Here is a 57,167-nt window from a genome sequence, read left to right on the forward strand (position 1 = left end):
TCGCAAACCCAGAATGACCCGGCAGTGCAAGCCGGCGTGACCCTGGCTCACAGCAGCGGCCTGTACCTCGGCGCATGGAGTTCCAACGTCGATTTCGGCGGCGGCCTGAAAACCCGTCAGGAAGTCGACTACTACGCCGGCTGGCTGTGGCAAGCGACCGACGATGTCAGCCTGGACATCGGTTATCTGAAATACGCCTACCCAAAAGAAAGCCAGTTCAATCAGGGCGAGACCTACGCAATCCTCAGCGTCTACGGGGTGAAACTCGCGGCCTATTACTCCGACGATGCGCCGGGCATCGATAGCAAGCAGAACTCGCTGTACAGCTACGTGGGTTACGAAACGGAGTTGCCTTACGACACAGGCCTGAAACTGCGATACGGCAACATGGATTTCAAGGATCCGTACCTTTACTCGACCTCGGGCCATGCGCAAGACTCGTACCGCGAATGGGAAGTCAAACTGACCCACGAACTGGCCGGTGTGATGCTGGGCTTGAGTTACATCGACACCGACCTGTCGAAAAGCCAGTGCGCCAGCAATTGGGGGTTTGATGATGTGTGCAGTGCCACGGTGGTGGCGAGCATCAGCAAATCCTTCTGAAAGTCACTGAACCCCTGTGGGAGCGGGCTTGCTCGCGAAAGCGGTGTGTCAGTCAACATAAATAGCGACTGTCATTCCCCCTTCGCGAGCAAGCCCGCTCCCACATTAGATCTCAGTCACTTCAGGGGTAAGTTGTGCCAGGTAGGGCCACGGGTAGATCCCGCGTTCATGGCCGTCGCTGAAGTTCAGTTGCAGGCCGTAGCCTTGGGAATTCAACTCGAACGCGCGAATCACTGAGCCCCCTGTGGGAGCGGGCTTGCTCGCGAAAGCGGTGTGTCCGTCAACATAAATAGCGACTGTCATTCCCCCTTCGCGAGCAAGCCCGCTCCCACATTAGATCTCAGTCACTTCAGGGGTAAGTTGTGCCAGATATATCCACGGGTAAATTCCGCGTTCATGGCCGTCGCTGAACACCAGTTGCAGGCCGTAGCCTTGGGGATTCAACTCGATCACTCGAACGCGCGAATCAACCATCGGCGTCAGCCCTTGCAAACGAAAGGCCCGGCATTGCGAGCACGGGCACTGGCGGCGCAACTCGGCATGATCCAGCAACTGCTCGCGGCCGTCCGGCCAATTCAGCCGCAGCTGCTGTTTGCTTCGGGAATTGCCGATCGCCAGCGGGTTCATTGCAACTGACTCAGCGCGATGCGCACGGCTTTGCGCACTTCCGGGTCGCCGTCGTCTTGCGCGGCCTGCAACGGGGCGATGGCACCTTTGTCGTTCAATTCGCCGAGCGCCAGCGCGGCTTCCTTGCGCAGGTTGCTGATGCGGTGACCGAGGGTTTCGATCAGCGCTTCCAGCGCCGGAGCGTACCGCAAGCGGCCGAGGCTGCGAGTCGCACGCAGGCGCACTTGCCAGTAATCGTCGCCCAACGCTTCGATCAGTGCCGGGCCGGCGTCGATGTGACCGACCTTGCCCAGGGTAGTGGCGGCTTCTTCGCGCACTTGCCAGGCCTGGTCCTGCAAGGCTTGGTGCAGGGCCGGCAGGACGTGCGCGTCAGACGCCAAACCTAACGCCCCGGTGGCGGCGCGGCGGACTTCGGTGTCTGGATCGTCACTGGCCAGTCGCGCCAACGCGGGTAGCGCCTCAAGGTGTTTGAGCCAGCCGAGCACACCAACGGCTTCGCGGCGAACGCTGGCGTCTTCATCGTTCAAGGCACCAGAAGCAGCCGCTGCGGCACCGGGAAAACGCAACTCGCGCAAGGCCCTGAACACGGCGATGCGCACGCTGATGTCGGCATGCCCGGTCCACGGCAGAATCACCCGTCCGGCCGCCTCACTCTTGAGCAGGCTCAAGCTCTGCGCGGCGGCGGATTGCACGGCCAGCGCGGGATCGGTCAGGGCCTGGCACAGCGCCTCGACGACCGGCTCATCCTCCCAGGCTTCCAGCAAACGCGCAGCTTCAGCGCGGACTTCTTCGGTCGGGTCTTCGGCCAGTCGATTGACCAGCCACAGCAAGCCATCCGGCTCTTCAAGATCCGCCAGTTCGATCAGGGCAATGCGGCGCACGCCGGGGTCCTCATCCGTCAGGCGCGGTTGCAGGGCGAGAATGTCGTCGTTATCGGTTACATCGAATAGAGAGGTCATAGGGCAAATCGCGGCAGTTTGTTTTCAGGAGGCAGTCCGAGAGGGTTCAGGCGCGGTAGCTGCCGACCGTCTTCGTGACGCAGTAATTCGAGGCAATGGCGCTTCAAGCGGGAGAACTCATGGCTGGTCACCAGTTCGGTGGTGCGTGGCCGGGGGAAGTCGAGGTGCAGGTCTTCAATGATCCGGCCGGGGCGCGAACTCATCACCAGCAGCCGGTCGGCGAGAAACAGTGCTTCGTCGATGTCATGGGTGACGAACACTACGGTGGTGCGGATGCGCGTCCAGATGTCCAGCAGCAGTTCCTGCATGTTCAACCGGGTCAGGGCGTCGAGGGCGCCGAAGGGTTCGTCCATCAGCAACAGACGCGGACGGTTGATCAGCACCCGGGCGATTTCCACCCGTTGCTGCATGCCGCCGGAGAGCTGATCCGGCCAGCGCTCGGCAAAGCCGTCGAGGCCGACCAGCGCAAGGATTTCGTCGGCCGCCTTGTGCCGTTCCGCTTTGCCGATGCCACGCATTTTCAGGCCGAACGCCACGTTGTCGCGCACCGTGCGCCAGGGGAACAGCGTGTGCTGCTGGAACACCATGCCGCGCTGCGGCGAGGGCCCCGACACGTCTACGCCGTCGACCTTGAGGCGGCCGGCGCGGGGTTGCAAGTGGCCGGCCAGCGCGCCAAGCAAGGTGGATTTACCGCAACCGGACGGCCCGAGAATGCACACGAACTGGCCCGGTTCGATCTGGCAATCGAGACCTTGTACGGCTTCAAACGCGGCGCTGCCCTCCCCCAGGCTGATCGACAATCCACGAATCTCGATTCGCCCTTTGGGGTGTTGAAAAACGCTCATCAGGCTTTTCCTCGTGGTCGGTGCCACGGCGTGAACAACCCGCCCAGCCGTTTGATCAGCAGACTGCTGCCCATCCCAAGCACACCGATCAGCAACATGCCGACCACGATGTCGGCGTAGTTCTGAATGGTGTAGGACTCCCAGGTGTAATAGCCGATGCCGTACTGGCCGGAGATCATTTCCGCGGTCACCAGGCAAAACCACGAAGTGCCCATGCCGATGGCCAGGCCAGTGATGATGCTCGGCGCAGCGCCCGGCAGAATCACTTCCAGCAGGATCGCCCGACGCCCTGCGCCGAGGCTTTTCGCCGAAGCGATCAGGCGTGGATCGACGCCTTCGACGCCGTGCACGGTGTTGAGCAGGATCGGGAACAGCGCGCCGGTAAAAGTGATGAAGACCATCGACAGTTCCGACGACGGGAACATCAGGATGGCCAAAGGAATCCAGGCCACCGCCGGGATCGGGCGCAACACCTCGAGCGGTGGCAACAACAGATCTTCGGCCCATTTCGAACGGCCGATCGCCAGGCCCAATGCGATGCCGATGATCAGCGCCGCGAGGTAACCGGCGAACACCCGACTGAGGCTGCTGCTCAGGTGCCGGGCGAGTTTGCCGGAGTCACCGAGGCCCAACGCCGCTTCAATGACCGCGAGCGGTGTTGGCACGTTGGCGAACGTGACCAGGCCGAGGTTCCAGTGGTGGCTGGCGGCGAGTTGCCAGAACAGGAGACAGAGCAGTATCGAAGCTGCTCTTGGAATCCAGCGCGCATATGATCGGTACACAATTCTTCCTCTCAACCGAGCCCCTGTAGGAGCGAAGCTTGCTCGCGAAGGTGTGTCAGTCGACATCGTTTTGGCTGATACACCTTCGCGAGCAAGCTTCGCTCCTACAAGGGGTCTGCGGTGTTCTGGGGCTTAGCGGACGGCAACGGCCGGGGTGGTGGCGTCGGTGAAGTCGAGGACTTTGCCGCCCTGGGCCGTGGCGAATTGTTGGGCCTGGCCCTTGAGCAGAAATGCACTGAGTCGTCCTTTGGCATCACTGGCAAACCACGCCTGATCCGCCAGCAACTTGATCCCGCTGTCACTCGCCTGGGCATACACCGCACGGATGTTTTTGCCTTCCTGCTTCAGGCTCGCCAATGCGCTGAACGCCGACTCCGCCGAGGTGTACTGACGGACTTTCGGTTCACCGCGCACCCAGATCTCGGCCACATGGCTGAAGTCGGTGATGGCTTTGCCACTCGATGCATCCACCGCTTTGAGCGGCGTTTGTGCGTAGTTGGCCAGTTGCGCGGTGTAGTCCAGGTTCGACGCCTTGAATGCGGCGCGGATGTACTGGTCGTCGATGAATGTATCGAGGTCGAGTCCGCGATCAGCCTTCTTCAGCAGCTTGAGGGTGTCGATGGCGGTGCCGACCGCCTGCCGGTATTCCGGCTTCCAGCTCAGGTCGCGGGTCTGTACGCCGAGCGGGCCGTGAAACAGATAATTGACCTCGGCATCGACGCCGGTGACCTGGGCGATCAGCTCGCTGTACTTCTCGGGTTCCGCCGCCAGTAACTGGTTGGCTTCGATGCTGGCGCGCAGGTAGGCGACAACAATTTCCGGGTATTTTTTCGCGTAGGCCTGATCCACCAGCGCGCCATGGAAGGTCGGCGTGTTGGCCTGGGAACCGTCATAAATCTTGCGGGCAAAGCCACGGCTCGGGAACAGTTCGGCGAACGGCACGAAATCAGCGTGGGCGTCGATTTTCCCGGCCTGCAATGCAGAGCCGGCGACTTCCGGCGGCTGGGCGATGATGTTTACGTCTTTCAAAGGATCCCAGCCCTGAGCGGCCACGGCACGCAGCAACATGCCATGGGCGGTCGAGGCGAACGGCACGGAAATGGTCTTGCCTTTCAACTCGGCCAGCGACTGCACACCGGAGGCACTCGGCACCACGATACCGTTGCCGCTGCCCTTGATGCTGCCCGACAGCACACTGATGAACAGGCTGTGCTTGCCGGTGGTTTCGAACGCGACGCCGTTGAACGAACCGGGGAAATCGGCCATCGCACCGAAGTCGAGTTTGCCGGCGACCATCTCGTTGGTCAGAGGCGCGCCGCTGGTGAAGTTCTTCCACTCCACTTCATATTTAGCGTCTGTGTATTGGCCGTCGTGGGGCAGGTATTTGTCCAGCAGACCCAACTCGCGAATCAACAGACCGCCGGCGGCGCAGTTGATCGTGGTGTCCTGGGTGCCGATGGCGATGCGGATGGTTTCGGCGGAAGCCGACAACGTAAATGAAGCCAGTACCAGACCGGCAAATGCTGCACGCAATAACATGAGTGTTTCCCCTCGAATCATTTATAGGATGTTCGTCTCCGCCACGATCAGGGCGTGGTGGGAAACGAGGGGTGTTTTGAAGCAAGCGTCCGGGGGTGGCCGGATAGCGTTTTGGGTTGTCTGGACTGGCCTCTTCGTCGGAACGCCGCCCGGAGCAAGCCCGCTCCCACATTGAAATGCGATCAACTGTGGGAGCGGGCTTGCTCCGGGCGGCGTTCCGACGAAGGTGTCCTGTCATTCAACGTAACAAATAAGGGATTTCCACTTTCACCGCCCCGGTCGGGCAGTCCTTTTCGCACGGCATGCAGTACCAGCATTCGTCGAAGGCCATGTAAGCCTTTTGCGTAGCTGGATTGATCGCCAGCAAATCCATCGGACAGACGTCGACGCACACGGTGCAGCCTTTGTGGGCGATGCAAAGATCTTCATCGACCGTGACCGGCGCGTTGGAGCGGAAGAATATTTCCTGGGGTTGATAGGCCATTTCGCGGTCTCTCTGTTTGTGAAGCTCAGGCCGCAAAGGCACCGACACGCAGCCGGTCGTAAGCCTGCATTTCTTCGGCATCCAGCGGGATGATGTAAGGCTCGACGGCTTTCTTGAAACTGCTCATCTGGCCGTTTTCATCCTTCTTCAAATGGCAATGGCAGAACCAGTCGATGTCGTTGCGCTGCGGGTGATCGACCCGATAGTGGTAAAGCCCCCAGCGACTTTCGGCGCGGAACAACGAAGCCCGGGCGGCCATTTCGGCGCAGTCGCGGATCATGCTGACTTCCATGGCGCGCATCAGTTCGTGGGCGTTGTGGGCCTTGATTTGATCGAGGTCGCGCTGGATATCACTGAAGCGTTGCAGGCCGATTTGCATCTTCTTCGTCACTTTCGGCGGTTGCAGGTAATCGTTCACAAAGCGCCGCAGCTTGTATTCGACTTGTGCGGGCGGCAAACCGTGTTCACGGTCCAGTGGCGCGTAGACCCTTTGTTTTTCCGCTTCGATCTGCCTGGCGTCGACCGCTGAAAATTCGCGTTCGGCGACAAAATCCGCCGCGTTGGTGCCGGCAAACCAGCCATAGGTGAACGCACCGAGCATGTAGTTGTGCGGCACCGCGGCCATGTCACCGGCCGAATACAAACCCTTGACCGAGGTTTCCGCTTTCTCGTTGACCCATACGCCGGACGCAGAATGCCCGCTGCAAAAACCGATTTCAGAGATATGCATCTCGACCATCTGCGTGCGGTAATCGGTGCCGCGATTGGCGTGAAACTGGCCGCGACTCGGACGCTCGTTGCTGTGCAGGATCTCTTCGATGTTCTGGATGGTTTCCTCGGCCAGGTGATCGAGCTTGAGGAACACCGGGCCGTTGCCGCTTTCGAGTTCCTGGTGGAACTCCCACATCATCTGGCCGCTCCAGTAATCGCACTCGATGAAGCGTTCGCCCTTGTTGTTCGCGGTGTAGCCACCCAATGGACCGGTGACGTAGGCGCAGGCCGGGCCGTTGTAATCCTTGATCAGCGGGTTGATCTGAAAGCATTCGAGGTTCGCCAGTTCTGCGCCGGCGTGGTAGGCCATGGCATAGCCGTCGCCGGCATTGGTCGGGTTTTCGTAGGTGCCCATCAGGTAACCCGAGGACGGCAGACCCAATCGTCCAGCAGCACCGCAGGCGAGGATCACCGCCTTGGCCTTGATCACGTGAAAGTCGGCGGTTCGGCAGTCGAAACCCATCAGGCCGTTGACGGCACCCTCTTCGTCCGTCAGCAAGCGCGTGCAAACGACGCGATTGGTGATGCTGACCCGCGCCCGTTTCAACTGGCGGTACAGGACTTTCTTGATGTCGTGCCCTTCCGGCATCGGCAACACGTAGGCGCCCATGTGATGGACCTTTTTCACCGCGTAGTCGCCGGTTTCGTCTTTCTCGAACTTCACGCCCCAGCGGTCCAGTTGCTCGATGGTTTCGAAGCTGTGAGTCGCGTAGGCGTAGACCGCCGCCTGATTGACGATGCCGTCGTTGGCGATGGTGATTTCCTTGGTGTACTGCTCCGGCGTCGAATGCCCGGGAATGATCGCGTTGTTCAGCCCGTCCATGCCCATGCTGATCGCGCCGCTGCGTTTGACGTTGGCCTTGTCGATCAGTAGCACGCGCAGATCGCGGTTGCGCTCCTTGGCCTTGATCGCCGCCATCGGCCCGGCAGTGCCGCCGCCGATCACGACGATGTCGTATTCCTGTTCAAGGGTACTTCTAGTCATAGAGCCGTGTGTCATGCCTGCGCCCCTTTTTGCCGGTCGATCCGCAAGCGGTACTGGAACGCATCGCCGCGGTAGTAAAGGTGTTCGAAGTCCACGGGTTGGCCGTTGGCATCGTGGGTCAGACGCTCGATGCGCATGATCGGCGAGCCGGCTTCGACATTCAGCGCCTGGGTCAGGTCGCTGTCGGCGAGCACTGCATCGATGGCCAGATCGGCATGACCGAGGGCCAGACCGCAGTCGTTTTCGAGGATCAGGAAAATGTCGCGAGTGACCAGGTCAGCCTTCTCCAGCCGCTCGCCAATGGCTTTGGGCAGGTAGGTGATTTCCAGTGAAATCGGCTCGCGATTGATCAGCCGCACCCGTTTGATCTGCGCCACGGTCTCGCCTTCGGCCACCTGCAAACGTTCGGCGACGAGCTTGTCGGCGGGGATGAATTTGAAGCTGCGCAGGCGGTTGATCACCTCGTAGCCGCGACCGCTCATGGACTCGGCGAGGCCTTGCAGGGTGCTGACGTTCTGGAAGGTTTTCGGCTTGGCGACGAAGGTGCCCTTGCCGTGGATCTTGAAAATCAGCCCTTCTTTTTGCAGATCGCCCAGCGCCTGGCGCACGGTGATGCGGCTGACTTTGAACAGCGCGCCCAGTTCGCTTTCCGAAGGCATCTGGCTGTCTTGCGGGTATTCGCCGTCGAGAATACGGGCACGGAGCACGTCCCGTAGCTGGGTGTGCAGCGGGATACTGCTCAGGGATAGAACGTTATCGGTCATGGCAGATCACTTGTTATAACGAGTTATGACGTGATCTTAGAGTTCTAATGGCAGGCTTGAGAAATATTGTTTGAGCATAAGGTTAGATGCGCAGCGCTAACCCCTGTGGGAGCGAGCCTTTGTGGTGAGGGGATTTATCCCCGTTCGGCTGCGCAGCAGTCGTAAAACCGTTGCTTGCGGTGTACCTGATCCAACATGGACTGCTGGTTTTGGGGCCGCTTCGCAGCCCAACGGGGATAAATCCCCTCACCACAAAGGCTCGCTCCCACAGGTTCAAGTGCGTTTGAGGGTTTGGTCCATCAGCCGATACGCAGCGCGCGCAAATCCAGATGGCCATCCTTGAGCGGCGGGCACCAGTAGTAGCCGCCGGTGATCGGCCGGCTGATGCGGTACAAACCGTCGGTGATGCCGTCCTCCAGACCGCTCATGCGCCGCAGTTGCGCTTCGAAGGCATCGAGGGAAAAACCAAACGCGAGGAACATCAGACCGGCGCGATCCCCTTCGATCCACGGCATCGAACGGCGGACCACGAACGCTTCCGGGGCGAAGCTTTCCTGGGCGGTGCGTTTGACGTGGGCGGAGATCGGCGCGTCATCGATTTCTTCGTTGTCGCTCAAGCGGCGGCCCATGATGTTGTCCTTCTCCTGGGACGGCATCCCGTGGAAGCCCTTCAAGTCATGCTGCCACTGCTGAATCGCGGCGAAGCTGCCGCCCACCAGGCCTTCAACGCCTTCGCCCACCAGCGCAGCGGCTACGGCGGCTTCGTCGTGCGGGTTTTCAGTGCCGTCTTCGTAACCGGTCAGGTCGTGGCCGGTCAGGTGGCGGAAGGTTTCGTTCATCTGCACCAGACGCAGGGCCGGCGCCAGCGCGGCTTCGATGGCGTTGCTGCGATTGAGCAACTCGCCACGGTCGACGCCATGCAACCAGCACCACAGCGCGTGTTGGGTCGACGGGTTGTCGACGCCAACGCCGGTCAATGCGGGAAACGGTCGCAGCCCGTCGATTTGTACGTGCAGCGCCTTGACCAGGGATTCACCGAAACCGACCACTGCCGACTTCCCGTCCACCAGCTGCGCCAACTTGTCGAGCGCGGCCGGCAGTGCATCGACGGATTCCAGCGCGAAGAACATATGACGGGCTTGAGGCGGTACTGGGGTGGCGAGAATGCCCGGCTGGTAGTAACTCATATGAACTCCTTAAGAAAGAGCGCGAAGTTTACCCGCAGCGTTGGGCGTTGTGTGTTCTCAGGTCAAAAGATCTCAGGCTCATGAAATCGGCACTTAAAAAGTCGGGTCAATAAGGCGTATAACCTTTGAAGTGAATCTGAACGGTAAGCCGCCAGCGCGTGGCTGACATCACATGGAGTAGCGACATGACCACAGCACATATCCTTGGCAACCTGTTTCCCGACTCCAGCGACATCCCGGAAAAATACCGCCTCGACGGTCAGATCGAACAGCGTGAATACCTGGTCGACGGCGAGCTGAAAACCTGGCCCGGCCCCCTCGCCCAGGTTCGCAGCCCGGTGTACTTGACCGGGGAAAACGGCGATGAACAAGTCATCCTCGGCAGCACGCCACTGCTCGATGCCGACACCGCACTGACCGCCCTCGACGCCGCCGTTCGCGCCTATGACCGGGGCCAGGGCCTGTGGCCGACCATGCGCGTGGCCGAACGCATCCAGCACGTGGAAACCTTCCTCGGGCGCATGCGCGAACAGCGCGAAGCGGTGGTGAAGTTGCTGATGTGGGAGATCGGCAAGAACCTCAAGGACTCGGAAAAAGAGTTCGACCGCACCTGCGACTACATCGTCGACACCATCAACGCCCTCAAGGAACTCGACCGCCGTTCCAGCCGTTTCGAGCTGGAGCAGGACACACTGGGCCAGATCCGCCGCGTCCCGTTGGGCGTGGCGTTGTGCATGGGACCTTACAACTACCCGTTGAACGAAACCTTCACCACGCTGATTCCGGCGCTGATCATGGGCAACACCGTGGTGTTCAAGCCGGCCAAACTCGGCGTGCTACTGATTCGCCCGCTGCTGGAAGCGTTCCGCGACAGCTTCCCGGCCGGGGTGATCAACGTGATCTACGGCAGCGGCCGTGAGACGGTCAGCGCGCTGATGGCCAGCGGCAAGATCGATATCTTTGCGTTTATCGGCACCAACAAGGCGGCCAGCGACCTGAAAAAACTCCATCCAAAACCTCACCGTTTGCGCGCTGCATTGGGCCTCGACGCGAAAAATCCCGGCATCGTTTTGCCTGAGGTGGATCTGGACAATGCCGTGAATGAAGCGGTCACCGGTTCGTTGTCGTTCAATGGCCAGCGCTGCACCGCGCTGAAAATCCTCTTCGTCCACGAAGACGTGGTCGAGGCGTTCATCGACAAGTTCAACGCCAAACTCTCCAGCCTCAAACCCGGCATGCCATGGGAAAGCGGCGTGGCCCTGACGCCGCTGCCGGAATCGGGCAAGGTTGACTATCTGCACGCGCTGGTCGCGGATGCCGTGAGCAAAGGTGCCCGTGTGGTCAACCCGAATGGCGGTGAAGCCCGCGCGTCCTTCTTCTATCCGGCGGTGTTGTTCCCGGTGACGCCGCAGATGCGCGTTTATCAGGAAGAACAGTTCGGCCCGGTGGTGCCGATCGTGCCTTACCGGCATCTGGACACCGTGATCGATTACGTCCTGGAATCGGACTTCGGCCAGCAACTGAGTATCTTCGGCACCAACCCGGTGGCGGTCGGCCGGCTGGTGGACACCTTCGCCAACCAGGTCGGGCGGATCAACCTCAACGCCCAGTGCCAGCGTGGTCCGGATACCTACCCGTTCAACGGCCGCAAGAATTCCGCCGAAGGTACGTTGTCGGTGCACGATGCACTGCGGGTGTTTTCGATTCGCACGCTGGTCGCGACCAAGTTCCAGGAGACCAACAAAGACCTGATCAGCGAGATCATCAGCGGCCGCAGTTCGAGTTTCCTGACCACCGATTACATCTTCTGAGGACAACGAGCCTGAGCACATTCAGAGCCCATCGACTGCCACCACTGTTGCGCCGGGTACTGCGTCCGTTACTGGACCCGTACCGGCGCTATCGCCATGCCAAACTGATTCACGCGGTGCGCGTATCGCTGGGGTTGCTGGCGACGATCCTGCTGACCACCGGCATCCACCTGCCCCACGGTGAGTGGGCGTCGGTGACGATGCTGGTGGTGATCGGCGGTTTGCAGCACCACGGCAACATCGGCAAAAAAGCCGCCGAGCGCGCCATCGGCACCTTGATCGGTGCTGCTGTTGGCCTGGTGCTCGTGGCGCAACAGGCCTGGCTCGGCATGCCGTGGCTGACCTATTTTGCGATGTCGGTGGTTTGCGGATTCTTTTCTTACCATGCCATCGGCAAGGGCGGTTACACGGCGCTGCTGTCGGCGATTACTGTATTTATCGTCGCCGGGCATGGCGATAACCCGGTGAGCGACGGGTTGTGGCGCGGGGTGGACATCCTGATCGGCATTGCCCTGGCGCTGGCGTTTTCCTTTGCACTACCGCTGTACGCGGTTTACTCCTGGCGCTACAACCTGGCCGACGCCCTGCGTGATTGCGCGACGATTTACGGGCGGATCATCAATGGCCAGCCCGTCACCGATGACGAGCACGTGAAGTTGATGAACCGCCTCAACGCCGTGATGGTGCAATTGCGTTCGCTGATGCCGTCGGTGTCCAAGGAAGTGAAGATCTCCATGACTGAGCTCGATGCGATTCAGCGTCATTTGCGGATGTGCGTCAGCACCTTGGAAATCCTCAGTAACACCCGACCGGATACCAATGACCCGGACGCGATGGCTTATCTGCAATCGGCGTTGAAAGCGGAGCATCGGCTGATTAGGGTGCAACTGGTGGGGATGGCGCGGGCACTGAAAACCGGTACATCCCAGCGGCTCGGTCGGCCCGCTGAACTGCCGCCGGATTCAAGCCTGGATACTCCGGTCTATAACCCGCTGGACGGCTACCGGTTGTTGACCCGGCAGCTGGCCAGCAACATTGGCGAGATGCGTCAGCGCCTGGCCAAGACCGCACCGCGCTGGAGTATTTGAAGTTTTTATCGCGCGTCGTGATTACCTGACGAAATGCAGGCTGTTGCGGGGAAAGGTTCGACTATGCCATTAACTACACCTCGCCTCATGCAATAAGCTTTTTTTGATAGTCAGAACAATTCCCCCTATTAGAATAACGAGTGCTTATGGAAAGGCTTTAATTAATATGCCGAAAAGGAATTTATCGTGCCAGGCAATAACATATCCAGCTTCCACGCCCCCTCCCCCTTATTTAATTTGTTAAAAGTACAAATCGACCAAGAAAACAAGCACCCCGCACATGCCAATAGAAACGAAATAGCCAGTCAATTACTCCAAGCCTCCAATGCAACCGGATCGGTATTAATCCTTCATCCAACTATTAAATCCGAGCTAAAAAACCTAAATACAACCCTCATCAACAAAATAATTAACTGCCAGCCTGCAAATCTTTTAAAAGAACCTGATCTCGCCACCACTATTTTGGGGCAGTTTAGTACGACCAGCCCAATCCCGAATCGCTTTCGCCCCATCGAGGGTTTGAGTCACACGGAAAAAACAAACTACAAGCAGCTGTCAGATGCGGAAAAAACAGACACCCTCCGTTGCAATCTAAAATCGTTAATAGATGAAGACTTAAAAGCGGAATTTAAATCAATATTGAACGAATGGGAGATGTTCGGAGTATCGGCAAGCGAGGTTGATTTTCTAGCTTATGAGGACTTCAAGGAATTCTACGATGACATAATGGAAAATCATTCCATCAGAAAAGAAGATTACTCAAAAGTTGACTTCTCAGCCCAGAATATTAAATCAAAAATTACAAACATCCGTTGCCTCAACGCAAAATTGACACCATTACAAATTTTCAAAGCGGCATTCCAACTGGGTGACGTCCCTGCCGTTACAAACTTTCGTTTGATGGACAATCCCGCCAGCAAAGACGATGGAAAATATAGGGAATGGATGTTTCACTTCGACAACAGCAACTATGCTGCCGAGTTCAAGCTGATAACCACTCGTAAAACAGGAACGTTAGAGGCAAACCAAGAGCAATGCCTGGCAGCCTTCCCTTACGATACCAGCCGATTTATTCGTTTTACTGGCACTGAAGCAGCTACAAAATTTCCTACATTGGAAATTTTGGAAAATGAAATCAGCAACGTCTCGGAAGCACGTTATGTAGTCATCAAGAACCCACATAACAACACTCCAATCGAGACCGGAATCCGGACCGAAATGATCGCGCACCATCGCTCCGCCAGTAATAAAGAGGGTCTGGATCAAGGTGAGCACAGAAGTGCCGAATTAATGACATTTCATGGAACAGGTCGATGCCAACCGTTTCTTTCCTCACAAGAATTAGACCACGCCACTACCCTTACACCCTTGCAAAATTTCGTACTGGGCGGATTTAAGAACAGCGACCCTGAAAAATTCATCAAATACATGGCGCTTGAAAAGCAAACAATTAACAATCAACTACGGGAACTGATAAAAGAAAATCGAATAAAGCCTCTTGAAAGTATAACGGTTGCAAAATTCAGTAGTACTGGCACGGTCGTGGCAGACGAAGCTCTATTCAAAAAGCAAATGAACACTTACGACAACCTCCCGGAAGTCATTGAACAAATTCCTCGCTTGATACAGGGCAACGACGGGCTGAAAAAAACAGTCCTCGAAATGGTTCCGATGTTGATGAACTTCGACCAAAACGCCCAGCTAAAACCCGACTGCTCGGAAAACAGAGCTTTTCCAGCCCGCACCCAGATTCGAGAGAGAACCAGCGAAGATTTCTGCACGCCTTTGAATCGTGATCTGGAGCACGTTCAATTTAATATCCACCCAAGCCACCTGCTTCGAATGGATGAGATCATCGACATTGCGAAAAATATCCATGAGCTCTACAGGGACCACTCAGCCATATTGAAAGAACGCCAGCACGACAAACAGCTCTTGCAACTATTTGAAAGCCGGGCAGAACTAGCGAAAGAATACATGAGCCAACTACCATCAAGAGCGACACTCCCTGAAACGCACCAGACACTTTCCCTATTTATTTACTACATGATTGACGACCTCAACAAAGCGTCTCAGTCTTTGCGCGCAAACAATATCAAAATAAATATTGAACAACTGAACACTATAAAAGGTGCGCAAGGAAAAATACTGCAGCACTTTATCACTCACCGCCTTTTCAATGACAGCATTCCACGCTAAAACCAGTCCACCACCTCGATTAGCATAAGCATAAAAGCAACCATCTATATTGGCAGACAGCAGCTGTTGGATAGCTTGGGGATTGATGACACTCAAAAGACAGAGCGTCAGTCCAAACTGCACTCAGACCAGATCACAATTTCCCGTTTTTACACCCACACGGTAGAATCAACCATTTCGCTAAATGGAGCGCCATTTATTGAACAGGAACCGACCAATCCATATTTCATGAATCAAAAAATAATCACACCTGATTTCAGGATTCATCGTAACAACGAAGACACACAAAAAGTCAGCTTATTGCAGTGCAAATCAAGGGATGACAGCGAATTATTTTTCAACAAAGCTCCCATTCTGCAACTACAACAATACAACGCTTTCACTTATTTGCATGAGTCACATTTGCGTGATGATGGCAAATTAAAAAATAACGCACACTACTTCACTGAGATGGTTGATTATTTAGCTCAGAGGGGCAGTCCTGGTGACTTCATAGTGCAGAACTCGCTGGAGAGCAGCACTGATAGAACAACAGCACATTTCCAATACATTCCTGGCGACGTCCCCCTTCCCATATTTGCGTATGCACCGCGGAGCGGTGACATTCCAGAGGCGAAGATCCTGGACTGGTATCTAACATCCGTTTGGAGCACATTTGATCTTAATCAGCCGGACTGGATAGAGTCCACCACAAATTTACAACACATGTGCCAAGAACTTTTGGACAGTCAACATATAAGCACCACACCGCTTTTCAGAAAGCTGGAGGGCGAAAGAGTTGATGTTTTTTTGATTTTCAAAAAAGATTGCTCAACACAATGGAACATGACTCCAGAGAGCATTGTGAATACGCCTGGATGGTTGGAAGCCAGTGGCATATTTATTGCGAATAGTGCCAAGTCCAACGTTTTTGAAAGTCTGGGGGGCAGCGCTTATTATGAAAGTTACTGCGTAACGGCTGAGAGCATGGAGGCCATCAACCGTATTTTCGCGGATTTTCTCACTCGACACTGATTACTGTGCGACGGCGCGTCGTAACTTCAGGTTCCAACCCTGTTGCATGCCAGCGGCGGCCAGCAGAATCGCGGCGACACCGATCCATTGCAGCGTTTCCAGGCGATGGCCGAAGGCAAACCAGTCGACGAAAATCGCCGCAATCGGGTAGATGAACGACAACGCGCCGGTCAGTGCCGTCGGCAATTTCTGGATCGCGCCGTACAGCAATACGTACATCACGCCGGTGTGAACAATGCCGAGGGTCACCAGGCTGGCCCAGGCGCTCGGTGCTTGCGGCAACGCCGAGAAATGTGCGAACGGCGCGAGCAACAACACGCCGGTGCTGACCTGAATCAGCGCAATCAGATGCGGTGGCGTGCCGGTCAGGCGTTTGATGATCAACGCCGCAATCGCGTAAAGGAACGCAGCCCCGAGCGCCAGAGCGATGCCTATCAGGTAATCATTGCCGCCCTCACCCTGTTCACCGTGCGCACTGACAATTGCCAGCATCCCCAGAAATGAAACGCCCAGCCAGAACAGTTTCTGCAGGGTGATTTTTTCGTTGAGGAACAGCGCGGCCAACCCGACCAGCATGAACGGCTGAACGTTGTAAACCGCCGTGCCAATGGCAATCGAGGCGCGGGAGTAAGAGGCAAACAACAGCACCCAGTTACCGACAATCGCCACGCCGCTGAGCACGGCCAGCAGGAAGGTGGTGCGGGTCAGAATGCCGGGGCGCAGGAAGCCGAAGGCCGCGCAGATCAGCAATAAGGTGCCGGCGCCGAACACACAACGCCAGAACACCACGTCCAGCACCGGCTGCCCGGACACCAGCACGAACCAGCCGATGGTCCCGGAGATCAGCATGGCGGCGGTCATTTCGAATGACCCGTGACGAATTGTTTTGTCCATCATCAGACTCCTGTGTTTGAGCCCAAAGTATGCCAATCCGCCGGGGGGCTTCTCCAGCGCAAAAAGCAGGCTAAACTCGGCATCTGCCTTTTTTATCAAGGTGGTTTCGATTAATTGCCTTATAGGGGTTGCGCCATGACCGATGATATCGACCAAGTGCTGATCACGGCGTTGATGGAAGACTCCCGGCGTTCGCTCAAGGCCCTGGCGCACCTCAGCGGCCTGTCCTCACCGAGCGTCGCCGAGCGTTTGCGCCGCCTCGAAGAACGCGGCGTGCTCAAGGGCTACACCGTCGAGATTGATCCCAGATGCTTCGGCTATCAACTCCAGGCCATCGTCCGCATCCGCCCGCTGCCGGGCCAGTTGCAGGAAGTGGAGCGGCAGATTCAAGCCATCCCGGAATTCACCGAATGCGACAAGGTCACCGGTGACGACTGCTTCATCGCCCGCCTGCATGTGCGCTCGATGGAACAGCTGGACACCCTCCTCGACCGCCTCAACACCCACGCTGAAACCAACACTGCGATCGTCAAGAAAACCCCGGTCAAACGCCGATTGCCGCCGATGGCGTGAGTTTCCTACCCAAATCGCGGGATCGAGTAGGAGGCAGATTGAACTGGTCAAGTAATTTTGGACACCAGTTAAGGTTTTCACGCCGCCAGTTTCTCCATAGCTACCGGCGACCGGTAGTCGTTGTAGCTATGGAGTCTGACGTTGTTGTAACGCATCACATAACGCTGCACATCCACGCGGGCTTCATGCTCTGAGCGGTAGCCGTCTTCTGGCACCCACTCTGATTTCAGGCTCCCAAAGAAACGCTCCATCGGGGCGTTGTCCCAGCACTCACCTTTGCGACTCATGCTTTGCAGGAGTCCATGCTTGCGCATCTCATTCCTGAATTTATGGCTGGTGTATTGGCAGCCTTGATCAGAGTGAAACAGCACTTCTTTGGGACGGCCTCGCAACTCGACTGCCATTCGCAATGCTTCGCAGGTCAGCGTGGCATCGGAAATCATTGAAAACGACCAACCCACGATCCGGCGAGCGAACAGATCCAGCACCGCCGCAAAATACATCCAGCGCTTGCCGACCTTGATGTACGTCACATCGCCACACCACACCTGGTTGATCGCCGTGACATCAAACTTGCGCTTGAGCACATGTGGCGCCACCAGTGCTTCCACGCCGGAAGATTTGTACTTATGCCGCCTGCGCTGATGACTGGCGACACCGGCTTCGCGCATCAAGCTGCGAGCCATATGGCGCCCGACACGATGCCCCTTGGCTTGCAGCTCCCTGGAAAGGGTGCGAGACCCTGCGGACGCTCTGGATTCCTTGTGATGCTCGACCAGCACGGCTTTAAGTTTCTCCCGCTCAGGCTTCACCTTGCCTTGGCGCTGACGCCAGGCGTAAAAGCTGCTGCGGTTGACTCCAAACGCCCGACAGCAATTGTTAACGCCGTACTGCTCGTCCAGCTCATTGATCAACGAGAATGATCTTTGGAGTCCAAAAGCAGGAGAGCACTGGCCTTTTTTAGGATTTCAATGTCCAGGTCTTTTTGCCTGAGCAACGCTTTGAGCTGCTGAATCTCTCGCTGATCGGCGGTAATCGCCTTGGCGCCCTCAGGGGTCGAACCCAAGCGCTCCTTGCGAACCTGATCGACCCAACGGCGCAAGGCGGTAGGGCCAATATCCAGACTGGTACAGACTTCTGGAACTGACCGGCCCTCGTCCAGCACCATGCCGGCAGCCTTGAGCTTGAACTCACTGGAATAAGATTTACGCATATCCAAACACCTCAGATTTGGGCGCCATCATAGCGCCCGATTGAAGTGTCCAAAATCATTAGGCCAGTTCAGATTTGCATCTGCCGTCCTCTCACACCACCGTACATACGGTTCCGTATACGGCGGTTCAGGCTATGCGACTAAGCCGGTTTATTGTATCCAGTATTGAAATCAGCCCGAGTCGATCCCACAGTTTCTTCGGTAGTGCCTGATTCATATGTGGCGCACCCGAGTTCCACCATGGGCCTCGGCCGTTAAACGCTGAGTGACAAGCACGAGCTTCGTTGAGCCCTAGACGCATCAAGTTGCGGGCCCTCGTCGAGGGCTGCTTCCATTGGCGCCAGATGATGCAGCGAAGTTTGTGCCGCACCCAGCCATCAAGTCTCTCCAGCGCTCGCTTGCCCTGAGTGAGCTTGAAGTAGCCCGCCCAGCCGCGCAGCACGGGGTTTATCCGTTCGATGACATCCGCCATCTTGTGGCCCCGCGCTCCGCGCAGAAGCTCCCCGAGCCGGTCGCGCAAGCGGCGCAGGCTCGTCGTTGCCACTCGCAACCTTGGCTGTTGATGCCAGCTCATCCCATAGCCCAAGTAATCACACATCCACGACCCGACAACTCGGCTCTTTTCCCGGTTCAGTGTCAGTTTCAGGCGCTGTCTCAGGAAATGCTCAACGCTGGCCATCACGCGCTCGCCTGCGTGACGACTGCGCACATAGATGTTCGCGTCGTCGGCATAACGCACGAAGCGATGGCCTCGCCGTTCCAGTTCGCGGTCGAGTTCATTGAGCAGGATGTTCGACAGCAACGGCGAGAGCGGGCCGCCTTGCGGCGTCCCTTCCTGCCGGCGGCTGACGAGTCCGCCCGACATCGTTCCCGCTTCGAGGTAACGACGGATCAGCGTGAGCACACGCCTGTCTTCGATTTGACGCGCCACGTAGGCCATCAGGACATCGTGGTTGACCCGATCAAAGAACTTCTCGAGATCAAGTTCCACGCACCAACGGTGACCCGCTGCCACATGACTGCGAGCGGTTTCGATGGCTTGGTGAGCGTTTCTGCCCGGACGGAAGCCATAGCTGTAGTCCGAAAACAAAGGGTCGAAGATCGGCGTGAGCTGTTGAAGCAGGGCTTGTTGGATCAGGCGATCCACGACGCCGGGAATGCCCAGCTGCCTTGTGCCACCTTTGGGTTTGGGGATGTCGACGGCGCGTACACCTTGCGGGTGGTACTCGCCGACCAGCAACCGACCCTTGAGGATCGGCCAATACTGTTTCACGTAGCCCGCCAACTGGTCGACCGTCATGCCATCGGCACCCGGTGCGCCCTTGTTACTGACTACGCGTTGATACGCACGCCTAAGGTTGGCCGGTGCAAGCACCCGTTCCATCAGCGTGTCCGGCTCCGCTTTCGTCCACGTCACAGACGCCGCTGATACCTGTGCGCTGTCAGCCGTCATCCTCGGATTCTGTCCGGGACTCGGAGCAACAGTCTTCTCTGGGAGAAATTTCTGCATTTCGGTATTCAACGAGACTCTGACGCCTACTGGCGGCATAACCTGTTCGGCCCTTGGTGACGGGGTTATTCGTCACTTACTACGGCCTCGGCTGACTTCTGCACGTTCATCCCGTCGCCTCTCGACGCTCGGTAGCACAGTGGCAAACGTGCAGATCTCCCAGGGTAATTCGCGCGACCTTCCTGCTTATGCCTGTCGGATCTACGTCGCAGCGTTCCGTGCAAGTATCGGGCTTTGAAGATCTTGGCCTTCTCACCCCGCTACGCCGCCTCTATCCGCTTCCTGTTCGTCAGGCCAGCATTTTGCCTCGGGCTTCCTTCAGATTCGCAGTCACCCGCGACACCCTTGCCTCTGGCTAACACTTCCCCTTGCCGGGTGTGTAGAGGACTTTCACCTCCAAGTCACCAGCGAGGCCACCACAGCCAAGCTGGTTGCGCTAACGCGCAACGCGCCATGCCTGGCGCACCAAGAAAAAACCCGCCGAAGCGGGTTTTTTACTCATGGTCGACGATCAATCATCGCGGCTCATGATGCCGAAGATCTGCAACAAGCTGATGAACAGGTTGTAGATCGATACATACAGGCTGATGGTCGCCATGATGTAGTTACGCTCGCCGCCGTGAATGATGGCGCTGGTCTGGAACAGAATGCAGACCGACGAGAACAGCACGAAACCTGCGCTGATCGCCAGTTGCAGACCGCTGATCTGGAAGAACAGGCTCGCCAGCGTCGCACCCAGCAACACGAAGAAACCTGCGGTGATGAAGCCGCCGAGGAAACTCATGTCCTTGCGAGTGATCAGCACGTAAGCCGACAGACCGCCGAACACCAGCGCCGTCATCGCGAAAGCCGAACTCACCACTTCCGCGCCGCCCTGCATGCCCAGGTAACGGTTGAGGATCGGGCCGAGCAGGAAACCCATGAAACCGGTCAAGGCAAACGCCGACACCAGGCCCCACGCGGAATCACGAAGTTTGTTGGTAAGGAAGAAAAGACCGTAGAAGCCGATCAGCACCACGAAAATGTTCGGGTAGCCAACACGCATCTGCTGGGCGACAAACGCCATCACGCCGCTGAATGCGAGGGTGAGAGCGAGCAAGCCGTATGTGTTGCGCAGGACGCGGCTAACCTCTAGCTGCTCAGCCTGCACGCTGTTATTAACTGCGTAATCCTGTTCGCGCATGGCGACACTCCTGTTGGTTTGAAACGTTCAGTCGCAAAGATCATAGCAGACGCTCTGTAACAAGCCATGCAGAGAGTTTGACAGTGTGTTTCATTCAGGTATTATGGCGCCCGCAACGCAAACGGAGGTGTGGCCGAGTGGTTTAAGGCAACGGTCTTGAAAACCGTCGACTGTAACAGGTCCATGAGTTCGAATCCCATCGCCTCCGCCATCTTTATACGACAAGGCCCTGATTATTCAGGGCTTTGTCGTTTCTGGCGGTTGGAAATACCGCGCGCCCTTTTAAAAATCGTTTCCGCATCTTTTGGTTGCAATGCTGGGGTCACGACACGCACGAACGCGTTTCTGCCGTTGCTCCAGCCGTCGCTAAATCCAGCACCCTGGCGACAACATCAGTAGCCAGGCTTTGGTTTGTATTGATATCAGCTTTCGCTCGTTGCCAGCGCAGGGGCTAGCTGCACGCTAAATCATCAAAGCGGCATCAATCGGTGGCGTTTTTTTGCCGCTTCACAACTGTACCAGCACCTCTTTGAGCGTCATCGCCCCTCATTCAAGTGTCGGAGAGGCAGGTCGACTTGCACTCATACAAAGTCAGCCTGACAGATACAGCAGATTCTCCCTCGCAAACCTGAAGAACAGCACATTTTATCTGGCACGCTTTGTTAGCTTATTGAGAAGGCACGGCATAGCGATGTCCTGGTTGCCAGGGCGATGTTCTGGTGATTTCCACGTTCGGCTTGATCTTTGTTTCAGCGGCCTTGCAAGGTCGCGAGCCAGACTGACCTCTGCTGTTTTGCAGTATCTATTACCGCTCCAGGAAGCCAGTTGGATGACAATACAATCTTCGAATAGCTACAGCGTTGATCCGCAAACGTCTCACAAATTTTATATCAATGGCCATTGGTCTTTCCCGGCAAGCCCGGCAAGCTTGCCGGTGATCAATCCGGCAACTGAGGAGGTCGTTGCGCAGGTCGCGCAAGGTTCTACCGAGGATGTTGATCGGGCAGTCGCTGCGGCGCGTGCAGCGTTTCCTGGTTGGTCTGCTACCTCCGCAGAATCGCGCGCGCTTGTCCTTGGAAAGATCCATGACCTCATCCTTGAGCGAAAAGAGATTCTTGCGCAGGCGCTCTCTCTCGAAATGGGCGCTGCCATCGGTTTCGCACGGGCAATGCAAGTGCCCCTCGCTGCCGAACACGTTCGGGTCGCACGTGATCTCCTGTCCACCTATCGTTTCCAAACGGTTGAAGGCGGTACCGCGATTGAACGTGAACCCATAGGCGTCTGCGGTCTCATCACACCGTGGAACTGGCCGCTTTATCAAATCACCGCGAAAGTCGCCCCTGCTATAGCTGCCGGATGCACTGTGGTCCTCAAACCAAGCGAACTGTCGCCTCTGAGCGCCCTTCTTTTTGCACAGCTGGTCCACGATGCAGGCCTTCCACCGGGCGTCTTCAACCTCGTGAACGGAAGTGGTCATGAGGTTGGCGCAGCAATCGCTGCGCACCCGGATATCGATATGATTTCGATTACCGGCTCAAACCGCGCGGGGGCACTGGTCGCACAGGCGGCCGCCCATACGGTGAAGCGCGTCACACAAGAACTGGGCGGGAAATCCCCGAACATTCTGCTTCCCGACGCCGACTTCGCCAAAGCCGTCCCACTGGGCGTGATGTCGGCGTTCCGCAACGTCGGACAATCGTGCAGCGCCCCGACACGAATGATCGTACCAAAGGACAGGCTGGCGGAGGTCGAATCGCTGGCTGCCGCAACCGCCAATGCGATCATCGTGGGTGATCCGCAATCGGAAGATACGGTGCTCGGCCCCATTGCCAACGAGGCCCAGTTCAATCGCGTGCAAGCAATGATCGAGGCTGGCTTGAATGAGGGTGCAAAACTCGTTTGCGGCGGACCAGGACGTGTACAGGGCTTTGAAAAGGGCTTTTACACCCGACCGACTGTTTTTTCCGAAGTAGAGTCCGCAATGCGGATCGCCCAAGAGGAAATTTTTGGTCCAGTGTTGTGCATCATTCCCTATGAGACGGTCGATGAGGCGATCGCTATCGCAAACGACACGGTGTATGGGCTGGGCGCCCATGTTCAGGCTCAAGACCTTGATCTTGCACGTGCCGTTGCCTCTCAAATTCGCGCGGGACAAGTGCATCTGAACTACCCCGCCTGGAATCCAATGGCTCCGTTCGGCGGTTATAAGCGATCTGGTAATGGTCGTGAATACGGAGTCTACGGCTTGGAGGAGTACCTCGAAACCAAAGCAATCATTGGATTTGGCGGATAGCCAGATTCTCCTCCGCGCACATATAGCGCGCTCGCAAACCAGCGCCTCACGCTGCTGCCGCAGGTCCTTGATCTGCGTCAGGCGCTGATCTAGCAGCAGCTCCAGGTCGGCCAGGCGCGCCTCCGCTGCCTGGCGTCCGATCACCGCCTCCGCCGCCTGCCGGGGAAACAGACTCATTTCTCTCGGCATCACGCCGAGGTAATTCCTGACCGCTTGATGCAATGCATCCAGTGACCATGGCTAACTCAGGACTGCCGGGGTATCACCGATTTTTTCCATTCAACTCAAGAGGGCGCGTGGAACGGAACTGCGAGCGAAGGGGTCATCTGTACTAGACACCTCGGTGTCGAAATCCCGTTCAGATAGAGAGGTGGTTTTCATGAACAATATTATCTACATCGTCGGCGCCGTTGTGATCGTCCTCGTTATTCTGTCGTTTGTCGGCCTTGTATAGCCTGGGCGCATCACACGCTCATTTGACTTTCAAAGGTGCCTTGGCGAGTTCTTGAGCTGAAACCACAGGAGACCGCGTCGATACGGTCCTGGTGGCCAGCAATACCGAACCAGGCCTTTAGCCCGTCACTAAATCCGCTGATATGATGACGGCCGGGTTCGGCATGTGCCGTGTGCAGTTCAGTCGTAGAAGGAAACGTAGATGCTCGGACGCAAGCAGCCAGCGCCGAAGGAAGACCGCTCAACTGAACCCTTCTCTACTAAAGCCGTGCAAGCTGGCGCTACATTCCGACTCACAGTGAGTTTCATGCTGGTGGCAATCGTCGCTTTCGTGGCGGTTGAGGGCTGGCGGACGTGGCGTGACTATCGTGCTGCCTTTTCATCGGCCCGCGACTCCGTGACAAATCTGGCGCGTGCAACAGCTCAGCATGCGGAAGATGCCATTCGACAAGTGGATGTACTGACTGCTGCGCTCAGTGAACGCGTCGAAGGTGATGGCTTGCAGAACCTCAACATCCCTCGCATTCACAACCTCCTGGTTGAGCAATCCAGAATAATGCCGCAACTGCACGGGCTGTTCATTTACGGCCCTGACGGGCAGTGGATCGTGACGGACAAGGAAGTGACGCCAGAGCCGGCGAACAATGCCGACCGCGATTACTTTCAGTACCACCGCACTCATGATGATGGGGACGTACATATTGGCGAGGTCGTCAGAAGCAGATCCACCAACGATCTGATCATTCCTATTTCACGCCGCTTGAACAATCCTGACGGGTCTTTCGCAGGCGTGCTGCTTGGAACGATCAAGGTCAGCTACTTCGTGGACTACTACGGCGACTTTAAAATCGATGACAAGGGCGCCCTGGTGCTGGCCATGCGCGACGGAACAATCCTTGTGCGGCGCCCCTTCATCGCATCCGTCGTCGGCAAGAGCCTGGCGAACAGCGAGATTTTCAAGAGCTACCTGCCGAACTCCAACGAAGGCGTCGCAGAAGTAACAGCGGTGGTAGATGACACTGAGCGTCTCTACGGTTATAGAGCATTGACCACTTATCCCCTGGTCGTAGAAGCAGGGCTCTCCCGGGAATCCATCACGGCACCCTGGCGTCGTGATCTACTAAAAACAGGATTCGTGTTGGTTTTCCTGATAACCGTTCTCGCGGTTTTCGGGCTCATCGTCTTGAGTCAGCTCCGTCAGAGAATGGGGGTGGAAAGAGAGTTACGTCACGCACACAAAGCCATGCGAGACATGGCGCTGACTGACAGCCTGACTGGACTGGGTAATCGTCGACGTCTGGATACGGCGCTGCTGGATGAGATTCGTTTGGCCCAGCGCAACGGATCTACTCTTGCGTTGGTCTTGCTCGATGTCGATTACTTCAAACGCTACAACGACAGGTATGGGCACGCCGCCGGCGATGACTGCCTGAGCGCAGTCGGACGCGCGATCCACCAAGCGATCAAAAGACCCGGGGATCTGGCCGCCAGGTACGGTGGAGAAGAATTTGCAGTGCTGCTTCCCAATACCGACCGCGCGGGTGCGATACAGGTCGCCCAAGATATTCTGGAAGCCATTCGAGCTCTGGACATCGAACACTCCGAACATCCGCTGGGGAAAGTGACTGCCAGCGCAGGCATAACGGTCAGTCAACCGAGCATTGAGGACGTAACGCCAGTCACCTTGATAAAGACCGCTGACGCCTTTCTGTATTCAGCGAAGCAAAGCGGACGAAATCGTTGGTGCTGTGCTGAAGATCCGCAACGCGATCGGGCTGACCATAAGCCAGTCAGTTAAGGAAATTGTAGGAGCGAGCTTGCTCCGGGCGGCGTTCCGACGATGGACTCAAGAGCGCCGCGTTTAGCCAGTAAACACGCGTTTTCGTTAAAGACCATCGCGAGCAGGCTCGCTCCTACAGTGGATCACGTTCGCCCGTCACGCTCAGTGGGGTCCGCGAGGAATCGTCTTGAGCAGGTCTTCGGGGCTGATGTGACCGACGATCGGTTCCTTGATGCTGCCCGGTTGCGGCAGATCAAGAATGTGTCCCTTGATCTTGCCGATGACGTGCATCTCGCAAGGCTTGCAGTCGAACTTCAGCGTCAGCACCTCGTCACCGTGCACCAGTTGCATCGGCGCGACCTTGGTGCGCACACCGGTGACGCCTTTGGCTTGCTTCGGGCATAGATTGAAGGAGAAGCGCAGGCAGTGCTTGGTGATCATCACCGGCACCTCGCCGGTTTCCTCGTGGGCCTCGAAGGCCGCGTCGATCAGCTTCACGCCATGACGGTGATAGAAGTCGCGGGCCTTTTGGTTGTAGACGTTGGCCAGGAACGACAGGTGCGATTCCGGGTACACCGGCGGCGGATTGGTTTCGGCCTTGCGACCTCCCCGTGGATGGGCCAGCAGGCGGGCCACGGTCAACGCTTCGATCACTTCGCGGCGCAAGGCCTTGAGCTGCGAGTTGGGGATAAAGAACGCCTGGGTTGCCTCCAGTTCAATGGCGGTGGCGTGGTAGTCGGTGGTGCCCAATTGACCGAGCAGGTCACGCAGTTGCTCGAGGGCCTGCTCCGGCTTGTTGGCCAGACCGAACGGGCCGTCCAGGGACACGCTGGCGCTGACGCCCTCCTCGCTGGTGGCGGTGAGTTGCAGGCGCTGCTCGTCCAGTTGTGCGACCCAGGTCAGGCCGATGCGACGTTCGGCGGAAGTCTTCTGCAAGGCTTGCTGCCAGTTATGGTCCAGGTTGCGGCTCAGTGGATGGTTGGGCCGCAGCTTGTACATTCCATCCGGCATCTCGTTGGGCTCGACGCGGTAGCGATAGCGTTTCTGGCCATCTTCGTCGAATTCACCCTTCGGCTCGGCGATATTGGCGCGAAATCCCACCACCTCGCGTTTGATCTGCACATTGAGGCCGTCGCCGTTGGACAACGGTTCAAAGGTCACCACCTGCAAGTCGCGCTTGCCAACCTTCTCCACCACGCCCACCGGCAAGCCGGTGAAAGTCGGTGAGTCGAAGGCGCCGATATCGATCTTGCGTTCGCTGACGAAGTAGTCGGTGCTGCCACGGTGGAAGGTCTTGTCCGGGTCGGGCACGAAGAAGTGCGCGGTGCGGCCGCTGGACGCGCGGGCCAGTTCCGGGCGGTCTTCAAGGACATCATCCAGGCGCTGGCGGTAGTAGGCCGTGATGTTCTTCACGTAGCCCATGTCCTTGTAGCGCCCTTCGATCTTGAACGAGCGAACGCCGGCTTCCACCAACGCGCGAATGTTGGCGCTCTGGTTGTTGTCCTTCATCGACAGCAGGTGTTTTTCGTAGGCAACTACGCGGCCCTGATCGTCCTTGAGGGTGTACGGCAAACGACAGGCCTGGGAGCAGTCGCCACGGTTGGCGCTACGGCCGTTCTGTGCGTGGGAAATATTGCACTGGCCGGAGAACGCCACACACAGCGCGCCGTGAATGAAGAACTCGATCGCCGCATCGGTCTCGTCGGCGATGGCGCGAATCTCTTGCAGGTTCAGCTCGCGGGCGAGTACCAGTTGGGAGAAGCCCGCCTGGTCAAGGAACTTTGCCCGCGCCAGGGTGCGAATGTCGGTCTGGGTACTGGCGTGCAACTCGATCGGCGGGATATCCAGTTCCATCACGCCCAGGTCCTGGACGATCAACGCATCGACACCGGCATCGTACAGTTCGTGGATCAGCTTGCGGGCCGGCTCCAGCTCGTTGTCATGCAGGATCGTGTTGATGGTGGTGAACACCCGGGCGTGGTAGCGACGGGCGAATTCCACCAGTCCGGCGATTTCACTCACCTCGTTGCAGGCGTTGTGGCGGGCGCCAAAGCTTGGGCCACCGATATACACGGCATCGGCACCATGCAGGATGGCTTCGCGAGCGATGCTCACGTCACGGGCGGGGCTGAGCAATTCCAGGTGATGTTTAGGCAGAGACATATTTTTTTATCTGGTTTGTCACGGTCGAGGCACGCATTGTAGCGGCGAAACGCTTGACCGGCACCCGTGGGCTACCGAGTGGTAGCTACCCGCTATACCGCCAACTCCATTCGCCCCGCGCTGACCACTCGGCCATTCGCCGCCGTGAATCAATGGCAACAAAAATTTGTTTGCTACCATTAGAGAGCAGCATTGAGGCTGAGGCCTGGTTTGCGAAATCGGCTTTAACCTTCCTGACATTGATCCATTCCGTTCAAGCCTGCCTGAGCACATGGGGGGCCAATGCGCATTCCATTATTTTTCGCAGTGTCTGCGGCACTGTTTTTAAACGGATACTCCTGCCTGGCGCAGCCATTGGATGCGACCGCGAACGGTTCAGATACAGCCCCTGTCACGGCGGCCGTCAAAGATGCCGTGTTTAATCAGGAGCAACTGGATCAAATGCTGGCGCCCATTGCACTCTACCCGGATCCACTGCTGGCACAGGTACTGATGGCCACCACGTACCCCGGCGAAGTCACCGAGGCGGTGACCTGGTCTAAATCACACCCGGACGCCAAGGGTGACGATGCGGTCAAACAAGTGGCGAACCAGACTTGGGACCCGAGTGTGCAGGCGCTGGTCGCCTTCCCACAGGTGCTGGCAACGCTGGGGCAGGACCCCGTTTGGGTACAACGTCTCGGGGATGCCTTCCTGGCGCAGCCCGACGATGTCATGGGGGCCGTGCAACGCCTGCGTCATCAGGCGCAAGCGGCAGGCAATCTGCAGAGCAATCAATATCAGAACGTGACGGTTCAGAACTTTGCGGCACCGGCCCCGGCTCCCGACACTCCGGCTCCGGCTCCGGCGCCTGCCAGCAGCACTTCCACCATCATCATCCAGCCCTCTGATCCACAGGTGGTGTACGTTCCCAGTTACAACCCAACCACCACATACGGGACCTGGTCCTATCCCGCGTCACCTCCTGTTTACTACCCGCCACCGCCAGCCTATTACCCCGGTTCGGCATTGATGGCCGGGCTGGCGTTTGGTACCGGTGTGGCTATCGTCGGCGCGCTGTGGGGTGAATGTGACTGGGGTAACAACGACATCGACATCGACGTCAATCGCTACAACAACATCAATGCCAACAACCGCATCACCAATAATCAGAACAAGTGGCAGCACAACACCCTTCATCGCGATGGTGTTCCCTACCGAGACGGAAGGAGCCGCGAACAGTACGGCCGACAACTGGACGGTGCCAATCAGCGTGAGGCCTATCGAGGGGATAATGCCGAGCGTGCCCAGGCTCGTGAACGAGCCCGAGGTGCCATGGACAAGCAGGGCATCGAACGACCTGCCACCAGCAACCGCGAAGCCCGAGATCGAGCGCGCGAAGCTCAGTCCGCAACCTCGACCAACAATCGATTGCAAGGCACAGACAGAGCGAAGTCGTCTGACAGGAGCCAGGGGAGTGCCAGAAACACTCGGGAGGGCCAGCAACCCAGGAACAAGACCGCTCAGGTGAACCCGCGCGGACAGGGAACGGCGCAAAACAGGCCGTCCGCCAGTGCGGGCAGTGCCCGCAACAATGCATTCGCCGGCGCGCGATCACCGTCCCAGTCCAACGCCCAAGCCAATCGTGGCCGGGCCAGCGAGGTATCCGCCCAGCGCGCCAGTGCCTCGCGATCAGCGGGCCACCAGATCAGTCGACCGTCTAATCCACCCGCGCGTCAACGAGGGGGCCGTCGTTGAAAAACAATCCTCGGATAAAGTCACTCATGGGTTTGCTCCCCCAGGTATTGGCGATGACTGCCGGCGTGGCGTGGTCGTGCGTCGTTACCGCACAGCAGACATTTCCAACACCCGAAAAGGCCGCTCAAGCGTTCGTCGAAGCACTGGGGACGGAACACGCCGATCAGACGCGCCTGACAGAGTTGCTGGGTAATGAGTGGCACAGTTTCATACCCCGCGAAGGTGTTCAGCGCAGTGATGTGGATGCGTTTTTGAAGCAATACCGCGAGCAACATTCCATCGAAAAAACCAGCGACCGCAAGGCGCGCCTGTCGGTCGGCAGCGACCACTGGACACTGCCGATACCCATGGTAAAAGTCGGGAACGGTTGGCGCTTCGACATCAAGGCCGGTCAAGCCGAAGTCCGTGCACGTCGAATTGGCCGCAACGAACTCGCCGCGTTGCAATCCGTACGGACTTATCACGACGCCCAGATGGACTATTCGTCAGTGGACCGTGACGGTGACGGCGCACTCGAGTATGCGCAGAAAATCTTCAGCACCGCCGGAAAGCACGACGGTCTCTATTGGGCCGACGACGATAGCGATCAGATCAGCCCGTTGGGGCCCTCGTTCGGCAAAGCCATTGCCGGCGAAGACTGGCACGGTTATCACTTCCGCATTCTTGAAGGTCAAGGTCCTTCGGCACCTGGCGGCGCCTACAGCTACCTCATAGGTGACAAGATGAACCGTGGCTTTGCACTGATCGCCTGGCCGGCAAAATACGCTGACACCGGGGTCATGAGTTTCATGATCAGCCATGAAGGTCAGGTGTTCGAGAAGGACCTGGGACCCGAGGGTGAAAAAGTGGCACGGTCGATGAAGCGTTTTGACCCGGATGACAGCTGGAAGGTGGAGACTGCTGGTCAAGAGTAAACACTTCGAACGGCGCCTGGGGCACGGCACCAGGCACTTTGGTCTGCCACCCTGAAATGGAGACGCCAGCATGAGCACCTTGAAACTTCACCCTGCACTGGACAATGGTTTCCAACCCGCCGCCGCGAATTTCACCGGGGGCACCCTGCAATGCCTGTGTGCGACCGACAAGGTCGAGGTCAGGATCGACGCGCAAACCCTGCATAACCACGCGTGCGGCTGCAGCAAATGCTGGAAGCCGCAAAACGCGACATTCGCCGTCATTGCCGTAGTACCTCGGGACAAGGTCAGCGTCACTGCCCACGGTGAAAAACTGGCCATTGTCGACGAAACCGCCACCATCCAGCGCCACGCCTGCAGGCAGTGCCACGCCCATCTCTTCGGGCGGATCGAGAACAAGGACCATGCCTTTTATGGCCTGGACTTCGTCCACACCGAGCTCTCTCCCCAGAGCGGATGGGCTGCGCCGGGCTTCGCGGCGTTCGTGTCCTCCATCATCGAAACCGGCACACCGCCAGCGCAAATGAAGGCCATCCGTGAGCGCCTGCGCTCGATCGGCCTGGAGCCCTATGACTGCCTGTCCCCGGACTTGATGGACGCAATGGCGACACATGTCGCCAAACAGAAAGGCCTGCTCCCCGCCGCCTGATTGATCGACCGCCGCGGCTCCGGGCCAGGAGCTGCCGGTGGTCGTTGCATTTCGCCTGTCACCGGCGTTTGACTAAGCTGAATAGATCGGTACGAACTGAAATCCAGGTGATAGCGGCCACCCGCGAATCTGGATGGGTATCAAGACGGTAACTCGCAAAAGGAGACAACCATGTACGCGGTCATAAGAACCTACTCGGGTCCTGGCGCAAAACAGCTTTTCGATTTTTTGGAAGAGCAAAAGGCCGACGTCGAAACTGCCCTCCGGAAAGTGCCTGGCCTCGCAAGCTACACACTGCTACCTCTCGGTGATGGCGGTATATCGATAACCGTTTGCACGGACAAGGCCGGCACTGATGAGAGCATGAAAGTCGCTCGCGACTGGATTCAGAAAAACGCCTCGCACATCCACGCGTTCCCACCGGTCGTCACGGAAGGTCCGGTCATTGTGCAGATCAATTAGCGCGTCCTGACGATCCTTCACGCCATTATCGGTGTCGTGGAAGTGTTGCCGTAATCCGCGCATTGAATGCCCTTCCCTGCACAGGCAGAGTTTCAACCTCCCGCTACGCTCAACACAACGCATCTTCCTCTACATGAAAAGAGGTAGACCTTCCTATGCTTTTATATCCGGGTTTACCCGCCGGGGTCCTTGGCGGACTCCTTCTTGTCGCATCGGCTGCAAGCAGCGCTCCAGCCGACGTCAAAACCTGTGAATGCGAGTTCAGCAGCCGGGACTATCAAGCCTACGGCACGAGTGGTGCCTGTGGTGTATTCATGTACGCAAAAGCCAGCATCTGCGAGATCTCCTTCGCCGGTATCGGCGCCAATCCCGATGTGCTGATTAACCCGAGGCTGGGCACCCACACTCTACAGGCCCAACTGGACGTCGCTCCTGAGATTTTCAGTCGTTATCTCGAGTTCGTAAAAACGGGCAACATCACGCAACTCAGCGATCACGAATTCATAGAGCGAAGTTTGCCTGTCATGGCCCGCGCCACCCTGTTTCGCGCAGCCGCGCAAATAGCAGAAGCTCCGATCAAGCAGCTGGATGCCGTGATTCAGGATGTGGCACAGAAATACAGTGGCGAACTGGAAGCGATTTTCCTCGGCAAAAAAGAGCCGCAGATCCTTAGGTGGGATGCCGAGAGCGACGTTGAACTGGGTCGCGGTTATGTTCAGATCAATTACAGAAAAGATATTCAACTGCGCATTCTTTACTTCTCGCCAGCACAGAGGTGAAGGCTCATGAACTTCACATGCCTTGGGGAACTGTCGGACCTTGACCGGACAGGTTTGATAGTGGCGATGATCGGTGCCGCGATCTTGCTGCTTGTGGGCCTTGGCTTGTCCTTTCGCCTGAAGCTCTGGCAAACGCTCACGGAAGTCATCTATGACAAACTCCATTTGAAGTTGCCGCCTCCCCTGCTTTGCCTGCTGACATGCTTCGCTGTATTGGGAGGCATCTATTGGGGGCTGAATAAACAATACCCGGCCGACAGCATCGTGTTCAGTGCAAAGCCCTGGACTCTGGGAGAGATCAAGCAGCGACTGGAGACAGTGTCAGGGGTGGATGTTCAACTGAAAGGGGACGTGGCGAATTTTGCCATTGATAGAAGGATTAGCGGGGCCTGTGCCAGTGATGTGCTGCAATCGTTGTGTCACTACTATCGGGACAAACTTGATTGCCATAGTGAACCGGGGCGAACCATTATCGAACGCAGGCCCTGAAAGTTGCTGCGCAAAAAAAAAAATGTGGGAGCGGGCTTGCTCGCGAAAGCGGCGTGTCAGTCAACTTAAATGTTGAATGACACACCGCTTTCGCGAGCAAGCCCGCTCCCACAGGGGGATTGCGTCAACCTGACGTCAGGTTAACAGCACTTCGGCCCGGCCTTGCCACCGTAACGAGCTTCCTGACGCTCCCGGAAGAACATCTCATAACTCATCACCGGTTTGTCCGGGTGTTTGCTTTGCATGTGCTCGACGTAGTTGTCGTAGTCGGGCATGCCGACCATCAGACGCGCGGCCTGACCGAGGTATTTACCGAGGCGACTCAGGTCATTGAACATGCTGCACTCCTCGATCAGGCATCCGGCAACGCTTGAAATGGCGCTTCTTTATCCGTGCGTTCCTTGGTTCCCCAGGCGGCGATACCGACCTTGAGGGCAAAGAACAGGATGCTGAAGACCACCAGCAAAAACAGCGCGGTCAGCGTTGCGTTGGTGTAGGCGTTGTAGATCACGTGCTGCATTTGCTCGATGCTCTTGGCCGGGGCGAGTACCTGACCGTTGGCCAGTGCGTCGCTGTATTTCTTCGCCAGAGCGAGGAAACCGATGGCCGGGTTGGCGTCGAACAACTTGATAAAACCGGCGGTGGTGGTGCAGATCAGCAGCCAAACCGCTGGCAGCATGGTCACCCAGACGTAGCGCTGGCGTTTCATTTTGATCAGCACAACGGTCGCCAACATCAGCGCGATACCGGCCAGCATCTGGTTGGAGATGCCGAACAGCGGCCACAAGGTGTTGATGCCACCCAGCGGGTCGATCACGCCTTGATAGAGCAAGTAACCCCACATCGCCACGCAACCGGCGGTGGCGATCAGGTTGGCGGTCCAGGATTCGGTGCGTTTCAGCGCCGGTACGAAGGAGCCGAGCAAGTCCTGGAGCATGAAGCGTCCGGCACGGGTGCCGGCGTCCACCGCCGTCAGGATGAACAGCGCTTCGAACAGGATCGCGAAGTGGTACCAGAACGCCATGGTGTTTTCACCTGGCAGGACGTGGTGCAGGATCTGCGCAATACCGACCGCCAGGGTCGGCGCACCGCCGGCGCGAGCCAGGATGGTGGTTTCACCGATGTCCCTGGCCACCGCTTGCAGCGCTTCCGGGGTAATCAGGAAACCCCAGCTGCTGACCGTCTGCGCAACCGAAACCGCGTCAGCGCCGACAATGGCCGCTGGACTGTTCATGGCGAAATACACGCCTGGCTCGATTACCGAGGCGGCAACCATTGCCATGATGGCCACGAAGGATTCCATCAGCATGCCGCCGTAACCGATGTAGCGAGCATGCCCCTCACTCGCCAGCAACTTCGGCGTGGTGCCGGAAGCGATCAGCGCGTGGAAACCGGAGACCGCGCCACAGGCGATGGTGATGAACAGGAACGGGAACAGGCCGCCCTTCCACACCGGCCCGGTGCCGTCGATGAATTGGGTCAATGCCGGCATTTTCAGATCAGGCATGGTGATCAGGATGCCAATCGCCAAAGCGATGATGGTGCCGATTTTCAGGAACGTCGACAGGTAGTCACGCGGTGCCAGAATCAGCCACACCGGCAGTACCGCGGCGACGAAACCGTAGCCGATCAGCATCCAGGTAATCTGAATGCCCGTAAAGGTGAAGGCCTTGGCCCAGACCGGATCCGCGGCAATCTGCCCACCGAGCCCGATCGAACCGAGCAGCAGCAACACGCCGATCACCGAGATTTCGCCAATGCGACCCGGGCGGATGTAGCGCATGTAGATGCCCATGAACATCGCGATCGGGATGGTCGCCATCACCGTGAAAATGCCCCACGGGCTTTCAGCCAGGGCTTTGACCACGATCAGTGCCAGCACCGCGAGGATGATGATCATGATCAGGAAGCAGCCGAACAGCGCGATGGTGCCGGGAATGCGGCCCATTTCCTCACGGACCATGTCGCCCAAAGAGCGGCCATTGCGGCGGGTAGACATGAACAGGACCATGAAGTCCTGAACCGCACCGGCCAGCACCACGCCGGCAATCAGCCACAGCGTACCGGGCAGATAGCCCATCTGCGCCGCCAAGACCGGACCGACCAGCGGCCCCGCGCCAGCGATGGCCGCGAAGTGGTGACCGAAAAGTACGTGTTTGTTGGTCGGTACGTAGTCCAGACCATCGTTATTGAGTACAGCGGGCGTGGCTCGATTGGGGTCGAGTTGCATCACCTTGTTGGCGATGAACAGGCTGTAGTAGCGATAGGCAACGAGGTAGATGGCGACGGCTGCGACTACGATCCAGAGGGCGTTGATCGCTTCGCCGCGGCGCAGGGCCACGACACTCAGCGCAAACGCTCCCAGAACAGCCACGGCAAACCAGGCGAGGTGTTTAGCCAGACGGGGCATAGCGTGTCTCCTGCCGACAGCCAGTGACTGCGGCGGTAATTTTTATAATTGTGTCCGCTGTGCGGAGCTGGCCCAATATCCGCGCATGCTGTCCACAAATAAATCCGCGTTACTACGTACGTGATGTCTACGTAGTTCTACGTAGATGACACTTATCCATCAGCTGAAATGCAAAACCCCTGTGGGAGCGGGCTTGCTCGTGAAAGCGGTGTGTCAGTCGACATCAATGTTGCCTGACCCAACGCTTTCGCGAGCAAGCCCGCTCCCACAGGGAGTTTGCGTTTCAGCATGACCACAAGTCATTCCGTCCAGCAGCGCTACTGGACGCGCGTATCTTTGGCATATGATGCCGGCCTTCGCCTAACGCCATCCCTGTAGGAGCGAGCTTGCTCGCGATGGATTCAAGAACAACGCGTCTATTCAGCAACCCCGCGTTTTCGTTGACGACCATCGCGAGCAAGCTCGCTCCTACAAAGAACTCAGGAGCCCAGATGCAGCTCAAACACAAAATCGTCGCGCTCGGGATTCTGCCGCTGGTGTTGGCGATTGCGGTCATCTGTGCGCTGGTGATTTCCCTGAACCGCCAACTGGGTGATCAACAGGCGCAGTTGATCGAAGACAGCATTCTGGCCAGCAAGCGCGCTGAACTGAAAAACTACGTGGAAATGGCGCAAAGCCTGATCGCGCCGCTGTACGACGACGGCCACGGTGACGCTCACGCCCAGCAACGCGTGCTGGAAGAACTGCGCAAACTCAGCTTTGGCATCAATGGCTACTTCTTCGTGTACGACCGCGAGGGCCGCAGCCTGATGCACGCGCGGCAATCGGAGCTCGTGGGTCAGTATTTGTGGGACATGAAGGACGCGCACGGCCTGCCGGTGATCCAGGCATTGCTCAAGAGCGCGCAATCGGGCGAAGGTTTTCAGCGCTACGCCTGGAACAAACCCTCCTCTGGCCAGGTGACCGACAAACTCGCCTACGTGGTAATGCTGGATCGCTGGGGCTGGATGCTCGGCACCGGCATTTACCTTGAAGACGTTGAACGCGCCACTCAGCAGGCGCGTGACGAAGTGGCGATGGGCATCCGCAAAACCATGCTGGCGATTGCCGCCGTGGCCCTCGTGGCCGTGCTGTTCGTGTTTGCCAGCGGCATGACGCTGAATGTCAGCGAACACCGTCTGGCCGACAAAAAACTGCAACGCCTGACCCAGCGCATCGTCAGTCTGCAGGAGGAAGAACGATCGCGGGTTTCCCGGGAGCTGCACGACGGTATCAGCCAGGTGCTGGTCTCGATCAAGTTCCAGTTCGAACTGGCCAGCCATGTCCTGGAGCACGGACAAGACAAAGGCTTGAGCATTTTAAGAGAGGCCACGGAGCGGCTGGGAGAAGCGATTGGCGAGGTTCGCAGCCTCTCCCACGACCTGCGCTCATCCTTGCTCGACACCCTTGGCCTGTCCGCGGCCATCGGCCAACTTGCCGAAGAATTCGAGCAACGCAGCGGACTTACCGTGACCTACAACGACAACGAGTTCGACTGCCATCTGGTCGATGGTGCAGCGGTTTCGCTGTTCCGCATCGTGCAGGAAGGCCTGACCAATATTGAACGCCATGCACAGGCGAAAAACGTTTCCATTACCCTGCACGGGTCTGAAGAATCCATACGGCTGACGGTGATCGATGACGGCGTCGGTTTCAACGTCGCCCAGGTCGAACGTCTGCACGCCGGCATTGGCCTGCGCAATATCCGTGAGCGTGTCGAGCATTTTGGGGGTCGGTTCGACCTGATCTCGATGCCGGGACGAAGTGAGCTGGACGTGCTGCTGCCAATGAAAATGCCCGGCGCAAAACGCTGACCTGACAATAAGAGTGAATGCCCGTGATGAACCTGCCCTCCCCGATCCGCGTCGCCCTGGTCGACGATCACTCTTTGGTCCGCGACGGGATCAAGGCGCTGCTGTCTGTCATGGCCCCGCTGGAAGTGGTGGGTGAAGCCGAGAATGGTGCGGACGCCATCGAGATGGTCGGGCGCTGTCAGCCGGATCTGTTGCTGGTCGATATCAGCCTCAAGGACATGAACGGCCTGGAGTTGACCCGCTTGCTGCGCAGCCAGTACCCGTCGCTCAAAGTGCTGGTGCTCAGCATGTATGACAATTACGAATACGTGAGTGAGTCCGTTCGCTCAGGTGCCAGCGGGTACGTGCTGAAGAATGCACCGTCACGGGAAATCATTGCGGCCATCGAAGCCATTGCCAGCGGCGGGACGTTCTACAGTGCTGAAATCGCCCAGCGGCTCATCGCCGATAAAAGCACCGACAATGAGCTGACACCGCGTGAAAGCCAGGTGCTGTACAAAATGGCGCAAGGGATGAACAACAAGGAAATGGCCCGCGATCTGGACATCAGCGTACGTACCGTAGAAACCCATCGCCTGAGCATCCGCCGCAAACTCAACATCGACAAACCGGCGGCGCTGGTCAAGTACGCGATCGATCACGGGATCATTTCCCCATAGGGCTCTTCCTTGTCGCCCCCCTTAATCCCCGCGAATGTAATGCTCCATTTGCCGAATCAGATCGGCCTGCTCGGCGATGGCTTCTTTCACCAGATCACCAATCGATAACAGGCCAATCAGTTCGCCTCCCTCCACCACCGGCAGATGGCGCAGATGACTGTCGGTCATGACGGCCATGCAGCGCTCGACGCTCTGCCGACTGTCGGCGGTCACCACCGGTGCGCTCATGATTTCGCGTACCGGCGTGCCCACCGAAGAACGTCCCTGCAGAACAACCTTGCGTGCATAGTCGCGTTCACTGATCACGCCGACCACTTGCCCGGCGTCGATGACCGGCAGCGCGCCGACGTTTTTTTCGGCCATCAGCTTCAGGGCTTCGAGCACCATCTGGTCGGGCGCGATGCTATGGACGTGCTGGTTTTGCACGACCTTGAGTTTCAGCAGTTGTGCGGCTGTTTTCATCCATGCCTCCGGTTCCGTTGTGCAATGCGGTTAATTACTCTCAAGCCACCCCGACTTCCACGACGTCGCCGTTCAACCGCACCGGCCACACACGCAGACGTTGTTGCGGATACTCCAGGCAACGGCCGTCCTCCAGCCGAAAATGCTGTTTATAGATCGGCGAAGCCACCACTAGATCGCCCTTGATGCTGCCGACCAACCCGCGCCCGATGACGTTCGCCCCGGATTGCGGGTCGTGGTTGTCGATGGCGTAGAGGGTTCGGCCCTCAGCGCGCGGCAAATAAAACAGCGCCACCTGTGCGCCGTCGAGCCAGACGACGACACCGGAATCACTGACCAGATCCTGTTGCGCGCACACGCTTTGCCAGACATTGGTGTCGGCCAGGGCATTGATGCGTTGGGTAGTAGACTGGCTCATCAGGCAATCTCCTCGATGACGGGAATCAGGTTGAGTTCGGCGGCCATGATCGGGCGCCGCTGGCCACGCTCCTGGACAAAATGGATGTCCGGGTCCGGGCGCTTGTCGTTGACGAAGGTACGAAAGCGTTTGAGTTTTTCCGGATCTTTAAGGGCATTCGCCCATTCGCATTCGTAGCGGTCGACCACCCACTGCATTTGCGATTCAAGTTCCGCGCCAAGTCCGAGACTGTCGTGAATGATCACGTCTTTGAGGTAATCGAGGCCGCCGTCCAGCGTTTCACGCCACACCGAGGTGCGCTGCAGTTTGTCGGCGGTGCGAATGTAGAACATCAGGAAGCGGTCGATGTAGCGGATCAGGGTTTCGTCGTCGAGGTCGGTGGCGAACAGTTCGGCATGGCGCGGACGCATGCCGCCGTTACCGGCGATGTAGAGGTTCCAGCCTTTCTCGGTGGCGATCACGCCCACGTCTTTGCTCTGGGCCTCGGCGCATTCGCGGGTACAACCGGACACCGCAAACTTGAGCTTGTGCGGCGAACGCAGACCTTTGTAACGATCCTCGATCGTCAGGGCCATTTGCACGCTGTCCTGCACGCCGTAACGGCACCAGGTGCTGCCGACGCATGACTTCACCGTCCGGGTCGATTTGCCGTAAGCGTGCCCGGTTTCGAAACCGGCTTCGATCAACTCCGCCCAGATGTCGGGCAGTTCATGCAACTGCGCACCGAACAGGTCGATACGCTGGCCGCCGGTGATTTTGGTGTAGAGGTCGTATTTCTTCGCCACCACACCGATCGCGATCAGCTTGTCGGCGGTGATCTCGCCACCGGGAATGCGCGGCACCACCGAATAGGTGCCGTTTTTCTGCATGTTGGCCATGAAGGTGTCGTTGGTGTCCTGCAACGGCACCAGCGACGGGTCCATGATCGGCTGGTTCCAGCACGAGGCGAGGATCGAGCCAACCGCCGGTTTGCAGACGTCGCACCCGGTGTGGCCACGGCCATGCTTGGCCAACAACTCTTCGAAGGTGATCACCCCTTCTACCCGCACCAGTGCATACAACTCCTGACGGGTGTAGGCGAAGTGTTCGCAGAGGCTTTTGTCGACACTGACGCCACGGGCAATCAACTCGTGTTCGAAGACTTGCTTGAGCAAACCCGCGCAACCGCCGCAGCCCGTGCAGGCCTTGGTCTGCGCCTTGAGCAGGCCGAGGTCGGTGCAGCCACCGTCGATGGCCGAGCAGATAGAACCCTTGGTGACGTTGTGGCACGAGCAGACCGTGGCCGACTCGGGCAACGCGCCCGGGCCCAGCGTCGGGGCGCCTTCGGAGGACGGCAGAATCAGGCTGGCAGGTTCCGTCGGCAAGGCTATGGCGTTCTGCATGTATTGCAGCAGCGTGTCGTAATAGCTGTTATCGCCGACCAGCACCGCACCGATAACGTGCTTGCCGGTGGCATCCACCACCAATCGCCGATAGCTGGCCGTGGTTTCGTCGATGAACTGATAACTGCGCGCGCCCGGCGTGTGGCCGTGGGCATCGCCGATGGAGCCGACATCGACGCCCAGCAGCTTGAGTTTGGTCGACATGTCGGCGCCGATGAAGGGCTCGGCAATCTCATTACACAGGCGTGCCGCAACACTGCGCGCCATCTGGTAGCCCGGAGCGACCAGGCCGAAGAGACTGCCGTTCCACGAGGCGCACTCGCCGATGGCGTAGATGTCCGGATCGCTGCTCCGGCATTCGTCGTCAATCACGACGCCGCCGCGCGGACCGATGTCCAGCGAGCATTGCCGGGCCAGCGCATCTTGTGCGCGAATGCCGGCCGAGAACACGATCAGGTCGGCCTCAAGAAACTCGTCGTTGGCGAAATTCATACGGTAGCGATACGCCTCGCCCGCACTGATCGATTGAGTGGCGCGCGACAGGTGCACGCCGACGCCCAGCCTTTCGATCTGCGACTTGAGCGCAAGGCCACCCATCTCGTCCAGTTGCACCGGCATCAGGCGCGGGGCGAATTCCACCACATGCGCTTCAAGGCCCAGACTCTTCAGCGCGTTGGCAGCCTCAAGGCCCAGGAGGCCACCGCCGACCACGACACCACGTCGGGCGTTCGCAGCGGCGGCGCGGATGGCGTCGAGGTCTTCAAGGGTTCGATACACCAGGCGTGAATCGCCCTCCGCGCCTTCGATCGGCGGCACAAACGGATACGACCCGGTGGCCAGGACCAATTTGTCGTAAGGAACACAACCTTGCGCGGTGATCACTTCGCGACGGTCGCGGTCGATTTCCAGTACCGGCACGCCCAAATGCAGAGTTACGCCCGGTGTCTGGTACAGCGAGGCTTCGCCGAGGGCCAGGGATTCAGCATCACGGCCAGAGAAATACTCGGAAAGATGCACGCGATCGTAGGCGCGCATCGGCTCTTCGCTGAACACATGCAAGCAATACTGGGCAAGCGCCCCCCGCTCGATCAATTGCTCGACACAATGATGTCCGACCATGCCATTGCCGATCACGATCAGCGTTTGCAATTTGTTCAACGCGGCAACATTGGAATTCATAAGAAGCACCCGGCTAAAGCGGTTCAAAAAGCAAAAAAAAACGCCTGAAACCTTTCGGTTCCAGGCGTCTTTGCCTGTTCTTTTGCGGTGTCAGTACCAGACGTCTATGCCTGATCCACCGATGTTGCCCACGAATCGATCGTCGTTGACCGAGGGGGCTGCCCACTCGACTGCATTCAGGGTGGGCCTGTTCGGTGTGTTGCAGTGTTTGTGCCAGATCGTAAAAGTGCTGCTCCAGGCTGCTTGTCGGGGTTTTCGCCGTGGATTTCGCCCCAACGTTTTGCCTTCGCATAGTGCATCGGCACGCTTCACGGCTTTATAAAAGTGCACGAACATAGGTATTAAAAGTATTTCAGCCAGGCAATGTCTCGACGTCGCGCCTTTAATCCGGAGAACCCTTTAACCGGCGGGTATAGCGCAATGGCGAGCAGGATGGCCGTTATCCAGACCGCCCCTACCGACGTGAAGCCAAACCATGCGCCCTGATTCAACCCGAACAGCGCGACCGCGATGACATACAAAACCTTCAGCGCGTACAGGTGCAGAAGATAAAAGAACATCGGCGCCGATCCGAAGACCGTCAAGGGACGCAGCCACTGGCTCTTCTGCAAGTGTTCAAACCCCAGGAGCAGCAAGCATCCGACGCTCAGGGTCAGCGCAATAAACAGCAGCGACGGCGGGTATTTGGTGATGTTGAAAAAACTCATCAGCGTTTGCAGGGACGTATCGCCCGCGCTCCAGGGCTTCTCGCCATAGCCATTGAGCAGCCGCAGCGCGATGAATCCCGCCAGCCCGGCGACGCTGCAGATCAGCAATGCGCGTTGGCGCACCCTCGCGTCCGCCGCTCGCCCGAACCACGGTCCCATGGCATAACCCAGGCCAATCACGCCAATCCACGGCAGCACCGGATAGGACGTGCGCAGCCGAAGCCCTTCGGACAGTTCGATCCAGCCGCGATCATGGAGAATCGCCCAGGGTACGTGCATCGCCGACTCCACTGGAAAGTGCAGCGCGTCCAGCAGGTTGTGTCCGGCGATGATCGCCAGGCTCAGGAGCAGCAACATCGGACGCGGCAGCCAGACCATCACCGACAGCGCAATCATGCTCAAGCCGATGGCCCAGATCACCTGCATATAGATGACCGTCGGCGGCAGCTGGAATGTCCAGGCGAAGTTGACCAGGGTGAATTCAAGCACCACCAGAAACAGACCTCGCTTGAACAGAAAACTGCAAACGTCAGCCTTGCCAGCGTATTTCTCCCCGTACAACCAGGCCGACAGACCGGTGAGCAGCACGAAGACCGGTGCGCACAGATGAGCGAGCGTGCGGCTGAAAAACAAGACGGGTTCGGTCGTGGCGATGTCCATGGGATCAGTCACCTGTCGATGCAGGAAAAAGGTCTCGCGGACGTGGTCGAGCAGCATGAACAGAATCACCATGCCTCTCAATGCATCGATGGAAAGGAGCCGGCCGACTGTCGTGCCGGTGGAACGAGGGAGCGCAATGGTCATGGAGGTTTCGCAACGCAAGGGTGAATAAAAGTGTCCCGCCGAAAAGACGGACGAGGATACTATATTGTTACCCTATAACATCTCAACTCCATATTGGAAACTGTAGGAGCGAGCCTGCTCGCGATGGACTTCAGAACGCCGCGTTTACCCAGGCAACACGCGTTTTCGTTAACGACCATCGCGAGCAAGCTCGCTCCTACAGTGTTAGGTGGGTGCAGCAATACCGGTTTGATCGTCAGAGTGTGTAAGAAACACCGACCTGAACGGTTCTCGGCTCACCAGGGTAAGCGTAGACATTGCCAAAGGCGCCTTCTTCATAGTCCCGGTCGAACAGATTCTTCACATCGAGATTAAGTCTGACCTTGTCATTGATCTTGTAGAAGCCGAGCAGATCGACGACGGTGTAACTGCCCATCGTAAACGCTGTATTAGCCGTCTGGCCCGCACGTTCATCGACGTATTTACCCCCCACACCCAAGCCTAGCCCCTTGAGAGCACCGTCCTGAAACTCATAAACGTTCAGCAGGCTGAAGCTGTTCCTGGGAATGTTCATCAACCGGGTGCCCGACCGGATCACGTTGTCTTTGGTGACCTCGGCGTCGACATAGGCATAGCCGCCAACCACCCGCCACTCTGGAGTTACGTTGCCTGCCACGTTCAGATCAAAGCCACGGCTGCGTACCTCGCCAGCCGCCACGCTGAAGGTCGAGTCAACGGGATCGGTGGTAAGGACATTGCGTTTTTCAATCTGATAGATCGCCGCGTCAACACTCAACTGGCGATCCAGAGCTTCCCATTTGATACCCATCTCATAGGACTTGCCCTTTTCCGGCTCAAAGCCGCCACCCTCTCGACTGGCCCCGGTATTGGGTTTGAATGAGCGCGCTGTATCGGCATAAACCGCCACGGTATCGGTCAGGTCGTAAAGCACTCCGAGACGCGACGTCACCGCATTGTCGCTCGCTTGCCAGCTGCGACCACCCGGTACGAAGGTTTCATAGTCATGCTCGAAGCGCTCGAAACGGGCGCCGGCTAACACCTTCAACCGCTCAGTCAACGCCACCTGATCCTGGACGAAGGCCGCGTAGGTCTTGAGGTTTTCCTGGTCGTTGGTCGGCGTTCGGGTCAAGGCCGGACGAGGCTGGCCATACACCGGGTTGAAGATATCAATCGGGTAGGCACCGACCGCACCGCTGGAGCGCTGGATGATGGACTTGTAGTCGTAATCCTCGTACTCGACACCGGTCAACAATGTGTGATCGAAACCACCGGTGGAGAAATGCCCGGTGAGATTGAGTTGGGTATCTTTATCCGTCCACTCCAGCTTGCGATAGTTGAAGTTGCGTCCCAGCGTGCGTCCGTCGGCAGCGACACCGTTCGCTTCGACGGCGTTGCCCTGCAACGTGCCATCGAGCCACTGGAAACCACCACCCAATGTCCAGTCGTCATTCAGGAAGTGTTCGAAACGCAGCTGGGCCATGTTGTTATCGTTGTGCAACTTGCCGGCGTCTTTTTCACCAAAGAACGTGTCACGAGACGCGGTGCCAATCTGTTTCGGATAGCGCGTCACGCCGCGATCCAGCGGGTGATTATTGCGCATGAAGTCGCCCTCGAAGATCACCTTGGTGTCGTCGGTGGCCTGCCAGGAAATAACCGGCGTCACGCCGTAACGTTCGGTTTCTACATGATCGCGAAAAGTATCACCGCCCTCTCCCACCACGTTCAGGCGATAAGCCAGGCGCCCCTCTTCGTCGAGCGGGCCGGAGGCATCCAGCGTGCCACGCTTCATTCCTTGATCATCGAGCTGGCTGCCCAACGTCACAGTACGTTCAGCCGTTGGTTGTTTGGAGACCACGTTGAACGTGCCACCAGGATCACCCCGACCATAGAGCATGGTCGCAGGGCCGCGCAGTACTTCCAGCCGCTCGATGGTGTTCGCATCAGGCATGTTCGGATAACCACGGTTGATCGGAAATCCGTTGCGATAGAACTCGCCGGTGGTAAATCCACGCACAGTGAAGGTGGTCAGGCCCTGGCCGCCGAAGTTGTTTGCCCGACCTACTCCGCCGGCGTAGTCGAGCGCATCCTGAAGGCGGGTAGCTCCGATGTCCTCAACAACATCTTTGGTCACCACGCTGATGGACTGCGGTGTTTCATGAATAGCAGTATCGGTTCGCGTCGCACTGGCGGAACGCGTTGCACGGTAGCCCTTCACCGGCCCTTGAGCCGTTTCATACTCCGACGTACCGACGATGTCGGTCGCTTGCAATTCCAGACTGGCTTTATCGTTTGTAGCTTGCTCCGCGCAGGCTTAAGCAGAAAAAGCCTGAAGCACGCAGATAGAAACCAGAGTACGACGCATCTAGGAAACCTTGAGAAAATAACCAATGGGATGGCATACGTGCCAACAAATCGCGGCGCACGGTATACCATACCATTAGTATTTGATACACATTCTCATTCAAATTTCCATTTTCCCAAGTACTGCCTGCGCTCCTGCAAATCGTCTTGTTGACGCTCAACCGGTCAAACATTGTGTCGGTCAGGGCTTGATGTTCTTCAGCTTATTTAGCATCTCCAGCAACAGTTCAAGCTGCTCCTCACCGAACTGTTCCTGAATCTTCAGGTAATTGCTTTCCATCCCCGCACTCATATCGACGAAACACTGCTGCCCCTGCTCAGTGAGGGCGACGAACACCCGGCGCTGATCTTCAGACGACTTCCTGCGCCGAACGATGCCGTCACGCTCCAGCCGGGTCAGAACGCCGGTCATGCTCGGTTTGAGGATGCACGCCAGATGAGCCAACTGATGGCTTTCCAGTTCGCCCTGCTGACGCAAGATGCGAATCACCCGCCACTGCTGTTCAGTCAGATCATGTTCGTTGAGCAGCGGGCGGAAAAACGCCATGGTCGCTTCGCGGGCCTGCAGCAAGGTGAGCGTAAGGGACGGTCTGGGGGTTTGCATGGTTCACGCACAAAAGAGGTCGAAGCGTCGAAGCTTAGAGTCGGCACTGAGCACATGCAACATCGCATCGCGCGAGAAGTCATCAACCTGAAAACAAATTAATGACCTCAGGCTTCAGCCTGTCCTTGTGTGAACCCGCCTTTGAAAAGTGCAATCGGTTCCCTGTAAAAGCCATTTTTCAGGGCCTCGACTGCCTCCATGATGAATCCATGGCTCCGAGCATTTTTTATGAGTCTATCGAGAAGCGAACATGGCTCCGTTAGCGCAAACCCGATTGCCGCAGGCGATACTCCCCTGGCGTCATCTGCGCATATCGCTGGAAGAACCGACTGAAATAGGCCGGGTCCTTGAAACCCAGCTGGTAGCAGATTTCATTGGCCGAACTGCCGGTGAACAGCAGCAGGCGCTTGGCCTCTTGCATCACTCGCTCGAGGATCAGGCGCTTCGACGGCAGGTCGGCAATCCGCCGACAGACGTCGTTAAGTCGCGCCTCGGTGACCCCAATACCGTCGGCGTAGCGCGACAGCGGCCAGTGTTGCAGGTAGTGGGCTTCGATCAATTCGTTGAAGCGATGGAAAATCCGCAGGTCTTCGTGGCGCGCCGGACGGGCTTCCAGGGAATTGGCGCAAAGCCTGAGCAGGCTGATCATGATCAGTCGCGTCAGGCTATCCAGAGCCGAACTCCGTCCAGCCCCAACAACGTTGATCTCGCTGCTCAGTTCCTCGAACAGAAATTCCAATCGCCTGATCTCGGGCTGGAACTGGAGTTCCAGCCCCGCCAATGCCACGCAAGCCGCTGGCAACTGCGAGCCGGGTGCCAGACTCGGGTCGGCATCGATCAATTGCCAGACCAGTTGTTGGCGCACCGTCAACACATGCCCGTCAGCGTCCGCTTCAGTGACGAAGGAATGGGGCACCGTCGGAGGGGTGAGGAAAAACATCGGCCCCGACTCGAGATATTGCTGGTCATCCAGATAAACCCGCACCGCACCGCTCTTCACGTAATGCACCTGGAAGAACCGGTCGTGTCGATGCACGGGCATGTTGCGGCCGAAGAATTCCGCCAGGTTGCCGAGCTTGTCGTAGTGAACTTCGGCATCGCTGTAGCGCTGGTCGTAGACCTGACCGATGTTGATATTGGGAATCGGCTGACGATCGATCATTGCTGGATTCTCTTTCTTATCGGGGTGTTGGCCGTACCAGGGTTTCCATCCTGCACCGATTTGCGTTGGCTAACCACTGCCGGAAGATTTTGCCATGCTTGACGATAGTTAACATATTAATTATAACGTTAACAGGTTAACGAATATTCCACGGAGCAGTCACTGCCCCGCCACTGCCAGGAGAAAAGCATGAGCCGTGCCCTGCATGATGTTGCGAGCGGCACCCTGTTCGGCGTTGCGCTGAACTATCAGGGGTTGCTGAACCAACGTATCGCTGAATTCGAGGAAGCGCCTTACCAAAAGCCCCCGGTCAAGCCGGTGCTGTTCATCAAGACGCCCAACACCCGCAATGGCCATGACGGCGTGGTGGTTCATCCGCAGGGTGAACGTCTGCAACCAGGCCCGGCACTGGGCGTGGTGATCGGTAAAAGCGCCAGCCGTGTCAGCGTCGAAAACGCGCTGGAACATGTGGCCGGCTACACCATCGTCAATGAGTTCAGCCTGCCGGAAGACAGCTATTACCGCCCGGCAGTGAAAGCCAAGTGCCGGGACGGCTTCTGCTCGCTGGGGCCGGAACTGGTGACCTGTGACCAGGTCGCCAACCCGCACCAGCTGAGCCTGAAGCTGTTCGTCAACGGTGAACTGCGCCAGCAAAACTCCACGGCCAACCTTGTCCGCAACATCCCCCGGTTGATCGCCGAAATCAGCGAATTCATGACCCTGCACGAAGGTGATGTGCTGATCACCGGTACCCCGGAAGGCCGCGTCGATGTGCAGCCGGGCGACACCGTCGAAGTCAAAATCAGCGGCTTGGGCCGCCTCGTCAATCGCATCGTGGCCGAGTAACAGGAGCTTCCATGAAACACGCCCGTATCCGCTTTGAAGGCGAAGTCCACCTCGTTCAGGTCGAAGACCGCAACGCCGTGCGCCTGGCCGACGGCCGTCTGCTAGCCGAAAGTCAGGTTGAGTGGTTGCCACCGGCCACCGGCAGCATGTTCGCCTTGGGCTTGAACTACGCCGACCATGCCGCCGAACTGGCCTTCAAGCCACCGACCGAACCTCTGGCGTTCATCAAATCCCCTGGCACCTACACCGGCCACAACCAGACCACCTGGCGTCCGGATAACGTCGCCTACATGCATTACGAGTGTGAACTGGTGGCCGTCATCGGCAAGCCGGCGCGCAACGTCAAACGCGAAAACGCCCTGGAATACCTGGCCGGCTACACGGTCTGCAACGACTACGCGATCCGTGACTACCTGGAAAACTACTACCGGCCCAACCTGCGGGTGAAGAACCGCGACGCCACGACGCCCGTCGGCCCGTGGATTGTCGACGTCGCCGAGGTGCCAGACCCGAGCAACCTGAAACTGCGCACCTGGATCAACGGTGAATTGCGTCAGGAAGGCAGTACCAAGGACATGATTTTCGACATCCCTTACCTGATCGAGTACCTGTCCAGCTTCATGACCCTGCAGCCCGGCGACATGATCGCCACGGGCACGCCGGAAGGTCTGGCGGATGTGGTGCCGGGCGATGAAGTGATTGTGGAAGTGGAAGGCGTGGGTCGCCTGGTCAATCGAATTGTCAGCGAAGCGGAATTCTTCTCCGCCCGTAAAGAGGCTTGAGCAACATGATCAAACACTGGATCAACGGCCGCGAGGTCGAAAGCAAAGACACATTCGTCAACTACAACCCGGCCACCGGTGAAGCGATCGGCGAAGTCGCCAGCGGCGGCGCCGAGGAAGTGGCTCAGGCCGTGGCCGCGGCCAAGGAAGCCTTCCCGAAGTGGGCGAATACGCCAGCCAAAGAACGTGCCCGCCTGATGCGCAAGCTCGGTGAATTGATTGAGCAGAATGTTCCGCATCTGGCAGAGTTGGAAACCCTCGATACCGGTTTGCCGATCCACCAGACTAAAAACGTGTTGATTCCACGGGCCTCGCACAACTTCGATTTCTTCGCCGAAGTCTGCACCCGCATGGATGGTCACAGCTACCCGGTTGATGACCAGATGCTCAACTACACCTTGTACCAGCCGGTGGGTGTATGTGCCTTGGTGTCGCCATGGAACGTACCGTTCATGACTGCCACCTGGAAGACCGCACCGTGCCTGGCGCTGGGCAATACGGCGGTGTTGAAGATGTCCGAACTGTCGCCGCTGACTGCCAATGAACTGGGTCGTCTGGCCGTGGAAGCCGGAATTCCCAATGGCGTGCTCAACGTCATCCAGGGCTACGGCGCCACCGCCGGTGACGCGCTGGTTCGCCACCCCGACGTGCGAGCGATTTCCTTCACTGGCGGCACCGCCACCGGCAAGAAAATCATGCAGACCGCCGGCCTGAAAAAGTACTCCATGGAACTGGGCGGCAAGTCGCCGGTGCTGATCTTCGAAGACGCTGATCTGGAGCGGGCCCTCGACGCGGCACTATTTACCATTTTCTCGCTTAACGGTGAACGCTGCACCGCCGGCAGCAGGATTTTCATCCAGGAAAGCGTCTACCCGCAATTTGTCGCCGAGTTCGCCGCTCGTGCCAAACGCCTGATCGTCGGCGACCCGCAAGACCCGAAAACCCAGGTCGGCTCGATGATCACTCAAGCCCACTATGACAAGGTCACCGGCTACATCAAGATCGGTATCGAAGAAGGCGCCACCCTGCTGGCCGGCGGTCTGGAACGCCCGGCCAACCTGCCGGCACACCTGAGCCGCGGCCAGTTCATCCAGCCGACGGTGTTCGCTGATGTGAACAACAAGATGCGCATCGCCCAGGAAGAAATCTTCGGCCCGGTGGTCTGCCTGATCCCGTTCAAGGACGAAGCCGAAGCCCTGCAACTGGCCAACGATACCGAGTACGGCCTGGCGTCCTACATCTGGACCCAGGACATCGGCAAAGCGCATCGTCTGGCCTATGGCATCGAAGCCGGCATGGTGTTCATCAACAGCCAGAATGTGCGGGACCTGCGTCAGCCGTTCGGTGGCGTTAAAGGTTCTGGCACCGGACGCGAAGGCGGCCAGTACAGCTTCGAAGTGTTCGCCGAGATCAAGAACGTTTGCATCTCCATGGGCAGTCATCACATCCCGCGTTGGGGGGTGTAAACCGTATACCCATGACGAAGTGAGACCTGTGGCGAGGGAGCTTGCTCCCTCGCCACAAGAGCAAAACCCCGCAGCAGGGTTTTAAGACAAGAACAACAATTTCAGGAGAGTCATCATGGGCGAAGTCGTCCTGGCCGCGAAGATCTGCCACGTACCTTCGATGTACCTGTCTGAGCTGCCCGGCAAGCATCACGGTTGTCGCGCAGCGGCGATTGCCGGGCACAAGGAAATCGGCCGTCGCGCCCGCGAGCTCGGTGCCGATACCGCCGTGGTGTTTGATGTTCACTGGCTGGTCAACAGCGGCTATCACGTCAATTGCGGCGAGCATTTCAAGGGCATCTACACCAGCAACGAACTGCCGCACTTCATCAAGAACATGCAATACGAGTACCCAGGCTGCCCGGAACTGGGCGAGTTGATCGCGACTGAAGCCAATCTGGCCGGGGTCCGCACCATGGCTCACAACATCCCGAGCCTGGAGCTGGAATACGGCACGCTGGTGCCGATGCGCTACATGCACATGGGCGTTCCCGACGAACAGAAATTCAACGTGATTTCCATTGCCGCCTGGTGCGCCTGGCACAGTCTGGAAGACAGCTTTGCCTTTGGCACCGCCGTACGCCGGGCCATCGAGAAGAGCGACCGCAGGGTGCTGGTACTGGCTTCCGGCTCGCTGTCCCACCGTTTCTCGAATGACCGCGAAGCGGAAGCCAATATCCACAACTGGACCCGTGAATTCGATAAGCAAATGGACCTGCACGTCGTCGAGATGTGGAAGCAAGGCCGCTTCAGGGAATTCTGCGCAATGCTCCCGGACTACGCCGAGCACTGCTTCGGTGAAGGCAAGATGCACGACACCGCCATGCTCCTCGGCCTGCTTGGCGGGCCTGAATACAACAAACCCGCCGAGATCGTCACTCAGCCCTTCGGCAGTTCCGGCACCGGCCAGATCAACGCCATTTTCCCCCTCTGACACTCGCTCACGGGCAACCCGCCGGTTGCTCGTGGCCCGGGAGACGCACATGCCGCATTTCATCGTCGAATACACCGACAACATCGAACAGCAGGCGAACTTGCCCGCGCTGTTCGAAAAGGTTCACACCGTCCTGGGAGACAGCGGTGTGTTTCCCATGGGCGGCATTCGCAGTCGCGGGGTGCGCCTGGACACCTGGCGCATGGCGGATGGCAAGCACGATTACGCCTTCGTGCACATGACCCTCAAAGTCGGTCACGGACGGGATCTGGCAACCCGGCAGACCGTGGCCGAAACCCTGTTCAACGTGATCACCGAACACTTCGCCGAGTTGCAGTCGCAACGGCTGCTGGCGTTGTCGTTCGAGATGCTGGAACTGCACCCCGAACTGAATTTCAAGCAGAACAACGTGCATGCCTTCTTGAAGAATCAGGCGGGCTGATTTACGTCCTCCTTCCGCCAACGGCCACTCAAACAAAAAGTACAACACCTGGACCGGATCAACATCGGCTTCGCCAAGAGGCAGATGAGTATCGACCTGCAGTTCAGCGACACGGTCTGCGGCCTCGGCGCCCTGCGAACCGACACGGCCATCGTCAACCCACAGTAAGAGATCTTCGCCATGCTCGATCAACAGCAAATCCTGCAAGCCGCCGCACAACTGAACCGGGCCGAACGCTCCAGGGAACAGGTCCGGCAATTTTCCCTCGATCATCCGGATATCACCATCGAAGACGCCTACGCCATCCAGCGCGCCTGGGTCGATCAGAAAATCAAGGACGGGCGCAAACTGGTCGGGCACAAGATCGGTTTGACGTCACGGGCCATGCAAGTGTCCTCGAACATCACCGAGCCGGATTACGGTGCCCTGCTCGATGACATGCTCTTCGACGAGGGCACCGACATTCCTTTCGAACGTTTCATCGTGCCGCGGGTGGAAGTGGAGCTGGCATTCATTCTCGGCAAGCCGCTCAAGGGCCCGAACTGCACGATCTTCGACGTGCTCGACGCCACTGAATGGGTGATCCCGGCGCTGGAAATCATCGATGCGCGGATTCAGCAAATCGACCCGCAGACCAAAGCGACGCGCAAGGTGTTCGACACCATTTCCGACAACGCCGCCAACGCCGGTGTGGTCATGGGTGGTCGCGCCGTGCGGCCGACCGAGATCGATCTGCGCAAGGTGCCGGCGGTGCTGTACCGCAACGGCGTGATCGAAGAGTCAGGCGTTTCGGCCGCCGTGCTCAACCATCCGGCCAAAGGCGTGGCCTGGCTGGCGAACAAACTGGCGCCTTACGACGTCACTTTGCAACCGGGGCAGATCATCCTCGGCGGCTCCTTTACCCGTCCTGTGGCGGCCAGCCCCGGCGATACCTTCCATGTCGACTACGACATGCTGGGCTCCATCTCCTGCCGCTTCGTCTGATCCCTGGAGGACTGTTTCATGGATATGCCCATCAACCGTTTCAAGCAACGTCTGCAAAGCGGCGAAACGCAGATCGGCCTCTGGCTCGGCCTGGCCGACGCCTACTGTGCCGAGCTGGCAGCGAATGCCGGGTTCGACTGGCTGCTGATCGACGGCGAACATGCACCCAATGATGTGCGCGGCATGCTCAGCCAACTGCAAGCCATTGCACCCTACGCGAGTCAGGCGATCATCCGCCCGGTGATCGGTGATACCGCGCTGATCAAACAGGTGCTGGATATCGGCGTCCAGACCTTGTTGGTGCCGATGGTCGAAAGTGCCGGGCAAGCACGGGAACTGGTGCGCGCAATTCACTATCCGCCCCAAGGCATTCGCGGTGTCGGCAGCGCGTTGGCCCGTGCGTCGCGCTGGAACAGTATTCCCGGTTACCTCGATCAGGCAGACGCGCAGATATGCTTATTGGTACAGATCGAAAACCGTGAAGGCCTGGCCAACCTGGATGCCATTGCAGCGGTCGAGGGCGTCGACGGGGTGTTTATCGGCCCGGCAGATTTAAGTGCATCCATGGGCCATCGCGGCAATCCGGGCCACCCCGAGGTGCAGGCGGCCATCGAGGACGCCATCGTGCGAATTCAGAAAGCCGGCAAGGCCGCAGGCATTCTCAGCGCCGACGAAAAACTTGCCCGACGCTATATCGAGCTGGGCGCCGCATTCGTAGCAGTCGGCGTTGACACCACGGTGCTGATGCGCGGCCTGCAAACCCTCGCCGGCAAATTCAAAGAGGCTCCGGCGCCCACCCCTTCCGGCGGCGTGTACTGATTTTTCCTGTAGGCGCCGAGATTACTTGGCGCCTACAGGCGCTTGATGGTTTTTAACTCATCGAGCAGCCCAAGCAACGCCTGCAATTTCTCCTCTCCCAGTTGCGCTTGCAACCGTTGATAGTTCTCTTCCATGCATTGGCTCATGGACTCAAAGCACGCCTCGCCCTTTTCCGCCAGGCTCACCAGCACGCGCCGCTGGTCCTGCTCGGCCTTGCGCCGATGGACCATTCCTGCCGCCTCCATGCGCACCAGCACACCCGTCATGCTCGGCTTGAGAATGCAGGCGAGTTCCGCCAATTGATAAATTTCCAGCTCGCCATGGTGACTGAGGAGGCGGATGACCCGCCATTGTTGTTCAGTCAGACCGTGCTGATTGAGCGAGGGACGAAAAAAACTCATGGCTGCTTCGCGGGCCTGCAAGAGGGTCAAGGTCAGGGATTGCCGGGGTTTAAGCATCGGAGTCAGCATCACGGTTAATTTAGTTAATAGTTTAACGAAATTCTACCATTGCCCCATTCACGACACGCTATAACTTATGTGGCTGGCGAAGGCTCTGGCGCGCTGAATCAAAAATCCAGGCACAGAGAATCAAGACATCCACCCCGCCAGGGCTCTTAATGAGAGTCATCCAATACAGAGCTTCTCAAAGGCCCTGCGGTAGAGTTTTCCTTCACTTTTTCAGGCTTTGCCATGATCAATATCGAAACGCCCACCTATTACACGGCCACCAAGAAATACAACCTCAGTTTCCCGACGCTGGAACAGGATGTGGAAGCTGACGTTGTGGTCATTGGCGGCGGTTTTTCCGGCATCAATACCGCGCTGGAACTGGCCGAAAAAGGCATCACCAATATCGTCGTGCTGGAGGCGCGTTACCTGGGTTTCGGTGGCACCGGGCGCAATGGCGGGCAGATCATGGCCGGCATCGGTCACGACCTGGAGAAGATCAAGCAGGACGTGGGTGAAGACGGCTTGCGCCAGGTCTTCGAGATCAGTGACCTGGGCGCGGACATCATCAAGGACCGCATCGCCAAGTACGACATCGATGCCGACTTCTGCCACGGCTACGGTTACATGGGTTTCAACGCCCGTCAGGAAAAGACCCTGCGCGCGTGGGAAAAAGATTTCAAGTCGATCAACACCAAGCACGAGATCCGCTTTCTCGGCGGCTCGGACGTCAAGCAAATCATCGGTTCCGACGCCTACAGCAGCGCCCTGCTGCACATGGGCGGCGGTCACGTCCATTCGCTGAACTTGCTGCTCGGTGAAGCCAAGGCACTGGCCGGTCATGGCGTGCGAATTTTCGAGAACAGCCCAGCCCTGGAAGTCAGCTACGGCGAGCGCATCACCGTGCGAACGGGGCGCGGTTCGGTCAAGGCGAGCAAACTGTTGTGGGCTTGCGACAGTTTCCTCAACAGACTGGAACCCGAGCTGCACCGCTCGACCATCAACACGTACGCTTTCCAGATGATGACCGAGCCACTCTCGGACGAGCTGATCAACCGCATCAGCCCGATTCGGGGCGCCTACAGCGACATTCGCCCGGTGATCGACTACTACCGTGTCACCAACGAAAACCGTCTGTTGTTTGGCGCGGCCACACCGCTGGTCGAGCACATTCCCCTGGACCTGAAGGCCTGGAATCGCCGCCTGATGCTGAAGATTTTCCCCTACCTCAAGGACGTGAAAATCGACCTGGCCTGGGGTGGTCCGATGGCTTGCAGCCCGAACCTGTTCCCGCAGATCGGCACCCTGCCCGGTCGCAGCAACGCCTTCTTCGTTCAAGGCTACTCGGGATTCGGCGTCACCCCGAGCCACATTATCTGCAAGGTGTTGGCCGAGGGCATGAGCGAAGGCTCGGCGCGCTATGACCTGGTCAGCTCGATCCACCGCCCGACCATCCTTGGCAAAGATGCGTTCCGCCCACTGTTGCTGACCGCCGGTAAATCCTGGCACCAGCTCTCGGGCTACTGGAACGGGCGCCGTTAACGCGCGATGCGCTTTGCCCTTTCTTCTTTTTTACTCATCAGGAGCAACTGCCATGACCCTTGTTACCCTCAAGAAAGACATCCAGCTGTCCGAACTGGACGCCTGGGGTACTGTCGCCGACATCGGCTCAGAAATCCTCGAAGGCGAAGTCAAAGCCTTCGGCAAAATGACCTTTGGCGCGCCGACCGATCCGGTCAGCAGTGCCTATTTCGGCACCACCCAGGGCAAATTCCGGATGGTCTATCCGTTCGCCGAGCAAGCCACCGTGGTGACTGGCGAAGTAGTCCTGACCGACGAGTCCACCGGCCAGAGCACTCGCTACAAGGCGGGTGACAGCTGGTTCGTGACCAAAGGTACTCCGGTGCTCTGGGAGGTGGTCAGCGAAAGCTTCGTCAAACACTACTTCGCTGTCGTCTGATCGATTCCGCTGCCGGCTCCACCCGGCAGCCCTTTTGGCGAGGGTTAACGACCATGAACGCCATCCCTGCACAGGAAGTCGCCGGCCATTGCCTGCAGGCTTTCACTCAACTCGTTCCCGCCAGTCAGGCGGCGTTCTACTGTGTCGACCGACAACTGCAAGCCCGTGATTTCCGGTTGCACGGTATGAGCGGTGAGATGCATCGCGACTACCTGGACAACTACCGGCAATTCGACCCGCTGCAACCGCGCAATTGCCTGTCCAGTGGATTGGCCGTGGTGCCGCTGGGTTTTGCCATGGCCCGGCAGCCTCGACGGGACAATCAACGTTATCGAGATTTCCTGCTGCGCTACGGGGTTGTCGATGTCGTGGAAATCCTCGCCCATCGCGCCGGCCAGCCTCAGGCTGCGATCTCGCTGTTGCGCACCGCCGAACAAGGGGTCTTCACCAACGACCAGTTAGCCCGGCTCAACGCCTTGCAGTCCTTGCTGCAACTGGCCGTCGCGAACATGCAACCCGTCGAAGACCTGCTGACCGGTCTGACGCCCAAGGAGCGTCAGATCGCCTTGTTGTTACGCCAGGGCGCCAGCAACAAGCAACTGGCCCAGGAACTGGAAATCGGCCTGCCGACCATCAAGACCCACCTGATCAACCTGTTCCGCAAGACCGGTGTGAGTAGCCGCACCGAGCTGGTGGGGACACTGTTTCTCTAACCCGGCTCAACCATCCGGTTGATAGGCGAGTTCTTCTGCGAACCGCATGCTCCAGAGTGTTATTTCACACAACTGGAGCATTGCAATGACGACACAATCCGACTGGATCACCGTTGGCGCCCTGGCCGACGGCTTCGCCCCAGAAGCGTTCATCCTGCCGAACCTGGCCGACCTGAATGGCAAGACCTTCACGCTGAACTTCGCCAATGGCTGGCAGATCGAACATCGCTTCCACGTCGAAACGCTGTCATGGACTGCCGCTGACGGTCACTCAAAGGGTACTGCAAACTATCGTGCAACTTCGGTGCGGCCCGGTCTTTACCTGGTGGATTTCATCAAGCGCGAGGACGATCAAGCCTGGTCGGTGAGCCTGGTACTCGACACCGCCAGCGCTTCGTTCACTGCCGTGATCGGCCGCATGCCGACCCAGGAGCAAACCCGTGAAGGGCTCTACAGCCGAGCCCTGGCGGGTAAAAACCTGACATCGGTCGAGGTCGACTTTTTGCATGGCAGTCTTGATCGTCCGTGGCAGGAAGGCCAATGCCCTCACGCACCAACCACCGAACTGACCGGACTGCGCAATAGGTATCGCTATAGCCCGAGCGAAGTCTACGAGCACATCTACCTCAACGATCAATTCTATGCCTGGCAGTGCCTCAAAGGCGTCGAGCAAGGCCTGTGCGACACCGACCGCTGCCACTACTACAAGATCGCCGATCAGCTGTACCTGTTCGTCTGGCGTGAAAAGATCATCCCGACCCTCGGTCTGGTACTGATCGACCTGCAACAACACCGCAGCGACGGCAAAATTTTCGGTTATGCCGGGTCGTCCTTCGATGAGCTGTCGAACTTTCCGATCAGTTCTTACTGCGAAGTGCTCAACCGCACGGAGTGTCCCGATGCCTGAGCCACGCACCGTCGTTATCACCGGTGCCGGAACGGGCATCGGTGCCGCCTGCGCCCGACTGTATGCTGCCGAAGG

At 58.1% G+C, this 57,167-nt stretch carries 52 protein-coding genes, 1 tRNA gene and 3 pseudogenes (2 of these 56 cut by a window edge); 30 read left to right on the forward strand and 26 right to left on the reverse strand.

Going from position 1 to position 57,167, the window contains the following annotated elements:
• Positions 1-603, forward strand: partial view of a TorF family putative porin gene (locus ACA073_RS14145; protein ID WP_497397002.1) — the 3' portion only. The gene continues 135 nt to the left of window position 1, outside the view; 603 of the gene's 738 nt are visible here — the last part of the coding sequence; its start codon lies off the left edge, out of view; its stop codon occupies positions 601-603.
• A gap of 105 nt (positions 604-708) precedes the next feature.
• Here the strand turns inward: ACA073_RS14145 and ACA073_RS14150 are convergent.
• From ACA073_RS14150 to ACA073_RS14195, 10 genes and pseudogenes are all read right to left on the reverse strand, one after another.
• Positions 709-834: pseudogene (locus tag ACA073_RS14150) on the reverse strand (gamma-butyrobetaine hydroxylase-like domain-containing protein); the annotation flags it as partial.
• Positions 835-936: 102 nt separating this feature from the next.
• Positions 937-1,230 (reverse strand): DUF971 domain-containing protein, encoded by a 294-nt coding sequence (locus ACA073_RS14155; RefSeq protein ID WP_497397004.1) that lies wholly within the window; start codon positions 1,228-1,230, stop codon positions 937-939.
• A complete protein-coding gene (locus ACA073_RS14160; RefSeq protein WP_497397006.1) occupies positions 1,227-2,189 on the reverse strand; it encodes a HEAT repeat domain-containing protein in 963 nt (320 codons plus the stop codon). Before ACA073_RS14160 ends, ACA073_RS14155 begins: the two co-directional genes overlap by 4 nt.
• Positions 2,186-3,034 carry an ABC transporter ATP-binding protein gene (locus tag ACA073_RS14165; protein WP_497397008.1) on the reverse strand — a complete coding sequence of 283 codons (849 nt, stop codon included), beginning with the start codon at positions 3,032-3,034 and terminating at the stop codon, positions 2,186-2,188. Before ACA073_RS14165 ends, ACA073_RS14160 begins: the two co-directional genes overlap by 4 nt.
• The gene (locus tag ACA073_RS14170; RefSeq protein ID WP_497397010.1) at positions 3,034-3,816 is read right to left on the reverse strand and encodes an ABC transporter permease; all 783 of its coding nucleotides are present in this window, start codon (positions 3,814-3,816) and stop codon (positions 3,034-3,036) included. The genes ACA073_RS14165 and ACA073_RS14170 overlap by 1 nt, the downstream gene beginning before the upstream one ends.
• Before the next feature lie 132 nt (positions 3,817-3,948).
• Positions 3,949-5,355, reverse strand: coding sequence for an ABC transporter substrate-binding protein (locus tag ACA073_RS14175; protein ID WP_497397012.1), 1,407 nt, complete (start codon positions 5,353-5,355; stop codon positions 3,949-3,951).
• 238 nt (positions 5,356-5,593) lie between these two features.
• Positions 5,594-5,839: a 4Fe-4S dicluster domain-containing protein gene (locus tag ACA073_RS14180; RefSeq protein ID WP_007946457.1), complete on the reverse strand. Its 246-nt coding sequence runs from the start codon at positions 5,837-5,839 to the stop codon at positions 5,594-5,596.
• Positions 5,840-5,864: 25 nt separating this feature from the next.
• A complete protein-coding gene (locus ACA073_RS14185; protein ID WP_497397014.1) occupies positions 5,865-7,595 on the reverse strand; it encodes a fumarate reductase/succinate dehydrogenase flavoprotein subunit in 1,731 nt (576 codons plus the stop codon).
• Positions 7,596-7,606: 11 nt separating this feature from the next.
• Entirely contained in the window at positions 7,607-8,359 is a 753-nt protein-coding gene (locus tag ACA073_RS14190) for a GntR family transcriptional regulator (protein WP_497397015.1), read from the reverse strand.
• 299 nt (positions 8,360-8,658) lie between these two features.
• Complete coding sequence (locus ACA073_RS14195) at positions 8,659-9,546, reverse strand: Dyp-type peroxidase (RefSeq protein WP_497397017.1); 888 nt, start codon at positions 9,544-9,546, stop codon at positions 8,659-8,661.
• Positions 9,547-9,731: 185 nt separating this feature from the next.
• Here ACA073_RS14195 and ACA073_RS14200 point away from each other — a divergent pair, with 185 nt between their 5' ends.
• The 4 genes from ACA073_RS14200 (at position 9,732) to ACA073_RS14215 (ending at position 15,658) form a co-directional block, all read left to right on the forward strand.
• Positions 9,732-11,357 carry an NADP-dependent glyceraldehyde-3-phosphate dehydrogenase gene (locus tag ACA073_RS14200; protein WP_497397018.1) on the forward strand — a complete coding sequence of 542 codons (1,626 nt, stop codon included), beginning with the start codon at positions 9,732-9,734 and terminating at the stop codon, positions 11,355-11,357.
• A 44-nt stretch (positions 11,358-11,401) separates the two neighbouring features.
• Positions 11,402-12,445 (forward strand): FUSC family protein, encoded by a 1,044-nt coding sequence (locus ACA073_RS14205; RefSeq protein ID WP_497404098.1) that lies wholly within the window; start codon positions 11,402-11,404, stop codon positions 12,443-12,445.
• 186 nt (positions 12,446-12,631) lie between these two features.
• Positions 12,632-14,644, forward strand: a complete 2,013-nt coding sequence (locus ACA073_RS14210; protein ID WP_497397020.1) for a hypothetical protein — start codon at positions 12,632-12,634, stop codon at positions 14,642-14,644.
• Between the two features lie 75 nt (positions 14,645-14,719).
• Positions 14,720-15,658, forward strand: a complete 939-nt coding sequence (locus ACA073_RS14215; RefSeq protein WP_497397022.1) for a hypothetical protein — start codon at positions 14,720-14,722, stop codon at positions 15,656-15,658.
• On the opposite strand, the gene ACA073_RS14220 is transcribed toward ACA073_RS14215, so the two are convergent.
• Positions 15,659-16,552 (reverse strand): DMT family transporter, encoded by an 894-nt coding sequence (locus ACA073_RS14220; protein WP_497404099.1) that lies wholly within the window; start codon positions 16,550-16,552, stop codon positions 15,659-15,661.
• A 135-nt stretch (positions 16,553-16,687) separates the two neighbouring features.
• Here ACA073_RS14220 and ACA073_RS14225 point away from each other — a divergent pair, with 135 nt between their 5' ends.
• Entirely contained in the window at positions 16,688-17,125 is a 438-nt protein-coding gene (locus ACA073_RS14225; RefSeq protein ID WP_461950542.1) for an Lrp/AsnC family transcriptional regulator, read from the forward strand.
• 77 nt (positions 17,126-17,202) lie between these two features.
• Here ACA073_RS14225 and ACA073_RS14230 read toward each other — a convergent pair whose 3' ends face one another.
• The 4 genes from ACA073_RS14230 to ACA073_RS14245 all read right to left on the reverse strand — a co-directional run bounded on the left by ACA073_RS14230 (position 17,203) and on the right by ACA073_RS14245 (position 21,031).
• A complete protein-coding gene (locus ACA073_RS14230) occupies positions 17,203-18,039 on the reverse strand; it encodes an IS3 family transposase (RefSeq protein ID WP_497397024.1) in 837 nt (278 codons plus the stop codon).
• On the reverse strand, positions 18,036-18,338 hold the full coding sequence (locus ACA073_RS14235; RefSeq protein WP_497397026.1) for a transposase: 303 nt from the start codon (positions 18,336-18,338) through the stop codon (positions 18,036-18,038). Before ACA073_RS14235 ends, ACA073_RS14230 begins: the two co-directional genes overlap by 4 nt.
• 127 nt (positions 18,339-18,465) lie before the next feature.
• On the reverse strand, positions 18,466-19,887 hold the full coding sequence (ltrA, locus tag ACA073_RS14240; RefSeq protein ID WP_497397028.1) for a group II intron reverse transcriptase/maturase: 1,422 nt from the start codon (positions 19,885-19,887) through the stop codon (positions 18,466-18,468).
• 472 nt (positions 19,888-20,359) lie between these two features.
• Entirely contained in the window at positions 20,360-21,031 is a 672-nt protein-coding gene (locus ACA073_RS14245) for a Bax inhibitor-1/YccA family protein (protein WP_017339210.1), read from the reverse strand.
• 123 nt (positions 21,032-21,154) lie between these two features.
• Here ACA073_RS14245 and ACA073_RS14250 point away from each other — a divergent pair.
• The 3 genes from ACA073_RS14250 (at position 21,155) to ACA073_RS14260 (ending at position 25,575) form a co-directional block, all read left to right on the forward strand.
• Positions 21,155-21,242, forward strand: a tRNA-Ser gene (locus ACA073_RS14250).
• 618 nt (positions 21,243-21,860) lie between these two features.
• Positions 21,861-23,324 (forward strand): aldehyde dehydrogenase family protein, encoded by a 1,464-nt coding sequence (locus ACA073_RS14255; RefSeq protein ID WP_497397030.1) that lies wholly within the window; start codon positions 21,861-21,863, stop codon positions 23,322-23,324.
• 655 nt (positions 23,325-23,979) lie between these two features.
• A complete protein-coding gene (locus ACA073_RS14260) occupies positions 23,980-25,575 on the forward strand; it encodes a sensor domain-containing diguanylate cyclase (protein ID WP_497397032.1) in 1,596 nt (531 codons plus the stop codon).
• A gap of 144 nt (positions 25,576-25,719) precedes the next feature.
• Here the strand turns inward: ACA073_RS14260 and ACA073_RS14265 are convergent, their stop codons facing one another.
• Entirely contained in the window at positions 25,720-27,720 is a 2,001-nt protein-coding gene (locus tag ACA073_RS14265) for a peptidase U32 family protein (protein WP_497397034.1), read from the reverse strand.
• 282 nt (positions 27,721-28,002) lie between these two features.
• Here ACA073_RS14265 and ACA073_RS14270 point away from each other — a divergent pair, with 282 nt between their 5' ends.
• The 6 genes from ACA073_RS14270 to ACA073_RS14295 all read left to right on the forward strand — a co-directional run bounded on the left by ACA073_RS14270 (position 28,003) and on the right by ACA073_RS14295 (position 32,750).
• On the forward strand, positions 28,003-29,457 hold the full coding sequence (locus ACA073_RS14270) for a DUF3300 domain-containing protein (protein WP_497397036.1): 1,455 nt from the start codon (positions 28,003-28,005) through the stop codon (positions 29,455-29,457).
• Between the two features lie 26 nt (positions 29,458-29,483).
• Positions 29,484-30,371, forward strand: coding sequence for a DUF2950 domain-containing protein (locus ACA073_RS14275; RefSeq protein ID WP_497397038.1), 888 nt, complete (start codon positions 29,484-29,486; stop codon positions 30,369-30,371).
• A gap of 70 nt (positions 30,372-30,441) precedes the next feature.
• Positions 30,442-31,020 carry an S-(hydroxymethyl)glutathione synthase gene (gene gfa, locus ACA073_RS14280; RefSeq protein ID WP_497397040.1) on the forward strand — a complete coding sequence of 193 codons (579 nt, stop codon included), beginning with the start codon at positions 30,442-30,444 and terminating at the stop codon, positions 31,018-31,020.
• 171 nt (positions 31,021-31,191) lie between these two features.
• Positions 31,192-31,482 (forward strand): hypothetical protein, encoded by a 291-nt coding sequence (locus ACA073_RS14285; RefSeq protein ID WP_497397042.1) that lies wholly within the window; start codon positions 31,192-31,194, stop codon positions 31,480-31,482.
• A gap of 155 nt (positions 31,483-31,637) precedes the next feature.
• Positions 31,638-32,261 carry a hypothetical protein gene (locus tag ACA073_RS14290; RefSeq protein ID WP_497397044.1) on the forward strand — a complete coding sequence of 208 codons (624 nt, stop codon included), beginning with the start codon at positions 31,638-31,640 and terminating at the stop codon, positions 32,259-32,261.
• Between the two features lie 6 nt (positions 32,262-32,267).
• Positions 32,268-32,750: a hypothetical protein gene (locus ACA073_RS14295; RefSeq protein WP_497397046.1), complete on the forward strand. Its 483-nt coding sequence runs from the start codon at positions 32,268-32,270 to the stop codon at positions 32,748-32,750.
• Positions 32,751-32,890: 140 nt separating this feature from the next.
• On the opposite strand, the gene ACA073_RS14300 is transcribed toward ACA073_RS14295, so the two are convergent.
• Together ACA073_RS14300 and ACA073_RS14305 are read right to left on the reverse strand one after the other, a co-directional pair.
• The gene (locus tag ACA073_RS14300; protein ID WP_497397048.1) at positions 32,891-33,088 is read right to left on the reverse strand and encodes a YbdD/YjiX family protein; all 198 of its coding nucleotides are present in this window, start codon (positions 33,086-33,088) and stop codon (positions 32,891-32,893) included.
• 14 nt (positions 33,089-33,102) lie between these two features.
• Positions 33,103-35,160 carry a carbon starvation CstA family protein gene (locus ACA073_RS14305; protein ID WP_497397050.1) on the reverse strand — a complete coding sequence of 686 codons (2,058 nt, stop codon included), beginning with the start codon at positions 35,158-35,160 and terminating at the stop codon, positions 33,103-33,105.
• Positions 35,161-35,651: 491 nt separating this feature from the next.
• Between ACA073_RS14305 and ACA073_RS14310 the strand changes: the two genes are divergently transcribed.
• Both ACA073_RS14310 and ACA073_RS14315 read left to right on the forward strand, forming a co-directional pair.
• On the forward strand, positions 35,652-37,013 hold the full coding sequence (locus ACA073_RS14310) for a cache domain-containing protein (protein WP_497397052.1): 1,362 nt from the start codon (positions 35,652-35,654) through the stop codon (positions 37,011-37,013).
• Between the two features lie 26 nt (positions 37,014-37,039).
• Entirely contained in the window at positions 37,040-37,672 is a 633-nt protein-coding gene (locus tag ACA073_RS14315; protein ID WP_017339266.1) for a response regulator, read from the forward strand.
• 21 nt (positions 37,673-37,693) lie between these two features.
• On the opposite strand, the gene ACA073_RS14320 is transcribed toward ACA073_RS14315, so the two are convergent.
• The 7 genes and pseudogenes from ACA073_RS14320 to hpaA all read right to left on the reverse strand — a co-directional run bounded on the left by ACA073_RS14320 (position 37,694) and on the right by hpaA (position 46,751).
• A complete protein-coding gene (locus tag ACA073_RS14320; protein WP_497397054.1) occupies positions 37,694-38,134 on the reverse strand; it encodes a CBS domain-containing protein in 441 nt (146 codons plus the stop codon).
• Between the two features lie 40 nt (positions 38,135-38,174).
• Positions 38,175-38,552 (reverse strand): nitrite reductase small subunit NirD, encoded by a 378-nt coding sequence (gene nirD / locus ACA073_RS14325; RefSeq protein ID WP_497397056.1) that lies wholly within the window; start codon positions 38,550-38,552, stop codon positions 38,175-38,177.
• Positions 38,552-41,113 (reverse strand): nitrite reductase large subunit NirB, encoded by a 2,562-nt coding sequence (gene nirB, locus ACA073_RS14330; RefSeq protein ID WP_497397058.1) that lies wholly within the window; start codon positions 41,111-41,113, stop codon positions 38,552-38,554. Before nirB ends, nirD begins: the two co-directional genes overlap by 1 nt.
• 341 nt (positions 41,114-41,454) lie before the next feature.
• Positions 41,455-42,624 carry an acetyltransferase domain-containing protein gene (locus ACA073_RS14335; RefSeq protein WP_497397060.1) on the reverse strand — a complete coding sequence of 390 codons (1,170 nt, stop codon included), beginning with the start codon at positions 42,622-42,624 and terminating at the stop codon, positions 41,455-41,457.
• Between the two features lie 235 nt (positions 42,625-42,859).
• Positions 42,860-44,986: pseudogene (locus ACA073_RS14340) on the reverse strand (TonB-dependent siderophore receptor).
• 180 nt (positions 44,987-45,166) lie between these two features.
• Complete coding sequence (gene hpaR, locus ACA073_RS14345; protein ID WP_497397062.1) at positions 45,167-45,589, reverse strand: homoprotocatechuate degradation operon regulator HpaR; 423 nt, start codon at positions 45,587-45,589, stop codon at positions 45,167-45,169.
• 259 nt (positions 45,590-45,848) lie between these two features.
• Positions 45,849-46,751: a 4-hydroxyphenylacetate catabolism regulatory protein HpaA gene (gene hpaA, locus ACA073_RS14350; RefSeq protein WP_497397064.1), complete on the reverse strand. Its 903-nt coding sequence runs from the start codon at positions 46,749-46,751 to the stop codon at positions 45,849-45,851.
• Between the two features lie 189 nt (positions 46,752-46,940).
• Here hpaA and ACA073_RS14355 point away from each other — a divergent pair, with 189 nt between their 5' ends.
• The 8 genes and pseudogenes from ACA073_RS14355 (at position 46,941) to hpaI (ending at position 53,063) form a co-directional block, all read left to right on the forward strand.
• The gene (locus tag ACA073_RS14355) at positions 46,941-47,597 is read left to right on the forward strand and encodes a fumarylacetoacetate hydrolase family protein (RefSeq protein ID WP_497397066.1); all 657 of its coding nucleotides are present in this window, start codon (positions 46,941-46,943) and stop codon (positions 47,595-47,597) included.
• A gap of 11 nt (positions 47,598-47,608) precedes the next feature.
• On the forward strand, positions 47,609-48,379 hold the full coding sequence (locus ACA073_RS14360; protein WP_497397068.1) for a fumarylacetoacetate hydrolase family protein: 771 nt from the start codon (positions 47,609-47,611) through the stop codon (positions 48,377-48,379).
• Positions 48,380-48,384: 5 nt separating this feature from the next.
• Positions 48,385-49,845 carry a 5-carboxymethyl-2-hydroxymuconate semialdehyde dehydrogenase gene (gene hpaE, locus ACA073_RS14365; protein ID WP_497397070.1) on the forward strand — a complete coding sequence of 487 codons (1,461 nt, stop codon included), beginning with the start codon at positions 48,385-48,387 and terminating at the stop codon, positions 49,843-49,845.
• Positions 49,846-49,960: 115 nt separating this feature from the next.
• Positions 49,961-50,818 (forward strand): 3,4-dihydroxyphenylacetate 2,3-dioxygenase, encoded by an 858-nt coding sequence (gene hpaD / locus ACA073_RS14370; RefSeq protein WP_497397072.1) that lies wholly within the window; start codon positions 49,961-49,963, stop codon positions 50,816-50,818.
• A gap of 49 nt (positions 50,819-50,867) precedes the next feature.
• On the forward strand, positions 50,868-51,260 hold the full coding sequence (locus ACA073_RS14375) for a tautomerase family protein (protein WP_497397074.1): 393 nt from the start codon (positions 50,868-50,870) through the stop codon (positions 51,258-51,260).
• 45 nt (positions 51,261-51,305) lie between these two features.
• Positions 51,306-51,392, forward strand: a pseudogene (locus tag ACA073_RS14380) (hypothetical protein); the annotation flags it as partial.
• Between the two features lie 48 nt (positions 51,393-51,440).
• Positions 51,441-52,244 carry a 2-oxo-hept-4-ene-1,7-dioate hydratase gene (hpaH, locus tag ACA073_RS14385; protein WP_497397076.1) on the forward strand — a complete coding sequence of 268 codons (804 nt, stop codon included), beginning with the start codon at positions 51,441-51,443 and terminating at the stop codon, positions 52,242-52,244.
• Positions 52,245-52,262: 18 nt separating this feature from the next.
• Entirely contained in the window at positions 52,263-53,063 is an 801-nt protein-coding gene (gene hpaI, locus ACA073_RS14390) for a 4-hydroxy-2-oxoheptanedioate aldolase (protein WP_497397078.1), read from the forward strand.
• A gap of 32 nt (positions 53,064-53,095) precedes the next feature.
• On the opposite strand, the gene hpaR (ACA073_RS14395) is transcribed toward hpaI, so the two are convergent.
• The gene (gene hpaR, locus ACA073_RS14395) at positions 53,096-53,521 is read right to left on the reverse strand and encodes a homoprotocatechuate degradation operon regulator HpaR (RefSeq protein ID WP_497404101.1); all 426 of its coding nucleotides are present in this window, start codon (positions 53,519-53,521) and stop codon (positions 53,096-53,098) included.
• Positions 53,522-53,755: 234 nt separating this feature from the next.
• Here hpaR (ACA073_RS14395) and ACA073_RS14400 point away from each other — a divergent pair, with 234 nt between their 5' ends.
• From ACA073_RS14400 to ACA073_RS14420, 5 genes are all read left to right on the forward strand, one after another.
• Positions 53,756-55,054: an NAD(P)/FAD-dependent oxidoreductase gene (locus ACA073_RS14400; RefSeq protein ID WP_497397079.1), complete on the forward strand. Its 1,299-nt coding sequence runs from the start codon at positions 53,756-53,758 to the stop codon at positions 55,052-55,054.
• 52 nt (positions 55,055-55,106) lie between these two features.
• Positions 55,107-55,472 (forward strand): cupin domain-containing protein, encoded by a 366-nt coding sequence (locus tag ACA073_RS14405; RefSeq protein ID WP_497397081.1) that lies wholly within the window; start codon positions 55,107-55,109, stop codon positions 55,470-55,472.
• Positions 55,473-55,525: 53 nt separating this feature from the next.
• Positions 55,526-56,185: a helix-turn-helix transcriptional regulator gene (locus ACA073_RS14410; RefSeq protein WP_497397083.1), complete on the forward strand. Its 660-nt coding sequence runs from the start codon at positions 55,526-55,528 to the stop codon at positions 56,183-56,185.
• Positions 56,186-56,270: 85 nt separating this feature from the next.
• Positions 56,271-57,092: a molybdenum cofactor biosynthesis F family protein gene (locus tag ACA073_RS14415; protein ID WP_497397085.1), complete on the forward strand. Its 822-nt coding sequence runs from the start codon at positions 56,271-56,273 to the stop codon at positions 57,090-57,092.
• On the forward strand, positions 57,085-57,167 hold the beginning of the coding sequence (locus tag ACA073_RS14420) for an SDR family NAD(P)-dependent oxidoreductase (RefSeq protein ID WP_497397087.1). 718 nt of this gene lie beyond the right edge of the window; 83 of the gene's 801 nt are visible here — the first part of the coding sequence; it begins with the start codon at positions 57,085-57,087; its stop codon lies beyond the right edge, outside the window. Before ACA073_RS14415 ends, ACA073_RS14420 begins: the two co-directional genes overlap by 8 nt.

Source organism: Pseudomonas sp. LBUM1670, assembly GCF_059695695.1.

What these genes read in the sequence shown, in the direction of transcription:
- ACA073_RS14155 (WP_497397004.1), bottom strand. Translation starts at nt 1,230, where the DNA reads ATGAACCCGCTGGCGATCGGCAATTCCCGAAGCAAACAGCAGCTGCGG.
- ACA073_RS14160 (WP_497397006.1), bottom strand. Translation starts at nt 2,189, where the DNA reads ATGACCTCTCTATTCGATGTAACCGATAACGACGACATTCTCGCCCTG.
- ACA073_RS14165 (WP_497397008.1), bottom strand. Translation starts at nt 3,034, where the DNA reads ATGAGCGTTTTTCAACACCCCAAAGGGCGAATCGAGATTCGTGGATTG.
- ACA073_RS14175 (WP_497397012.1), bottom strand. Translation starts at nt 5,355, where the DNA reads ATGTTATTGCGTGCAGCATTTGCCGGTCTGGTACTGGCTTCATTTACG.
- ACA073_RS14180 (WP_007946457.1), bottom strand. Translation starts at nt 5,839, where the DNA reads ATGGCCTATCAACCCCAGGAAATATTCTTCCGCTCCAACGCGCCGGTC.
- ACA073_RS14185 (WP_497397014.1), bottom strand. Translation starts at nt 7,595, where the DNA reads ATGACTAGAAGTACCCTTGAACAGGAATACGACATCGTCGTGATCGGC.
- ACA073_RS14190 (WP_497397015.1), bottom strand. Translation starts at nt 8,359, where the DNA reads ATGACCGATAACGTTCTATCCCTGAGCAGTATCCCGCTGCACACCCAG.
- ACA073_RS14195 (WP_497397017.1), bottom strand. Translation starts at nt 9,546, where the DNA reads ATGAGTTACTACCAGCCGGGCATTCTCGCCACCCCAGTACCGCCTCAA.
- ACA073_RS14200 (WP_497397018.1), top strand. Translation starts at nt 9,732, where the DNA reads ATGACCACAGCACATATCCTTGGCAACCTGTTTCCCGACTCCAGCGAC.
- ACA073_RS14220 (WP_497404099.1), bottom strand. Translation starts at nt 16,552, where the DNA reads ATGGACAAAACAATTCGTCACGGGTCATTCGAAATGACCGCCGCCATG.
- ACA073_RS14225 (WP_461950542.1), top strand. Translation starts at nt 16,688, where the DNA reads ATGACCGATGATATCGACCAAGTGCTGATCACGGCGTTGATGGAAGAC.
- ACA073_RS14235 (WP_497397026.1), bottom strand. Translation starts at nt 18,338, where the DNA reads ATGCGTAAATCTTATTCCAGTGAGTTCAAGCTCAAGGCTGCCGGCATG.
- ltrA (WP_497397028.1), bottom strand. Translation starts at nt 19,887, where the DNA reads ATGCCGCCAGTAGGCGTCAGAGTCTCGTTGAATACCGAAATGCAGAAA.
- ACA073_RS14245 (WP_017339210.1), bottom strand. Translation starts at nt 21,031, where the DNA reads ATGCGCGAACAGGATTACGCAGTTAATAACAGCGTGCAGGCTGAGCAG.
- ACA073_RS14255 (WP_497397030.1), top strand. Translation starts at nt 21,861, where the DNA reads ATGACAATACAATCTTCGAATAGCTACAGCGTTGATCCGCAAACGTCT.
- ACA073_RS14260 (WP_497397032.1), top strand. Translation starts at nt 23,980, where the DNA reads ATGCTCGGACGCAAGCAGCCAGCGCCGAAGGAAGACCGCTCAACTGAA.
- ACA073_RS14265 (WP_497397034.1), bottom strand. Translation starts at nt 27,720, where the DNA reads ATGTCTCTGCCTAAACATCACCTGGAATTGCTCAGCCCCGCCCGTGAC.
- ACA073_RS14270 (WP_497397036.1), top strand. Translation starts at nt 28,003, where the DNA reads ATGCGCATTCCATTATTTTTCGCAGTGTCTGCGGCACTGTTTTTAAAC.
- ACA073_RS14275 (WP_497397038.1), top strand. Translation starts at nt 29,484, where the DNA reads ATGGGTTTGCTCCCCCAGGTATTGGCGATGACTGCCGGCGTGGCGTGG.
- gfa (WP_497397040.1), top strand. Translation starts at nt 30,442, where the DNA reads ATGAGCACCTTGAAACTTCACCCTGCACTGGACAATGGTTTCCAACCC.
- ACA073_RS14285 (WP_497397042.1), top strand. Translation starts at nt 31,192, where the DNA reads ATGTACGCGGTCATAAGAACCTACTCGGGTCCTGGCGCAAAACAGCTT.
- ACA073_RS14290 (WP_497397044.1), top strand. Translation starts at nt 31,638, where the DNA reads ATGCTTTTATATCCGGGTTTACCCGCCGGGGTCCTTGGCGGACTCCTT.
- ACA073_RS14295 (WP_497397046.1), top strand. Translation starts at nt 32,268, where the DNA reads ATGAACTTCACATGCCTTGGGGAACTGTCGGACCTTGACCGGACAGGT.
- ACA073_RS14300 (WP_497397048.1), bottom strand. Translation starts at nt 33,088, where the DNA reads ATGTTCAATGACCTGAGTCGCCTCGGTAAATACCTCGGTCAGGCCGCG.
- ACA073_RS14305 (WP_497397050.1), bottom strand. Translation starts at nt 35,160, where the DNA reads ATGCCCCGTCTGGCTAAACACCTCGCCTGGTTTGCCGTGGCTGTTCTG.
- ACA073_RS14310 (WP_497397052.1), top strand. Translation starts at nt 35,652, where the DNA reads ATGCAGCTCAAACACAAAATCGTCGCGCTCGGGATTCTGCCGCTGGTG.
- ACA073_RS14315 (WP_017339266.1), top strand. Translation starts at nt 37,040, where the DNA reads ATGAACCTGCCCTCCCCGATCCGCGTCGCCCTGGTCGACGATCACTCT.
- ACA073_RS14320 (WP_497397054.1), bottom strand. Translation starts at nt 38,134, where the DNA reads ATGAAAACAGCCGCACAACTGCTGAAACTCAAGGTCGTGCAAAACCAG.
- nirD (WP_497397056.1), bottom strand. Translation starts at nt 38,552, where the DNA reads ATGAGCCAGTCTACTACCCAACGCATCAATGCCCTGGCCGACACCAAT.
- nirB (WP_497397058.1), bottom strand. Translation starts at nt 41,113, where the DNA reads ATGAATTCCAATGTTGCCGCGTTGAACAAATTGCAAACGCTGATCGTG.
- ACA073_RS14335 (WP_497397060.1), bottom strand. Translation starts at nt 42,624, where the DNA reads ATGACCATTGCGCTCCCTCGTTCCACCGGCACGACAGTCGGCCGGCTC.
- hpaR (WP_497397062.1), bottom strand. Translation starts at nt 45,589, where the DNA reads ATGCAAACCCCCAGACCGTCCCTTACGCTCACCTTGCTGCAGGCCCGC.
- hpaA (WP_497397064.1), bottom strand. Translation starts at nt 46,751, where the DNA reads ATGATCGATCGTCAGCCGATTCCCAATATCAACATCGGTCAGGTCTAC.
- ACA073_RS14355 (WP_497397066.1), top strand. Translation starts at nt 46,941, where the DNA reads ATGAGCCGTGCCCTGCATGATGTTGCGAGCGGCACCCTGTTCGGCGTT.
- ACA073_RS14360 (WP_497397068.1), top strand. Translation starts at nt 47,609, where the DNA reads ATGAAACACGCCCGTATCCGCTTTGAAGGCGAAGTCCACCTCGTTCAG.
- hpaE (WP_497397070.1), top strand. Translation starts at nt 48,385, where the DNA reads ATGATCAAACACTGGATCAACGGCCGCGAGGTCGAAAGCAAAGACACA.
- hpaD (WP_497397072.1), top strand. Translation starts at nt 49,961, where the DNA reads ATGGGCGAAGTCGTCCTGGCCGCGAAGATCTGCCACGTACCTTCGATG.
- ACA073_RS14375 (WP_497397074.1), top strand. Translation starts at nt 50,868, where the DNA reads ATGCCGCATTTCATCGTCGAATACACCGACAACATCGAACAGCAGGCG.
- hpaH (WP_497397076.1), top strand. Translation starts at nt 51,441, where the DNA reads ATGCTCGATCAACAGCAAATCCTGCAAGCCGCCGCACAACTGAACCGG.
- hpaI (WP_497397078.1), top strand. Translation starts at nt 52,263, where the DNA reads ATGGATATGCCCATCAACCGTTTCAAGCAACGTCTGCAAAGCGGCGAA.
- hpaR (WP_497404101.1), bottom strand. Translation starts at nt 53,521, where the DNA reads ATGCTTAAACCCCGGCAATCCCTGACCTTGACCCTCTTGCAGGCCCGC.
- ACA073_RS14400 (WP_497397079.1), top strand. Translation starts at nt 53,756, where the DNA reads ATGATCAATATCGAAACGCCCACCTATTACACGGCCACCAAGAAATAC.
- ACA073_RS14405 (WP_497397081.1), top strand. Translation starts at nt 55,107, where the DNA reads ATGACCCTTGTTACCCTCAAGAAAGACATCCAGCTGTCCGAACTGGAC.
- ACA073_RS14410 (WP_497397083.1), top strand. Translation starts at nt 55,526, where the DNA reads ATGAACGCCATCCCTGCACAGGAAGTCGCCGGCCATTGCCTGCAGGCT.
- ACA073_RS14415 (WP_497397085.1), top strand. Translation starts at nt 56,271, where the DNA reads ATGACGACACAATCCGACTGGATCACCGTTGGCGCCCTGGCCGACGGC.